Genomic DNA, 57,671 nt, shown 5'->3' with positions numbered 1-57,671 from the left:
GCGATCACCCGCAGGGCCCGCACGACCGCGTCCGCGCCGAGCACGTCGGGATCGACCCGCAGGGTGACGCCGATCCACTGCTGCCCGTCGCCGTGCACCCGGGCGTAGAACGGATGCCCGGCATTTCGCGGCGGAACGTCCCAGCTCAACTCGGCGGTACCGGCGGAGCGGGCGTCGTCCGGCACCTCGCGCGGCGGCTCGGAGATGTAGTTGAACCAGCAGTCGTGCGTGAACCGGGTGCCGTCCGGGCTGCCGATCTCCTTGGCCAGTTCCTCGGCCCGGTCCACGTCGTAGCTGCCGCTGCGGTAGGCCAGCATCGCGTTGAAGTGGGTCCGCTTCAGGTACTGCGCCAGCGTGCTGTCCGGATCGACCCGGCAGACCAGCGGGACCAGTTGGTTGAGGGTGCCGATCAGCGGCTGCCACTCGGGATCGAACCGGTTCGCCGACATCAGACTCATCATGATCCGGTCCCGGTCGACGAACTGGGCGAGCGCGACGGCGGTCGCCGCCATCACCACGCTCTGCTGCGAGACACTGTGCGCCTTCGCCGCCTGGGCCACCAGCACAGCGAGGTGGTGTGATCGGAGGGTGGCCTGGATCCGTCGCTCGGCCGCGCGGCCTGTCGGCGGTGCGGGCAGGTTGCGTACGGGGCCGTCGGTCAGCAGCCGCCGCCAGTAGGTCTCGGCACGTCGGCGACGGGACTGCCAGGAATCGCTGCGCTGCGCCAGGGCCAGCTCACGGCTGCGCGGCGCCGGTGCCGAGCCGGCACCGGGGTCGGCCACGACGGCCCGGAACTGCTGCTCCAGCTCCTGGATCGCCCACAGGTCGACGACCATGTGCGACAGCGACAGGGCCAGGAACTGCGGCTGCCCCGCCACGCTGACGAGCCGGCCGTGCCAGCCGGGATCGTCGAGCACCGGGAACGGCAGCTGGTGCAGCGCGCGCAGGGTGGCGGCCGGGTCCGCCGGGTCGCGTACGGCGTGGTCGACCTGCTCGATCCGCAGCGGCAGCTGGTCGTGGATCCGCTGCACCGGCTGGTCGTCGACGACGTGATAGGTGGTCCGTAGCGACTCGTGCCGCCGCGCCAACGCGCCCAGCGCGCCGAGCACGGTGTCGGCGGTGAGGCCCCGGACGTCCCAGGTCGCCGGGACGTTGACCTCCATCAACCGATCGGTGGCGAACGTCTCCATCGACCGCCAGGTCGACAGCTGTCCGTAGGTGAGTGGAGCGTCGATCACCACGGTGACTCCTTCGAGGTCGGGGGTGGCCGCGCCCGGTCGAGACCCGGGTCCCGCCGGGCGCGGCGACGAGGTGCGACGGTCACCCGGCGAGGCTGGGCGACCGTCAGGTGCAGACGACCAACGACCGGTGTCCGGCACTGCGCATGTTCATCACCTCCTCCGCGGTGATCCGTGTCCGGGAACCGGACCAGCCACTACGGCCGGCGGTATCCCATCGGCGGTGCGATACGCATGTTAAGACCTACTCATAAGACATTTGGTCAGGTCAACAGCGGCACTCTGGCAGCTTGTTACCGTCGCTTAATTGCCACTCGGAATAGGGCTGTACCAGCCTTGACGCCCACGCCGGCGGAGCAGACGATTCAAGCGCGTCTTCCAGGTCGGAGAACGGCCGGCGCGAAACATCTCCTCGGTATGACCGGATCGGTGCGGCGTTCCTTCTGGCCGTAAATCGGAAACGAACCGGGGCGGTGGCTGTTCACGAATGCACTGCGACGGGTGGGTGAGCGGATGTCTTCCTCGGTCAGCGGATCTGCGGCCATGGAGCCGGTGGCCGTCATCGGTATGTCCTGCCGGCTGCCTCGCGCCGCGGACGCCGACCAGTTCTGGCAGCTGCTGCGTGCCGGCGGGGACGCCGTCGCCGACGCTCCGGCGCACCGCTGGGCCGAGCAGTCCGAGTTCCGCCGCGGTGGCTTCCTCGACGAGGTCGACCGGTTCGACGCCAGCTTCTTCGGCATCTCGCCGCACGAGGCGACGGCGATGGACCCGCAGCAGCGCCTGATGCTCGAACTGTGCTGGGAGGCGCTGGAGCACGCCCGGATCGCGCCGAGCGTGCTGCGCGACGCCGCCGTCGGAGTCTTCGTCGGTGCCATCGCGGCGGACTACGCGAACCTGCACGACCGGCTCGGTGCCCGTACCCTCGGCCCGCACACCCTCACCGGCACCCAGCGTGGCCTGATCGCGAACCGGCTGTCCTACCTGTTCGGACTGCGCGGGCCGAGCCTGACCGTCGACGCCGGTCAGTCGTCGTCGCTGCTCGCCGTGCAGTTGGCCTGCGACGAGCTGCGCCGCGGCGGCGCGACGGTGGCGATCGCCGGCGGGGTGAACCTCAACCTGCTGCCGGAGACCAGCGCGGTGATCGGCCGGTTCGGCGCGCTCTCCCCGGACGGCCGTTGCTACACCTTCGACCACCGCGCGAACGGCTACGTCCGCGGCGAGGGTGGTGGGCTGGTCGTGCTCAAGGCGCTCTCCGCGGCGCTCGCCGACGGCGACCCGGTGCACTGCGTGATCCTCGGCGGCGCGGTCAACAACGACGGCGGCGGTGCCGGGCTGACCGTCCCGAACCCGGTCGCCCAGACCGAGGTGATCCGGTTGGCCTGCCACCGGGCTGGGGTGGCCCCGGCCGACGTGCAGTACGTGGAGCTGCACGGCACCGGCACCCCGGTTGGCGACCCGATCGAGGCAGCGGCCCTGTCCGCCGCGCTCGCCGCCAGCCGGCCGGCCGGCCGACCGCTGCTGGTCGGCTCGGTCAAGACCAACATCGGTCACCTGGAAGGCGCCGCCGGCATCGCCGGCCTGCTCAAGACCATCCTCGCCATCAGCCACCGACGACTGGTGCCCAGCCTCAACTTCGAGGCCCCGCACCCGCTGATCAAGCTCGACGAGCTCAACCTGCGGGTGGTCTGCGCCGAACGCGACTGGCCCGCCGCCGACCGGCCGCTGGTCGCCGGGGTCAGCTCCTTCGGAATGGGCGGCACCAACTGCCACCTGCTGCTGGCCGAGGCGCCGCCCCGCCGCGCGGTGCACCGGGACCGCGCCCCGAGCGCCGACGCGCCGTGGTTGCTGTCGGCCCGTACCGCACCGGCGCTGCGCGCCCAGGCCGCCGCGTTGTCCGGCCACGTCACCGCCGACCCGTCGGTCGAGCCGGCCGACGTCGCGTACTCGCTGGCCCGCACCCGGGAGCGGTTCGAGCACCGGGCGGTCGTGCTCGGCGCCGACCGGCACGAGCTGCTCGCCGGCCTCGACGCGCTCGCCACCGGCCGCCCTGCCGACGCCGTCGTCGCCGGCCGGGTGGCCACCGGCCGGCGGGTGTTCGTCTTCCCCGGCCAGGGCTCGCAGTGGCCGGCGATGGCCCGCGAACTGCTCGCCCACTCGCCGGTCTTCGCCGACCGGCTCACCGCCTGCGCGCAGGCGCTCGCGCCGTACGTCGACTACCCGCTGCTCGACGTGCTGCGCGAGGTGCCCGGCGCGCCGAGTCTGGACCGGGTCGACGTGGTGCAGCCCGCGCTCTGGGCGGTGCTGGTCTCGCTGGCCGAGCTCTGGCGCTCGCACGGGGTCGAGCCGGACCTGGTCGTCGGCCACTCGCAGGGCGAGATCGCGGCCGCGACCGTGGTCGGCGCGCTGTCGCTGGCCGACGGGGCGCGGGTGGTCGCGCTGCGCAGCCGGGCCATCGCCGCGGTCTCCGGCGGCGGCGGAATGGCCTGGATCGGCGCCCCGGTCGACCTGCTCGTCGAGCGGCTGCGGGCCACCACGGGGGTGAGCCTGGCGGCGGTGAACGGGCCGCGCTCGGCGGTCGTCTCCGGCGACCTGCGACAGATCGGGCGGCTGCGCGAGGCGATCGAGGCGGACGGGCACCGGACCAAAGACGTGCCGGTGGACTACGCCTCGCACTCGCCCGCGGTCGACGGTCTGCGCGACGAGATCGTCGAGGCGTTGGCCCCGATCCGGCCGCGTTCCACCACCGTCCCGTTCGTCTCCACCGTGACCGGCGAGCCGATCGACACCGCCGAGCTCGACGCCGACTACTGGTTCCGCAGCCTGCGCCAGCCGGTCCGGTTCGACCAGGCGACCAGGACCGCGCTGCGCCTCGGCGGCGCGCTGTTCATCGAATGCAGCCCGCACCCGGTGCTCACCGCCAGCATCGAGGAGACCGCCGAGGAACTGGAGTCCGACGCGCTGGCCGTGGGCACCCTGCGCCGCGACGACGGCGGCCAGGCCCGGCTGCGGCACGCGCTGGCCCAGGCGTACGTCGGTGGGGCCGATGTCGACTGGGACGCGTACTGCGTCCGGCCCGACGCTCGGCCGGTCGACCTGCCGACGTACCCGTTCCAGCGGGAGCGGTACTGGCTCGGCGACGCCGCGCGCCCGAATGGGCAGGACGTCGCCACGGCGGTGCCGCAGACCGCCGCGCCGGCCGGGACAGCACCACCCGCGGCGTCCCGGCGGGAACTGCGTGACCTGGTACTGGCGACGGCGGCGGCCGTCCTCGGACATCGTGACGCCGCCGAACTCGACCCGGTACGCACCTTCAAGGAGCTGGGCTTCGACTCGGTGAGCACGGTCGAGCTGCGGCACCGGCTGCGCGCCGCGACCGGGCTGCGCCTGCACACCACCGTCGTCTTCGACCACCCCACCCCGAACCGGCTCGCCGAACACCTGCACGCCGCGCTGGGCCAGCCCCCGGCGGGCACCGGCGGAGCTCGGGTCGACGCCGGCCACCGCGCCGGCCGGGACAGCGAACCGATCGCCGTCGTGGCCATGGGCTGCCGCTACCCCGGTGGGGTCAACTCCCCCGAAGAGCTGTGGCGGCTGATCTCGACCGGCACCGACGCGATCTCCGCGCTGCCCACCAACCGGGGCTGGGACCTGGACACCCTCTACGGCGCCGGCCCGGAGCGGCCCGGCACCTGCGCCACCCGGTACGGCGGCTTCCTGCACGACGCGGACCTCTTCGACGCGGCGTTCTTCGGTGTCAGCCCCCGCGAAGCGCTGGCCATGGACCCCCAGCAGCGGCTGCTGCTCGAGGTGGCCTGGGAGGCGTTCGAGCGGGCCGGCATCGACCCGGCCGACCTCGCCGGCTCGGCGACCGGGGTGTACGTCGGCGCGATGGCCACCGACTACGGTCCCCGGCTGCACCTGCAGACCGGGGCCGCCGAGGGGCACCTGCTCACCGGGACCGCGCTGAGCGTGGCTTCCGGCCGGATCGCCTACACCTACGGTTTCCAGGGCCCAGCGGTCACCGTCGACACCGCCTGCTCCTCGTCACTGGTCGCCATCCAGCTCGCGCTCGAGGCGTTGCGTCGCGGCGACTGCCCGCTCGCCCTGGCCGGCGGGGTGACCCTGATGGCCAACCCGGGCAACCTGGTGGAGTTCAGTCGGCAGAACGGGCTGGCCGTGGACGGCCGGGCCAAGGCGTTCGCCGCCTCGGCCGACGGGACCGCCTTCGCCGAGGGCGCCGGGGTGCTGCTGCTGGAACGGCTCGACGACGCGCGCCGCAACGGGCACCCGGTGCTCGCGGTGCTGCGCGGTGGCGCGGTCAACCAGGACGGCGCCAGCAACGGGCTGACCGCGCCGAACGGCCTGGCCCAGGAACAGGTCATCCGGCTGGCACTGGCCGACGCCGGACTCGGCGCCCAGGACGTGGACGTCGTCGAGGCGCACGGCACCGGCACCGTGCTGGGCGACCCGATCGAGGCGCACGCGATCCAGGCGACGTACGGCGAGAACCGGACCGGGCAGCCGCCGGTCTGGCTCGGCTCGGTGAAGTCGAACATCGGGCACACCCAGGCCGCCGCCGGGGTGGCCGGTGTGATCAAGATGGTGCAGGCGATGCGGTACGGCGTACTGCCCCGCTCGCTGCACTGCGAGGAGCCGACCACCAAGGTCGACTGGGACTCCGCCGGGGTCAGGCTGCTGACCGAGCAGCGACCCTGGCCGGCGACGGGGCGGCCGCGGCGCGCCTCGGTGTCGAGCTTCGGCATCAGCGGTACCAACGCGCATCTCATCCTGGAGTCGGCCGAGCCGGCCGAGCACCCGGACGAGGCCGGGCCGGCGACCGGCGACCCGCTGCCCTGGGTGCTCTCCGCGCGGACCGGTGACTCGCTGCGCGCGCTGGCCGAGCTGCTGCGCGGGTACGCCACGGACGCCCCGGACGCGGATTTCGGTGCCGCCGCCGCCGTACTGGCCGGCCGCGTCGCCTTCCCGCACCGGGCGGTCGTGTTCGGCGCCGACCGGCCCGGACTGTGCGCCGCACTGGCCGATCTCGCCGCCGGTACGCCGAACCCGGCGGTGCTGACCGGCGTCGCCACGAACCGTCCCGGGCCGGTCGCGGCGGACGGCCAGTCAGCCGAGGCCGAGCCGGGCGTCGACGGGGCCGGTTCCGACGCCCTCAGCGCCGCCGCCCGGGCCTGGGTCGATGGCGAGCCGGTCGGCTGGGCGCGGCTGCTCGGTCTTCCGACGCATCGTCCCGAGCTGCCGAGCTACCCCTTCGAGCGCCGGCGCTACTGGCTCTCCGACGCGGCCCAGCCGGCCACCGAGACGGTCCGGCACCCGCTGCTCCGCTCGGCGGTGCCGGTGGCCGAGAACGGCGGGCTGCTGCTCGGTGGGCGGCTGTCCGACACCGACACGCCCTGGCTGGTCGACCACATGATCGCCGGGCGGGTGCTGCTGCCCGGTACCGCCTTCGTGGAGTTCGGGCTCGCCGCCGCCGCCGCGGTCGGCGCCGACCGGCTCGCCGAGCTGACCCTGCACGCCCCGCTGGTGCTGGCCGAGGCGGCAGCCGCGGAGCTGCAGATCTGCCTCGGCGAGGCCGAGGCGGACGGTCGCCGTACGCTCAGCATCCACTCCCGGCCGGTCGGTGAGGCCGAGGCCGAGTGGACCCGGCACGCCAGCGGGTCGGTGGCCCCCGCGACCGCCGACCCGACGTCCGAACCGCTCACCGTCTGGCCGCCGGCCGGTGCCGAGCCGATCGATCTGGCCACCGCGTACGCCGACCTGGCCGCGGCCGGTTACCAGTACGGCCCGGCGTTCCGGGGACTGGTCGCCGCCTGGCGGTGCGGCGCTGACCGGTACGCCGAGGTGCGGTTGCCCGATGTCGGCGGCGCGCGTGACTACCGCATCCACCCGGCCCTGCTGGACGCCGCCCTGCACCCGCTGGTGCTCGACACCGGGGCCGGCGACGGCGGACTCCGGCTGCCGTTCGTCTTCTCCGACGTGCGGGTCACCGGGGCCGGCGCCGACCGGCTGCGGGTCCGGCTGAGCCCCGGCGCGGACGGCGCCGTCGCGCTGACCCTCCACGACGGCACCGGCCAGCGGATCGGTGCGGTGGCCGCGCTCAGCATGCGCAGTGTGCCGCCGGGCACCGAGCTGACCGCACCGGGCGCCTCCGGGCCGGGCCTGCACGACCTGCGCTGGGTCCCCACCGGTACGCCGCAGGCGCAGCTCGCCGGCCGGAGCTGGGCGGTGCTCGGCGACACCGGAGCGGCCGACGCGATCCGCGCCGAGCTGGACGCCGCCGGGGTGACCGTCTCTCGGCACCACGACCTCGCCGCGCTGGCCGGGCCGGACGCCGGTACGGTGCCGCCGGTCGTGCTGGTGCCGCTGCCCGACGAGGACGACCTCGAACCGGCGGGCCGGGCCCGGACCCACCTGCACCACGTCCTCGGGCTGCTGCGCCAGTGGCTGGGCGAGGTCCGGTTCACCGGCGCCCGGCTGGTCCTCCTGGCCGGGCACCGGTCGGTGGGCACGGCCGCGGTGTGGGGGCTGGTACGGACCGCGCAGGTCGAGCACCCCGGCCGGTTCGTGCTGGCTGACCTGCCCGGCGGTGGCGACTCCGCCGGCCGGTGGCAGCGGCTGGCCGCCGCGTTGGACGCCGGTGAACCGCAGTTCGCCGTGGCCGACGGCGCGCTGCTGGTGCCCCGGCTCGCCCGCCGGGAGTCCCGGCCCGGCCCGCTGGTGGACCTCGGCTCGGGCACGGTCCTGGTCACCGGGGGCACCAGCGGCCTGGGCGCGCTCGCCGCGGCCCGACTGGTCGAGCGGCACGGCGTGCGCGACCTGCTGCTGACCTCCCGTCGGGGCGAGAGCGCCGACGGCGTCGCCGAGCTGGTACGGCGGCTGACCGGGCTCGGTGCGTCGGTCCGGGTGGCGGCCTGTGACGTGGCCGACCGGGCGGCGTTGACCGGGCTGCTGGCCACGATCCCGCCGCGGCGACCGCTGGTCGGCGTGGTGCACGCGGCCGGGGTGCTCGGTGACGCCACGGTGGACCGGCTCGACGCGTCTGCGCTGGACCGGGTGCTCCGCCCGAAACTCGACGCCGGCTGGCTGCTGCACGAGCTGACCGCCGAGCTGCCGGTACGGATGTTCGTGCTCTTCTCCTCGGTGGCCGGCCTGCTGGGCAACGCCGGACAGGCCAACTACGCCGCGGCCAACGCCTTCCTCGACGCCCTGGCCGGTCACCGGCGCGACCTCGGCCTGCCGGGTACCTCGATCGCCTGGGGCCTGTGGGGGGTCCGGACGCAGATGACGGAGGGTCTCTCGGCCGCCGACGAGGCCCGGCTCGCCCGCGCGGGTCTGGCCGGCCTGAGCCAGCGGCAGGGACTGGAACTGTTCGACGCCGCGCTGCGCGACGCCGGGCAGGGCGACCCGCTGGTGGTCGCCGCCCGCTGGGAGCCGGCCGGCCTGCGGGCCCGGCTGGACGCAGGTGGCGAGTCACCGGCGATCCTGCGGCAACTACTGGGTGCCGGCCGTCGGGCGGCGCCCGCCAGCCCGGCCGGCACCGTGCTGGCGGGTGCCGCCGGTGTCGTGCCCGGCGCCACCGGCCCGGCGGCCGCCGCCAGGCTGGCCGACCAGCTGGCCGGGCTGGACCACACCGAGGGCCGCCAACTGGTGCTGGACCTGGTCGGGCGGACCGTGGCGCTGGTGCTGGCCTACGGCCCGCAGGACACCGTCGAGGCCGACCGGCCGTTCACCGAACTCGGACTGGACTCGCTGTCCTCGATGGACCTGCGCGACCGGCTCGCGGCCGACACCGGTCTGCCGCTGCCCGCGACGCTGGTCTTCAACGAGCCGACCACCGAGGACGTGGCGGACTGGATCCTGCGCGAGCTGATGCCCGCCCCGCCGGCCGCCGACGAGCTGCTGCGCGAGGCGCTGGACCGGGTCACCGCCCGCCTGGCCGACGCCGACCCGGACGAACAGGACCGGGTGACGGCCGTGCTGCGGGCCGCGCTGCACCGGTTCGACGGCGGGCGCGACCAACAACCGGACACCCCGGCCCTGGCGCCGGTACTGACGTCGGCCCGCCTGGGCACGGCCTCTGACGAGGATCTCTTCAATTTCATCGACAGCCAGCTCTGAAACCACACCGGACACACGAAGAAGGGGAGGGACAGCCATGGCGATCGAAGACAAGCTCCGTGACTATCTCAGGCGGGTCACCGCTGATCTGGCCGATGCGAAGCAGCAGCTGGCCGTGGCCGACGAACGGCACCACGAGCCCATCGCGGTCATCGGCATGGCCTGTCGCTACCCCGGCGCCGTGACGACCCCGGAGCAGCTCTGGGACGTCGTCGCCGGCGAGGTGGACGCCACCGGCGAGTTCCCGACCGACCGTGGCTGGGACCTGGAGAAGCTCTACAACCCGGACCCGGACGCTTACGGCACCTCGTACACCCGCCGGGGTGGCTTCATCGACGACCCGGCCGGCTTCGACGCGCCGTTCTTCAACATGAGCCCCCGGCAGGCCCTGGCGACCGATCCGCACCACCGACTCTTCCTGGAGATCACCTGGGAGGCGTTCGAGCGGGCCGGCATCGACCCTGCCACGGTGCGCGGCGACCGGGTGGGCATCTGGTCGGGGATGATGTACGACCACTACTCGACCCAGTTCCTCGGTGACATGCCGACGAGCGTCGAGGGCACCCTGATGGTCTCCAGCGTGCCGAGCGTGCTCTCCGGCCGGGTGGCCTACACGTTCGGGTTGGAGGGCCCGGCGGTCACCCTGGACACCGCCTGCTCGTCCTCGCTGGTCGCGCTGGACCTGGCCGTGCAGGCACTGCGGTCCGGGGACTGCCCGATGGCGCTCGCCGGTGGGGTCACCGTGATGGCGGTACCCGATCCGTTCGTCGAGTTCTCCCGCCAGCGGGCCCTGGCCACCGACGGCCGGTGCAAGGCGTTCTCCGACGACGCCGACGGTGCGGTGTGGGCCGAGGGAGCGGGCGTGCTGCTGCTCGAACGGCTCTCCGACGCGCGGCGCAACGGTCGCCGGATCCTGAGCGTCATCCGCGGCATCGCGGTGAACCAGGACGGTACGAGCAACGGGATGACCGCCCCCAGCGGGCGCGCCCAGGAGCGGGTCATCCGGCGGGCGCTGGCCGACGCGCGGCTGGAGCCGGCCGCGATCGACCTGGTCGAGGCGCACGGCACCGGCACGCCGCTGGGCGACCCGATCGAGGCGACCGCCATCCTCGCCACCTACGGGCAGAACCGCCCGGCCGACCGGCCGCTGTGGCTGGGCTCGTTGAAGTCCAACATCGGGCACAGCCAGGCCGCGGCCGGCGTCGGTGGCCTGATCAAACTGATCATGGCGATGCGGCACGGCACGATGCCCCGGACGGTGAACGTCACCGAGCCGACGCACCACGTCGACTGGAGCTCCGGCGCGGTGGAACTGCTCACCGAGGCGCGGCCCTGGGCCCGCCTGGACGAGCAGCCGCGCCGGGCCGGGATGTCCTCGTTCGGCATCAGCGGGACCAACGCGCACGTGATCCTGGAGGAGCCCACCGAGGCGCAGGCGCCCGCACCGGCAGCCGGGCACCCAGGCCCGCACGCCTGGGTGATCTCTGCCCGCACCCCGACCGCGCTGCGCCGGCAGGCCCGGCGACTGCACGACCGGGTGCTCGCCGACGCCGCCGTACGGCCTGCCGACATCGCCTTCTCGCTGGCCGACACCCGGGCCCGTTTCGACCACCGGGCGGTGGTCGTCGGCCGGGACCGCGCCGAGCTCGTCGACCGGCTGGCCGGATACGTCGACGGCCGGCCCGGCGCGGTGGTACCGGCCGGCGTCGCCCGGGGCCAGGTGTCGACCACCTTCCTCTTCACCGGGCAGGGTGGCCAGCGCCCCGGCATGGGCCGGGACCTGTACCGGGCGTTCCCGGTCTTCGCGGCGGCCTTCGACGAGGCCTGCGCGGCGCTCGACCCGTACCTGGAGCGGCCGCTGCGCGAGGTGATGTGGGCCGAGCCGAACACGGCCGGCGCGGCGGCGCTGAACCAGACCCTCTACACCCAGCCGGCGCTCTTCGTCTACGAGGTGGCCGCCTTCCGGCTGCTCACCTCGCTCGGGGTACGCCCGACCAGGCTGGCCGGGCACTCCGTCGGCGAGATCGCCGCCGCGCACGTGGCCGGCATCTGGACGCTGGCCGACGCCGCCCGCCTGGTCGCCACCCGCGCCCGGCTGATGCAGAACCTGCCCGCCGACGGCGCGATGGTCGCGGTGGCGGCACCGGCCGCCGAGGTACGCGCCTCGCTGGCGGGGATGGAGCACCTGGTCGGGATCGCCGCGATCAACAGCCCCGGTGACGTGGTGGTCTCCGGCGACGAGCAGTCCTGCCTTGCCGTGCAGGCGCACTGGCGCGCGCTCGGCAAGCGCACCGGACGGCTGCCGGTCAGCCACGCGTTCCACTCGCCGCTGATGGAGCCGATGCTCGACGAGTTCGCCCGCGAGCTGAAAGCGACCAGTTTCGGCGCGGCCCAGCTGCCCTACGAGACCAACCTCGGGCCGGAGCGGTCCTGGACCGACCCCGACTACTGGGTGGACCAGATCCGCCAGACCGTCGGCTTCGCACCGATGATCGAGCTGCTGGAGGCCGCCGGCACCGACGTCTACCTGGAGGTCGGTCCGTTGCCGGTGCTCTCCGGGATGGCCGGCAACTGCCTCACCGACCAGCGGGCGGTCGTAACCGCCACCTACCGCCGCAAGCAGGAGGAGCTGGAGGCGCTCCACGGCTGCCTCGCCGAAGCGTTCGTGGTCGGCGTGCCCGTCGACTGGGCGGCCCTGGCGGCCGACGGGCGCGCCGTCGACCTGCCGACCTACGCCTTCGAGCGGGAGCGCTACTGGCTGATCCACCGGCGCTCCAGCGCGGACGTCGCCTCGGCCGGGCTGCGCCCGGTCAACCACCCGCTGCTGCGCGCCGCGGTCGACGTCGCCGACGGTACCCGGGTGGTGGTCACCGGCCGGGTGTCACTGACCGAGCTCCCCTGGCTCGCCGACCACGCGGTCGGTGGCGGGGTGGTCGTGCCCGGCGCCGCCCTGCTCGACGTGGTCGGCCAGGTCGGTGCCCAGGCCGGGCTGGCCGAGGTGGTGGAGCTGACCTTCGAGGCGCCGCTGGTGCTGCCCGCCGACGGCGGACTCTCGCTACAGGTGGTGGCCGACGGTGGCGACGGCACGGTGGGCGTCTACGCCCGCGCCGACGGCGACGACACCTGGGTACGACACGCCAGCGGCATCCTCGCCCCGGACGGCGGCGGCACCGACGGCCGGTGCGGCTGGGCGACCTCGTGGCCGCCGGCGGGTGCGGTCCCGATCGCCTTCGACGGCGCGTACGACCGGCTGGCCGAACTCGGCTACGAGTACGGTGACGCGTTCCGCGGCGTACAGGCCGCCTGGCGGGCCGACGACGCGCTCTACGTCGACGTCGCCCTGCCGCAGGCCGCCGAGACCGAGGGCTTCGGACTGCACCCGGTGCTGCTGGACACGGCGTTTCACCCGTACATCTTCGAGGGTGGTTCGGACGAGCTGCGGTTGCCGTTCGTCTTCCGGGGGGTCCGGCTGGCTGGCCACGGCGCCTCGGCGCTGCGGGTCCGGCTCAGCTCCGACGGCGCGGACAAGCTCGCGGTCGAGGCCGCCGACGCGGACGGCCGGCTGGTACTCGCCATCGAGGAGCTGCGGGTCCGGCCGGTCTCCATCGCCTCGATTGTCACCGCGATGGGCCGGGCCACCGGGCCGGCCGGGTTCTTCGGCCTGGACTGGGTGGACCTGCCGGTCGCCGGCGCCGACGAGGCGCCGACCTGGCGGTACCTCGGCGAGCCGGTGGCCGGGCTGCCCGGTCACCCGACGGTGGCCGCGCTGGCCGCCGCGGTGGCCGGCGGCGAGCGGTGCGACTTCGCGGTCTTCTCCGGCGCCGGCACCGAGCCGGACGTGCCGACCGCCGCCCGCGAGCTGACGGGGCGGGCGCTGGAGGCCATGCAGCAGTGGGTCGCCGACGAGCGGCTGGCCGGATCCCGGCTGGTCTTCCTGGCCGACCCGCGGTCGGTGCGCACCGGCGCGGTGTGGGGACTGGTCCGCGCCGCGCAGGTCGAGCACCCCGGCCGGTTCGTGCTGGCCGGCCTGCGGGCAGACGCCGGTGACGCGCCGTGGGGCCGGCTGGCCGCCGCGGTCGGCAAGGGCGAGTCGCAGTGCCTGGTCGAGGCGGAGAAGATCCTGGTGCCGCGGGTCAGCCGTCGGTCGCCCGCCCCGGTGGACGAGCTGGACCTGGCGGACGGGACGGTGCTGGTCACCGGCGGTACCGGCGGTCTCGGCGCACTGGTCGCGACCCGGCTGGTGCAGCGCTTCGGCGTACAACATCTGTTGCTGACCTCCCGGCGCGGTCCGGCGGCCAGCGGCGCGGCCGAACTCGTCGCCCAGCTGGAAGGCCTCGGCGCCTCGGTCCGGGTCGCCGCCTGCGACGTCGCGGACGCCCCGGCGCTGGCCGAACTGCTGGCCTCGGTGCCGGCCGACCGGCCGCTGACCGCCGTGGTGCACGCCGCCGGGGTGCTCGACGACGCGCTGCTGGAGGGGCTCACGCCACAGCGGCTGGAGTCGGTCTTCCGGCCCAAGGCCCAGGCCGCCTGGCTGCTGCACGAGCTGACCGCCGACCTGCCCCTGCGGGCCTTCGTGCTGTTCTCCTCGATCGCCGGGGTGCTCGGCAACGCGGGGCAGGGCAACTACGCGGCGGCGAACAGCTTCCTCGACGCGCTCGCCGCCCACCGGCGGGCGTCCGGGCTGCCGGCGCTCTCCATCTCCTGGGGCATGTGGTCGATGTCGACCGGAATGGCCGCGGAGCTGACCGCGGCCGACGAGGCCCGGCTGTCCCGGGCCGGCGTGGCGGCCATCTCGGCCGAGCAGGGCCTGGACCTGTTCGACACGGCGCTGCGCGAAGCAACGACCGGCGACCCGCTGGTGGTGGCCTGCCGCTGGGACCTGGCGGCGCTGCGCTCGCGGGCCGAGAGCGGCGACGACATCCCGGTGGTGCTGCGCGGCCTGGTCCAGCCCGCCCTGCGACCGCAGGGCGGCAGCGCGGCGAGCGCCTTCGGCCCGGTCGCCCGGCTCGCCGCCCTGCCGACCGACGAGGCCCGGGCGGAGATCGTGGCGGCGCTGCGCTCGCACGTCGCCCGGGTGCTGGCGCACGGCTCGGCCGCCGCGGTGGAGATGGACCGGACCTTCAGCGAGATGGGCTTCGACTCGCTGACCGCGGTCGAGCTGCGCAACCGGCTCAACTCGGAGCTGGGCGTGCAGTTGCCGGCGGCGTTGGTCTTCGACCACCCCACCGTCGACGCGCTGGCCGACTACCTGCTCGGCGAGCTGGCGCCGGCGGCGCCGGCGGTCAACGACGTGCTGACCGAGACCCTCGACCGGATCACCGCGCAACTCGCCGACGACGACACCGGGGAGCGGGACCGGGTGGTGGCGACGTTGCAGGCGGCCCTGCTCCGGCTCGGCCTGGGGACCAGCGCGGAGGCGTCGAAGGCGCAGCTGGATGCCGCCTCGGACGAGGAGATCTTCCAGTACATCGACACCCAGCTCTGACGATCCAGCTTCTCACCACCCACGCGCTAGGACAGGGGATTTGACAGATGGCAGCCGAGAACAAGCTCCGCGAATATCTCAAGCGGGTCACCGTCGACCTGACTGAGGCGCGCCGGCAGCTCGCCGAGGCCGATGCCGGCCGGCACGAGCCGATCGCCATCGTGGGCCTGTCCTGCCGGTTGCCCGGCGCGCAGAACGTGGACGCCTACTGGGAACTGCTCCGCGACGGGCGTAGCGCGGTGCTCGACGACGCGCCGGACGGCCGGTACGACCTCGACCCGTACGTCGCCGACCACGGCGTCTACACCCGTCGCGGAGCCTTCCTCTCCGACATCACCCGCTGGGACTCCGGGTTCTTCGGCTCGCCACCCCGGGAGGCGCTGCGGATGGACCCGCAGCAGCGGCTGCTGATGGAGCTGACCTGGGAGGCGCTGGAGGACGCCGGCACCCCGCCGGCCCGGGTGGCGGGCAGCCGCACCTCGGTGATGATCGGCTTCTCGGACACCACCCAGTACGGCCGGTTGCAGTCCGACCTGCAGGGCGCCGCCGCCTTCACCGACCCGTACGCCGGGCAGGGCAGCTCGGCGAGCGTGGTCGCCGGCCGCCTCGCGTACCACTTCGACCTGCGCGGCCCGACCGTCACCCTGGACACCGCGTGCTCGTCGTCGCTGGTCGCGGTGCACCTCTCCAGTGCGGCGCTGCGCCGCGGCGAGTGCGACCTGGCGGTGGCCGCGGGCGGCTTCCTGCTCATCCAACCCGATCTGTACGTCAACGCCTGCGCCACCTCGATGCTCTCCCGGGACGGCCTGAACAAGACCTTCGACGCCGACGCCGACGGCTACGTGATGGGCGAGGGCGCCGGGGTGGTGGTGCTGGAGCGGCTCTCCGACGCGCTGCGCAACGGCCGCCGGATCCACGCGGTGATCCGCGGCTCGGCGGTCAACCAGGACGGTCACAGCAACGGGATGACCGCGCCGAACCGGGGCGCCCAGGTGGACGTCATCCGCCGGGCGCTGGCCGCCGCGCGGACCAGCCCGGACGAGATCTGCTACGTGGAGGCGCACGGCTCCGGCACCCGGCTCGGCGACTCGATCGAGCTCGGCGCGCTGGGCGACGTCTTCGGCGGCCGGTCCCCGGCGACGCCGCTGCACGTCGGGGCGGTGAAGACCAACATCGGGCACACCCAGGCGGCGGCCGGCATCGCCGGGCTGATCAAGACGGTGCTGGTGCTCAAGCAGGGTGTGGTCCCACCGAACCTCAACCTGGTCAACCCCTCCGAGGCGGCCCTGGCCAGCGACACCGTGCGGCCGGCGACGACGACGCTGGACCTGCCCGAGCAGGACCGGCCCCGGCTGGCCGGGGTCAGCTCGTTCGGCTGGTCGGGCACGAACGCGCACCTGGTGCTGGAGGCCGCCCCGCAGGCCGAGCCGGTCGCCGAGGCACCCGGCCCGTACCTGCTGCCGGTCTCCGCGCACCACCCGGCGGCGTTGCGTGAGCAGCTCGGCGCGCTGGGCGGCACGCTGGACCGCTGCACCGTCGCCGACCTGGCGTACACCCTGCAGAGCGGGCGGGCCGAGCACCGCTTCCGCCGGGCGGTCCTCGCCACGGACACCGCCGACGCCACCGGGCGGCTCACCGCCGCGGCCGGCGCGGCCGGTGTGCGCAGCCTGCGTGACCGGCCGCGGGTGGCCTTCCTGCTGCCCGACTCCGGTGCCGGTCACCGCGGGCTCGGAGGCGGGCTCTACCGGCGTGAGCCGGCCTACGCGACCGCGGTGGACAGCTGCGTCGAGATCGCCGCCGAGCATTGCGGGCTGGACCTGCGGCCGTTCCTCCACGCCGGACCCGGTGCCGAGGCCGACCGGCCGGAACTGGCCGAGTCGTTCCACTTCGTCGTCCAGTACGCGCTCGCCCAGCTGCTGCTGCACCGCGGGGTCCGGCCGGACGTGCTGGTCGGCCAGGGGATCGGCGAGCAGGTCGGGAACTGCCTGGCCGGGGTGCTCACCCTCACCGACGCGCTTCGGCTGACCAGCCTGCGGGCCCGGCCGACCGACGACACGGCGAGCGGCACCGAGGCGGCCGAGGTGTCCGACCCGGTGACCCGGCAGGCGCCGGCGATCCCCGTGGTCACGGTCGCGGCCGACGGTACCGACCTGGCCCGGCAGTTGCCGCGGGACGTCGACGTCCTGGTGGAGCTGGGCGCGGGTACCGTCCTCGGCGACCTGCTGGCCAGCCAGCTCCCCGATCAGCCGGACACCGTCCTGCTCGGCACCCTGCCCGCGGTGGCGACCGGCGGGGACGCGGCCGACGTGGCGAGCCTGCTGGACACCTGTGGGCGGCTGTGGGAGATCGGGGTGACCCTCGACTGGTCCGCGCTGCGCGGTGGCCCGGCCCGGCTGGCGGACCTGCCGACCTATCCGTTCCAGCGGCAGCGGCACTGGTTCGAGCGACCGGCCAGCCCGGCTGTGGCCCGGCCGGGCACCGAGGCGGTCGAGGCCGAGCCTGCCCCGGGCGACGAGCACGTGCGGTTGCTGACCCAGCGATGGCGAGCGGCGCCCACCGGTGCCGCCACCGTCCCGACCGCCGGGCGGTACGTGCTGCTCGCGCCGGCCGGTGCCGGTGCCGCCACCGAGGTGGCCGACGAACTGGCCACCCGGCTGCGCCGCTCCGGCGGCGACGTGGTGCTGGCGACCTGCCCCGGCGACCTCGTCGCGCTGCTCGGCGCCGGCCCGAACACGGTGGTCGACCTGTCGATGACGCAGCCGGTGCCGGCCGACGCGGCCGCCGCCGCGGTGCACGGCGCCTCGGCGGTGCTCGCCGCCTGCGGCGGTAGCGGCCGCAGCGGTACCCGGGTGATGGTGGTCACCCAGGGCGGCCAGGCGGTGCCGGACAGTGCCGGGGTGACCGTCGGTGGCACCGCGCCGGCCCAGGCCGCGGTCGCGGTGCTGCCGGTGGTCGCCAATCAGGAGTACCTGGACCTGGAGAGCGTCAACGTCGACCTCGACCCGGAGTACGGCCCCGGCGCGATGGCCGACGCCCTCGCCGCCGAGCTGGGCCGCCGCTCCGACGGGGTGCTCGTCGCCCACCGGGGCGGCAACCGGTACTTGCCGACGTACGAGGCACCGGCGACGCCGCTGGAGACCCACCCGGTGGCCAGCGGCGGCACCTACCTGATCACCGGCGGTCTCGGCGACATCGGTCTCACGATCGCCGGGCACCTGGTGCGCAACGGCGCGGCCGGGCTGGTGCTGACCAGCCGGCGTGGGCTGCCCGACGACCCGGACGACCCCCGGCACGCCGCCGTGGCGGCCCTGCGGGCGCTCGGCGCGACGGTGCGCACCCCGCGTGTCGACGTCACCGACGAGGCGGCCATGCGGGCGCTCTTCACCGACGTCCGGATCGACGGCGTGGTGCACGCGGCGGCTGACGCCGGCACCGACACCTTCGTGGCACTGCGGGACCTCGACGGGGCCGCGGTGGCCCGGCAGTTCGGAGCCAAGGTGGACGGCGCCCGGGTGATCGCCCGGATCGTCGCCGGATTGGACGACCGGCTGGTACCGGACTGGTGCCTGCTCTTCTCCTCGACCTCGGCCCTGCTCGGCGGGGTGACCTTCGGTGGCTACGCCGCGGCGAACGCGGCGCTGACCGCGCTCGCACACGCCGGCGCCGACGGACGCAGCCGGTGGATCTCCGCCGGCTGGGACACCTGGGCCTGCACCCTGCAGCGGCTGCGCGACGGGATCGGCGCGAGCATGGCGAGCCACTCGATGAGCGACGCCGAGGCCCTGGCCGCCTTCGACCGGCTGGTCGGCACCGCGCTGCCCGCCGTGGTGGTCGCCGCCGGCGGCTTGGACGACCGGCTGCCCCTCCTCGGCGGCGCGACCGTCGAGCCGGTCGGCGGGGATGCGATCCGCCACCCGCGCCCGGATCTGCCGCAGCCCTACACCCCGCCGCTGACCGGCACCGAGCGGGCGCTGGCCGAACTCTGGTCCGACGTGCTCGGCATCGAGCCGGTCGGCATCCACGACAACTACTTCGACCTCGGCGGCACCTCGCTGCTGGTGCCCCGGCTGCTGGGGCTGGTCAAGAACCGGTTCGCGGTGGCGGTACCGACCGTGTCGCTGTTCGAGGCGCCGACCGTCCGGTCCTTCAGCGCGCTGCTCGAGCAGCAGCGTGGCCCGGCCCCGGCGGCGCCGGCCCGGACCGGAGAGCCGGCCGTCGCGCCGGCCGCCGTCGCCGCGCCGGTGGCACCCGTGCCGGTCGCCGCACCGGCCGCGCCCGGCGGCGCCGAACTGGTCTTGGCGGCATCGACCGCGCCCGTGCTCGACGGGGAGCAGCTGGACCGGCGGATCGCCATCGTCGGGATGGCCGGGCGGTTCCCGGGCGCCGAGGACGTGGCCGCCTTCTGGCGCAGCCTCTGCGCCGGTGAGGAGCTGATCAGCTTCTTCACCCCGGAGGAGTTGGTCGAGGCGGGCGTGCCGGCCGAGCTGGCGCACGACCCGGCCTACGTACCGGCCCGTCCGATCCTCGACGACATCGCCGGCTTCGATGCCGGGTTCTTCGGCATCAGCCCGCGGATGGCCGCGCTGACCGACCCGCAGCAGCGGCTCTTCCTCGAGGTCTGCTGGGAGGCGCTCGAACAGTCCGGCTACTGCCGGCCGGAGCACCGGGGGCGGGTGGGGGTCTTCGGTGGCACCAACATCAGCACCTACCTGCTCGGCGCGCTCGGCCAGCTGAGCATGCACGAGGACCTGAGCGAGTACGAGCTCATCATGGGCAACGACAAGGACGCCCTGACCACCACCGTGTCGTACCTGTTCGACCTGCACGGCCCGAGCGTCGCGGTGCAGACCTTCTGCTCCACCTCACTGGTCGCGGTGCACCTGGCGGTCCGCAGCCTGCGCAGCGGCGACTGCGAGATGGCGCTGGCCGGCGGCGTGTCGATCCGGGTGCCGGACAAGCAGGGCCACCTGTCCACCCCGGGCGGCATGGAGTCGCGCGACGGGCACGTGCACACCTTCGACGCGCAGGCCAGCGGGACGATGTTCGGCGACGGCGCCACCGTCGTGGTGCTCAAGCGGCTGGACGCCGCGCTGCGCGACGGCGACCACGTCTACGGAGTCATCCGCGGCTCGGCGATGAACAACGACGGCGCGCTGAAGGTCGGTTACACCGCGCCGAGCGTCGCCGGACAGGCCCGGGTGATCGCCGACGCGATGGCCGACGCCGGGGTGAGCCCCGAGGAGATCAGCTACGTCGAGGCGCACGGCACCGCGACCGAATTGGGTGACCCGATCGAGGTCGCCGCGCTGACCCGGGCGTTCGGCAGCACCGAGCAGCGGCAGTACTGCCCGATCGGCGCGGTCAAGACCAACGTCGGGCACATGAACCACGCGGCCGGTACCGCCGGCCTGATCAAGACCGCGCTGTCCCTGCAGTCCCGGGTGATCCCGCCGACCCTGCACTACACCCAGGCCAACCCGGCGATCGACTTCGAGAACAGCCCGTTCTACGTCAACGTCGACCTCGCCGAGTGGCCGGCCACCGAGGGCCGGCCCCGCATCGCCGGGCTCAACTCCATCGGGATGGGAGGCACCAACGTGCACGTCGTCGTGCAGGAGCCGCCCGTACGCCCGGAGGTGCCGGAGACCGACGAGCTGACCGGCCCGGCGCACACCCGCCGGTACCAGGTGGTGCCGGTGTCGGCCCGGACCGCGAGCGCGGCGGACCGCGCGGTGCGGCGCCTCGGCGAGCACCTGGATTGCCAGCCGCACGCCAGGCTGGCCGACGTGGCGTTCTCGTTGCAGGTCGGACGCAAGACCTTCGAGCACCGGCGGGTGGCGGTGACCGCCACCCTGGACGAGACGGTCGGCACCCTGACCGGACGCGACGGTGCCCCGCCCCCGATGGGCCGGGTGGAGGCGGTACAGGGCCGACCGGTGGCGTTCCTGCTCGCCGGCGTCGGCGAGCAGTACCCGGGACTGGTCGGTGAGCTGTACCGGCGCGAACCGGTGTTCCGCGCCGCGCTGGACGAGTGCCTGGCCCCGATCGCCGCGGCACTGCCCGAACTGGACCTCACCGACCTGCTGACCGGGCCCCGCGGCGGCGGCTCCGACCTGGCGGCGCTGCTCGGCCGGGGCGGCGGCACCGACCCGCGTACCGCCGCCCTGCGCCGCACCGAGGTGGCCCAGCCGCTGCTCTTCGCCGTGGACTACGCGCTGGCCAGCACGTTGCTGGCCTGGGGGCTGCGGCCGACCGCGATGCTCGGCTACAGCCTCGGCGAGTACGTCGCGGCCTGCCTGGCCGGGGTGCTGTCGCTACCCGACGCGATCGCCCTGGTGGTGCACCGGGCCAAGCTGATCGGGGCGCTGGAGACCGGCTCGATGGCTGCGGTACCGCTGGCCGCCGACGAGCTGCGCCGCCGGTTCCGGCTGGAGCAGCGCGGGCTGGACATCGCCGCGATCAACGGGCCGGAGACGGTGGTGGTCGCCGGTCCGACCGCCGCGCTCGACCAGCTCGCCGCCGACCTGCGTCAGGCCGAGATCCCGTGCCGGCCACTGGAGACCAGCCACGCGTTCCACTCCCGGATGCTGGCCGGGATCAGCGACGAGCTGACCGCCTGGGTGGCCGCCAACATCCGGCTCAACCCGCCCCGGCTGCCCTACATCTCCAACGTCACCGGCGCGCTGGCCGACGCCGCGCTGGTGCGCGACCCGGCCTACTGGGCCCGGCACATGTGCCAGCCGGTGCAGTTCGAGGCGGGTGTGCAGGTGCTGCTCGCCGACCCGGAACTGGCCCTGGTCGAGATCGGCCCCGGCCAGTCGCTCGGCGCGCTGGTGCGCTCCGCCGGCTGCCCGCCGCGGCGCTGGCCGTTGATCACCGCGACGCTGCCGGCCGGCAGCGACCCGCGCCCCGCCGACCTGGTGCTCACCGACGCGCTGGCCCGGCTCTGGCTGACCGGCGTCGAAATCGACTGGGCGGCACACCACGGCCGCGGCGACGGGGCCACCCCGGTCTACCGGGCCGCCCCCGGCCGGATTCCGTTGCCCACCTACCCGTTCGAGCGGCAGCGGTACTGGATCGAGCAGACGCCGATGACCGCCGGGCGGGAGGGCGGCGCCGAGCTGCCGGCCGAACCGACCAGCCTGGCCGAGATCGGCCGGATCCCGCGGCTGCCCGAGGAGCAGTGGCTGCACCTGCCGGTGTGGCGGCAGACCGCAGCCCCGGCCGCCGACGAACGGCAGCCGGACTCGTGGCTGGTCTACGCCGGTACCGGCGCCACCGCCGACGGGGTGCTCGCCGAGCTGGAGCGGACCGCGGCGGCCACCGGCGCGCGGCTGACCGTGGTGCGGGCCGGCACGGAGTACCACGCGGCCGCCGACGGCTACACCGTCCGGCCGGGAGACCCGACGGACGCGCTCACCATGCTGCGCGCCCTGCGGGCGGCCGGGGTCGGACTGGACCGGGTGGTGCACCTGTGGACCCTCGGCGAGCTGCCGGACGACGACCGGACCGTGTCGCTGGGCCTGCACACCCTGGTCGCACTGGCCCGTGCGGCGGCCGAACTCGGCCTGGACCGGTGGGCTCTGGACATCGTCAGCACCGGCTCACAGCAGGTGCTCGACGGCGCCGAGGCCCGGCCGGCCAGCGCCACCGTGCTCGGCCCGGCCCTGGTCATCCCGCTGGAGTACCCGTCGGTCAGCACCCGGCTGGTCGACGTGGAGCCGGCCACCCCGGCCGGCGCGGTCGTCGCCGAGCTGCGTCGCCCGCGGACCGAGCCGACGGTGGCGATCCGCGCCGGTCGGCGCTGGGTGTGCGGCTACGAGTCGATCCCGCCGGCCGACCTGGACACCGCCCGCCAGGTGCTCCGCGACGGCGGGGTGTACCTGATCACCGGTGGGCTGGGCGGCATCGGGCTCGGCCTGGCCGCGCGGCTGACGCAGGACTGCCGGGCCCAGCTGGTGCTGTTCGGGCGCACCGGTCTGCCGGCGACCGAGCGGTGGGCCGGCATCCTGGCCGGCTCCGACAAGGTCGACGAGAGCACCCGCAGCCGGGTGGAACGGGTCCAGGCGCTCGTCGAGGCCGGGGCCGAGGTCGAGATCGTGGTCGGTGACGTCGCCGACCCGACCGACGTCCGGCGGGCGGTCGACACCGCCCGGGAGCGCTTCGGCGCGCTGCACGGCATCCTGCACACCGCGGGCGTACCCGGCACCGGGTTGATGCAGTTCAAGCTGCCCACCGACTCCGACCTGGTGCTCGCGCCCAAGGTCGCCGGCACCCGGGCGATCGTCGAGGCGCTGCGGGTCGGTGCCGACGACGAGATCCGGCTCGACTTCCTGGTGCTCTTCTCGTCGATCACCTCCGCCACGGGTGGTGGCCCCGGCCAGGTCGACTACTGCGCCGCGAACGCCTATCTGGACCGCTACGCCAACATGCTCACCGCCGCCGGACGCCCCACCCTCTCGGTGGACTGGGGCGAGTGGGCCTGGAACGCCTGGGACGGCGGGCTGAGCGGGTTCGACAGCGAGGTGCAGGCGTTCTTCTCGGCGAACCGGGCCCGCTTCGGCATCACCTTCGAGGAGGGCTGGCGCACCCTGCTGCGGGCGCTCGCCTCGGGGGAGTCGCAGTTGGTCGCGGCGACCCAGGACCTGGCCACCATGGTCCGGTTCAGCCGGTGGTTCAACGTCGAAGCGGTGACCGCGCCGAACGGCACGGCCAGCTCCGAGGCGCGCCACCCGCGGCCGGAACTGGTGACCCGCTACCAGGAGCCGACCGGGCCGACCGAGCTGGGCGTGGCCGAGGTCTGGTGCGACTCGCTCAAGCTGGAGCGGGTCGGCGTCGCCGACAACTACTTCGAACTCGGCGGCAACTCGCTGCTCGGCATCGCGCTGCTCAACACGCTGCGCCGCCGGTTCGCCGAGGCGGAACTGCCGCCACACATCCTCTACGAGGCACCGACGGTGGCCGCGCTCGCGCGAGTCATCGACGGCACCGCCGCCCGGGCCGCCGCCGCGGCCGAGGACGACGGTCAGCTGCGGGCGCAGCTGCGCCGGTCCGGTCTGAAGACCGCGGCGGCCCGCCGCCGCGCGTCGTGACGACGGTGTCCGTCTCCGCCAACCAGCGCACGCGACCCGTCGGCGGCGGGTGCTCGGCAAGTTCAGTCAACCAGGGTACGGAAAGGGAGAAGTCATGACCGTCATCGGCGTAGTCGGCGCCGGCGTCATGGGCGTCGGAGTGGCACAGAATCTGGCCCAGTACGGGTACGAGGTCGTCCTGGTCGACCGGACCGAGGAGATCCTCGCCGGGGCCCGGGCCGTGATCGCCCGCAACTGCCGGATGAGCCGGCTGATGGGCGGACCGGCGCTGGACCCGGACGCCATCCTGGCGAGGATCACCACCGCGGTGGGGGTCGAGGCGTTGGACAAGGCCTCGGCCGTGATCGAGAACGTCACCGAGAACTGGGACATCAAGCGCGAGGTCCACCAGCGCCTCGACGAGGTGTGCCCGCCGGAGACGGTGATCATCGTGAACACCTCGGCGATCCCGATCACCCGGGTAGCCGCGGTCGGCAAGCACCCGGAGCGGGTCATCGGGGTGCACTTCATGAACCCGGTACCGGCCAAGCCGGTGGTGGAGATGATCCCCGGCTTCCACACCTCGGCGTCGACCATCGAGCGCACCCGGGAGCTGCTCAGCGGGATGGGGAAGAAGGCGGTCGACGTCAAGGACGCCTCCGGCTTCGTCTCCAACCGGGTGCTGATGCTGACCGTGAACGAGGCGGCGTTCCTGGTCCACGAGGGCGTCGCCACCGCCGAGTCGGTCGACGAGGTGTTCCGGGGCTGCTTCGGGCACCCGATGGGTCCGCTGGAGACCGCCGACCTGATCGGCGTCGACACGATCCTCTACAGCGTCGAGGTCCTTTACGAGCACTACGCGGACAGCAAGTACCGCCCGTGCCCGCTGCTCAAGCAGATGACCGACGCCGGACTGCACGGCCGGAAGACCGGCCGTGGCTTCTACAACTACGAGAGCTGAGGACGACACCATGTCGGAGACGGTCAACACCCAGATCCTGTCCTTCATCCAGGGGCGCTTCCCGCAGGCGCAGATCGGCGAGACCGACGACATCTTCGCCTGCGGCTACATCAACTCGCTCTTCGCGATGGAGCTGGTGATGTTCCTCGAGAAGACCTTCGAGTTCACGATCCCGAACGACGAGCTGAGCATCGACAACTTCCGTACCGTCAGCGCGATGACCGCGCTGGTGGACCGGCAGCGTCGCGGCGTGACGGTCGGGTAGTGCGGCGATGACGAGTCTCATGCAGGCGCCGCTGCTGCTGACCGGACCAGTAACCCGGGCCAGCACCCGTGCCTTCGTCGACGAGCACATCTCTCCGTACGCCGACGCCTACGACCGGGCCGGCGCCATCCCCGAGGAACTGCTGGAGCGGATCGGCGACGCCGGGCTCTGGGCGCCGTTCCTGCCCCCGGCGGTCGGCGGCGCCGGGCTGGACCTGGTGACCCTCGGCGAGGTGCACGAGGAGGTGGGCCGGGGCTGCTCCTCGGTACGCAGCCTGCTCACCGTGCACACCATGGCCTCCTGGGCGGTGCAGCGCTGGGGCAACGCCGAACAGTTGGCGCGCTGGGGGCCGGAGCTGGCCAGCGGGCGTACCCTCGGGGCGTTCTGCCTCTCCGAGCCGGGCGCCGGCAGCGACACCTCCAACCTGGCCACCACCGCGGTCGCCCGGGGCGGCGACTGGCTGCTCAACGGGGTGAAGACCTGGACCACCGGTGGCCAGCGGGCGGACCTGTTCCTGGTCTTCGCCCGGACCGCGTCGAGCATCGTGGCGCTGCTGGTGCCGCGGGACACCCCCGGGGTGTCGGTGCGGCCGATCCACGACATGCTCGGCACCCGGGCGTCGATGCTGGCCGAGATCACCTTCACCGACGTGCTACTCGGCCGGGAAGCCCAGCTCGGCCCGAGCGCCTTCGCCTCCGGGATGGTGCTCACCGGCACGCTGGACCTCGGCCGGTACAGCGTCGCCACCGGCAGCGTCGGCATCCTCCAGGCCTGCCTGGACGCCTGCGTCGGCTACACCTCCCGCCGCCGGGTCGGCGGCTCGCCGCTGCGCGACCTGCCGCTGATCCAGGCGAAGATCTCCGACATGGTGACCGACGTCCGGGCGGCCCGGATGCTGGTCGCCGAGGCCGGCCGGCTCAAGGACGCCGGTGACGCCTCGACCATCATGGCGACCTGGGTGGCGAAGTACTTCGCCTCCACCGCCGCCGCGCGGCACGCCGCCGAGGCGGTCCAGGTGCACGGCGCCAACGGGTGCAGCCCGGACTACCCGGTCGCCCGCTACTACCGGGACGCGAAGGTCATGGAGATCATCGAAGGCAGCAACGAGATCCAACGGATGACCATCGCCGGCGAGGCCTACCGGGGGTGGGCGGCATGAGCGTGCTGGCGCAGGCCCCGCCGACCAAGCCCAAGCAGGGCCGGATCAAGTGCGTGGTCTGGGACCTGGACCACACCGTCTGGGACGGGGTGCTGCTGGAGGACGGCGAGGTGACCGTCCGGCCGGCCGCGGTCGCGCGGATCCGCGCGCTGGACGCGATGGGTGTGCTCAACTCGGTGGCCAGCAAGAACGACCACGAAGCGGCCATGGCCAAGCTGCGCGAACTCGGCCTGGACGAGATGTTCGTGTTCCCCCGGATCGGCTGGGACGCCAAGTCCGAGTCGATCCGGCAGATCGCCGCGAAGCTCAACCTGGGCCTGGACGCGTTCGCCTTCGTCGACGACCAGGAGTTCGAGCTGGCCGAGGTGGCGTACGCGCTGCCCGAGGTGACCTGTGTGGACGCCGCCGACATCGAGCAGGTGCTGACCGGGGTGGAGTTCCGGCCGCGGTTCATCACCGACGAGTCGGCCCAGCGCCGGGGCATGTACCAGAGCCAGCTGACCCGCGACGAGGTGGCCGCCGACTTCGTGGGGACCAGCGAGGAGTTCCTCGCCACCCTGGACATGACCTTCACGATCGAGCCGGCCCGGCGGGAGGACCTGCAGCGCGCCGAGGAGTTGACCGTCCGCACCAACCAGCTCAACTCGACCGGCAAGACGTACTCCTACGACGAGCTCGACGCGCTGCGCGAGTCACCGGACCACCTGCTGCTGGTCGCGACGCTGACCGACCGGTTCGGCTCGTACGGCAAGATCGGCGTCGCGCTGGTGGAGAAGAGCAAGCCGGACTGGCGGCTGCACATGATCCTGATGTCCTGCCGGGTGATGTCCCGGGGCGTCGGCTCGGTGCTGCTCGGCCACATCATGAGCCAGGCGAAGGCGGCCGGGGCCGGCCTGCGGGCGGACTTCGTGGAGACCGGCCGTAACCGGATGATGCAGATCACCTACGCGTTCAGCGGTTTCCGGGAGGTCAGCCGGGACGGTTCGCACCTGGTGCTGGCGGCAAACCTGGACAACCTGCAGGAGCCGCCGGACTACGTCCGGATCGAGGTGCTGCGGTGACCAGGACGGTCGACGACACCCGGCTGCGCCGCTGGCTGCCGTTCGGCATGTCCGACGGCGACGTGCGGCTCTACTGCCTGCCGCACGCCGGCGGGTCGGCGTCGGCGTACCGGCCCTGGTTCGGCCGGTTGGGGCCGGTGGCGGTCTGCCCGGTGCAGCCGCCCGGCCGGGAGACCCGGCTGCGGGAGGAGCCGTTCACCGGGGTGGAGGCGCTGGTCGGCGAGCTGGCCGAGGTGGTGCTCACGGAGGACGACCGCCCCTGGGCGGTCTACGGGCACAGCCTGGGCGCGGTGGTCGGGTTCGAGCTGGTGCGCGAGATCCGCCGGCGCGGCGGCCCGGACCCGGTGCACCTCTTCGTCTCCGCCAGCCCGGCACCCGCCACGCCGGACACCGACCCGCAGGTGACCGGGCTGGACGACGAGCAGGTGGTGGCGATGCTGCGCCGGCTCGGCGGTACACCGGACTGGATGCTGGCCGACCCGAGCGTACGGCGGATGATCCTGCCGCCGTTCCGCGGCGACTTCGCGCTCAAGGAGAACTACCGGTACCGGCCCGAGCCGCCGCTGCGGGTGCCGATCACCGCGATCGCGGCCAGCCACGACCCACGCGCCAGCGCGGTGTCGATGCACGGCTGGCGCGAGGAGACCACCGGGCGGTTCCGGGCGCACAGCATCGGTGGTGGACACTTCGCCGTCCTCGAACAGCCCTCGGTGACCCACCGGTACATCGGCGCGGCGCTCGGTGTGCTCGCCGGCGCCGGGCCGGTGGGAGGGACCCCGTGAGCACCGCGCAGATCGCGACGCGGTCGCCGCTGCCCGAGCGGTCGATCGACGATCCGCCCCGGCCGGCCCCGGTGCCGGCCGGGGCGCCGCCCCGGGTGCTCGCCGAGTGGTTCGACCGGGGGCTGCGGATCGACCCGACGGCCGAGGCGCTGCGGGTCGACGGGCACACCTACAGCTACCGCTGGCTGCACGAGCGGGCGTTGGCGCTGGCCGGCGACCTGGTCAGCACGGCCGGCGCGGCGCCGCGCCGGGTCGGACTGCTGGCCAGCCGCACCCCGCAGGCGTACGCCGGTCTGCTCGCCGCGGTCTACTCCGGTGCGGCGGTGGTGCCGCTGCACCCCGACTTCCCGGCCGAGCGGACCCGGCAGATGATGGCGGCGGCCCGGGTGGACACGCTGATCGTGGACGAGCACGGCGAGCGGGTGCTGCCCGAGTTGGCCGCCGAACTCACCGACGTGGTGGTGGTCCGCGAGCCGGGTGGCACCCCGCTGGCCGCGCCCCGGCAGGTCGGTGCCGACGAGATCGCCTACATCCTGTTCACCTCGGGCTCCACCGGCCGGCCCAAGGGCGTACCGGTGCTGCACCGCAACGTCGACGCGTACCTGCGGTTCGTGCACGACCGGTACGGCTTCACCGCCGCGGACGTCTTCTCCCAGACCTTCGACCTGACCTTCGACCTGGCGATGTTCGACCTCTTCGCGGGGTGGGGCAGCGGCGGCACGGTGGTCACCGTCCCGCCCACCTGCTACGCCAACCTCGCGGAGTTCCTGACCGAGCACCGGATCACCGTCTGGTTCTCCTCGCCCAGCGTGATCGCGCTGACCCGCCGGCTGCGCCGGCTGGCGCCCGACGCCTTTCCCAGCCTGCGCTGGAGCCTGTTCTGCGGGGAGCCGTTGCTCGCGCACGACGCCGCCGACTGGCAGGCCGCCGCACCGGGCAGCCTGGTGGAGAACCTGTACGGCCCGACCGAGCTGACCATCTCGTGCAGCGTGCACCGGTGGGACCCCGACTCGTCGCCGGCCCGCTGTGTCAACGACGTGGTGTCGATCGGCACCATGCATCCGGGCATGCGCCACCTGATCCGACCGGTCGCCCGGGAGGCGGCCGACGACGCCGGGATCGAGCTGCCCGGCGCCGCCGCCGGTACCGTCGGTGAGCTGTGCGTGACCGGGGACCAGATGTTCCCCGGTTACCTCGACCCGGCCGACGACGAGGGCCGGTTCCTGCGCCACGGCGGCGAGCGCTGGTACCGCACCGGTGACCTGGTCCGGCCGATCGGCGGCGGCGAACTGGCCTACCTCGGCCGGGTGGACCACCAGGTCAAGATCCGTGGGGTACGGGTCGAACTGGCCGAGATCGAGTGCCGGCTGCGCGCGCTGGACGGCGTCCAGGACGCGGTCGCGGTGGTGGTCGACGACGTGCTGGTGGCGTTCTGCGTGGGGGTACGCCGTCCGGCCGCCGTGCTGGCCGGCGAACTGGCCGCCACCCTGCCGCGCGCACTGCTGCCCCGGCGGTTCGTCTTCCTGGCCGAGTTTCCGCTCAACGCCAACCGCAAGACCGACCGTCGGGCGCTGGCCGCGACCGCCGCCGAGCTGGTCGGCAGCTGACCCGGCGAGCGAGGGGGGCACCGGCGGACCGCCGGTGCCCCCCTCGCTTGGTTCAGCTTGACTGTTACTGATCCTGCCCGACCAGGGCGGCCAGCTGGCGGACCGTCGGGTACTCCACCAGCGCGGTGACCGGCAGCTGCGCCGAGACGTTGCTGCGCAGCTTGGTGGCGAGCGAGATGGCGATGAGCGAGTGTCCACCCAGCTCGAAGAAGTTGTCGGTGGCGCCGACAGTCTCCAGGCCGAGGGTGGCCGCCCAGATGTCGGCGATCGTGCGCTCCACCCCGGCCTCCGGTTCGACGTACGGGGTGGCCAGCGTGGGCCGGGGATGGCGCTCGCGTTCGACTTCCTCGGCACCGCCGGCCGCCGGGTCGTTGGTGACCCACTGCGCGATCCGGGCCTCGATCGGGCCCGTGGAGATCACCAGGTGGCCGACGTGCCCGACGGCGGCGAGGGCCCGACCGAAGACGTCGACCCCCTCGGCCGGCGACATCTCGTACTCGCGGACCGTCTGTCCGGTCATCCCGTCCGGTCGGCTCGGATCGATCGCCCAGGTGTCCCAGTCGACGGTGATCCAGCGCCCCTCGCCGCGCAGCCGGGCCACCCGGGCGTACGCGTCGAGGCCGGCGTTCGCCGCCGAGTACGGTCCCAGCGCGATCCCGCCCAGCACGGCGGAGACCGAGGACAGCGTGATGCGCCGGTCCGGGGCGTGCTCACCGAGCACCGCCTGGAGCACGTGGAAGCCGTGGATCTTGGCGTTCAGGTGCGCGTCGCAGGACGCCCGGTCGGAGAGGTGGGCCAGCCCGAAGTACTCCGGGCTCTGGATGCCGGCCGCGTGCACCACCACGTCGATGCCGCCGAACTTGGCCACCGCGGCGTCGACCACCTCGCGCATCCGCGCCTCGTCCCCGACGTCGGCGGCTGTCGCCAGCACCGCGGCGCCCTGCCGCTCCAGGTCGAGGATGTTGCGGATGTGCCGGGCGACCCGGTCGTCGCCGTCCTTCCGCGCCGGCCACTGCTCGCGCGGCGGCAGCGCGGTCCGGGCGGTGAGCACCAGTCGGCAGCCGTAGCGCTCCGCCAGGTGTCGGGCCAGCACCAGCCCCACGTCGCCGAGCCCGCCGGTGATCAGCACGGTGTCACCGGCGCTGACGATCGGCCGGTCCGCCGTCGGGGCGGGCAGCGGGTGCGGTCGGTAGTGCCGGGACCAGGCGTCGCCGTCCCGGACGGCGACCGGGCCCTGGTGCGGGTGCACGCTGGCGGCGAGCGCCTGTTCGACGTCGACGGTGCCGGCCACGTCGACGTGCCGGCAGGCCAGGAACGGGTTCTCCTGGGCCAGGCTCGGCGCCAGCGCGGCCAGCGTGGCGTGCTCGGGGTGGCGCAGATCGGCGCCGAGCACCCCGAGCGCCCCGGAGGTCAGCAGCACCAGCTCGGTCGGCGGGGTGTCCGGGTCGTCGGCCAGCGCCCGTACCAGGGCGAGCGCGGAGCGGAATCCCCGGTCCTGCCCCCGCTCGAAGTGCTCGCCGCCGGTGCCCTCCGGGGAGCCCAGGCTGAACCCGTGCACGATGGTGCGCGGGGCGACGAACAGGGCACGGACCAGCTCGGCCAGGTCGTCCGGTGCGTCCGCGCGGACGGTGAAGTCGCCGGCCTCGTCCTGCTCGAACGCCTCGCCCGGCCGGGCCGCGCAGACCTCGGCGCCGGCCTCGGCCAGTCGGGCGAGCAGCGCCTCGCCGCGCTCGTCGGCGGTGAGCACCAGCCATGGGCCGGCGGCGCGCAGCCGCTCGTCCAGGTCCGCGGTGTCCAGCGGGCGTGGTGTCCAGGTCGGCAGGTAGGTCCACTCCGCCGGGTCGTCGACGCGGCCCTCGACCGGCCGGGCCGCGGTGGCCTGCGCCGGGCGGGGCTTGACCCAGTACCGGCTGCGCTGGAACGGGTAGGTCGGCAGCTCGACGCGCCGGCCGGCACCCAGGTGCAGCGCCGCCCAGTCCACCGTCGCCCCGGCCAGCCAGAGCTGGGCCAGGGTGGTCAGCACCCACTCGGCGGCGACCTCGTCACCGGGGGCGACGAGCACCTCGACCGGGCTGGCGGAGTCGGCCGGCTCGCCGGTCAGCACCACCCCGAGCCGGGCCAGCCCGGTGCCCAGGTCGGCCAGCACGCTGTTCCGGTCGGTGCCACGCGCTGCGCCGTCAGCCGGCAGCAGTGGGCCGACCGCCGCGGACAGCTCGGCCCACCAGGCGTCCGGTACGCCGTCACCGGCGCGTAGCAGCACCGCCGGGTCCCGCCGACGGGTCTCGCCGTCGATCCACCGGCCGGCGTCGGCCAAGGCCGCGATCGCGTCGTCGCGGTCCCGGCAGACCACCGCCCGGCGCAGCGCGAAGCGCCCACGGGACACCTGCAGGGTGTACGCGACGTCGGCGAGGTCGGCCTCCGGGTGCTGGACCAGGTGCTGGCGCAGCCGGTCGGTCAGCGCTTCCAGCGCCGTCGGGTCACCGGCGGAGAAGGTGAGCAGCTGCGGACCGGTCGCGGCCCGGGGAACACGCGCCGGCGCCTGCTCCAACACCACGTGCGCGTTGGTGCCGCCGAGCCCGAACGAGCTGACCCCGGCGCGGCGTGGGTCGGGTCCGGCAGGCCAGGGGCGGGGCTCGGTGAGCACGGTGAACCGGTCGGCCGCCGCGGCGAGCGTCGGGTTCGGTGTGGTGTAGCCGGCGACTGCCGGCAGGATCTCGTGCCGCAGGCTCAGCGCGGCGCGCATCAGGCCGGTCACCCCGGCCGCGCGGTCCAGGTGCCCCACCGAGGGTTTGACCGAGCTGAGCACGCACGGGGTCGGCGGGGTCGTCTGGAACACCCGGCTCATCGCCGCCAGCTCGATGGAGTCGCCCAGCGGCGTGCCGGTGGCATGGCACTCGACGTAGCCGATGGTCTCCGACTTCACGCCGGCGACGGCCAGCGCCGTCTCGATCACCTCGGCCTGGCCCTCGACGCCGGGCGCGGTGTACCCGACCCGCTCCGGCCCGTCGTTGTTGACCGCCGAGCCGAGGATGACCGCGTGGATGACGTCACCGTCGGCGAGCGCGTCGGTCATCCGCTTGAGCGCCACCACCCCGACCCCCGAGCCCATCACGCTGCCGTTGGCCGCCGCGTCGAAGCTGCGCACCCGGCCGTCGGGGGAGAGGATCCCGCCCTGCTCGTAGAGGTAGCCGGCGGGCTGGGGCAGCGGCAGGAAGGCGCCACCGGCGAGGGCCACGTCACAGTCGTAGGTCAGCAGGCTCTGGCAGGCCAGGTGCACCGCGACCAGCGAGGTGGAGCAGAACGTCTGCACGGTCACGCTCGGCCCGCGCAGCCCGAGCTTGTACGAGACCAGCGAGGTGAGCGAGTCCCGCTCGTTGCCGACCGCGAAGAGCAGGCCCTCACCGGGTTCGTCGACCATGTGCGCGACGTTGTCGATCATGTAGTCCGGGAACGCGCAGCCGGCGAAGACACCGACCCGGGCGCCCGGGTCGACCGGCTGGTAGCCGGCGGCCTCCAGCGCCTGCCAGGAGCACTCCAGGAAGAGCCGGTGCTGCGGCTCCATCGTCTCGGCCTCGCGCGGGCTGAAGCCGAACGCGCCCGCGTCGAACAGGTCGAGGTCGTCGACCGGGCCGCCGACCCGGATGTAGTCCGGGTCGGCGGCCCGGGCCGGGGCGACACCGGCGCGGGTCAGCTCCTCGTCGGTGATCGGCCGCAGCCCGGGCACCCCGTCGCGCAGTTTGCGCCAGAGTTCGCCGACGTCGGCCGCCCCCGGAAAGCGCCCGGCCATACCGATGAGCGCGACCGCGGAGTCGTAGTCAGTTTCAGTCACGATGACCTCCAGGTACACCGGATCGGGGGTTCGGACGGATTGCTCGTGCCGGTCACATCAGCCGGCTGCGGCCCCAGCCCCGAGCGAGCCGCCAGGAGGCCAGCCCTCCGGCGACGAGGGCGATGCCCAGGCAGACCAGTGCCGGGCGGAGCATGCCGGCGGGGTCGCTGTCGACCGCGGCACGCAGCATCGACATGGCCCAGTAGCCGGGGGAGAGCGGCGCGACGTGCTGCGCCCAACCGGGCATCAGCGACACCGGCACCAGCGCGCCGCCCAGCGCGCTGACCATGATCGCCCCCAGGTCGGAGGCGACGCTCAGTTCGCCGCGGCTGCGTACCACGGTGGCCAGGGCGGCGCCCACCGCGAGCAGGGTCAGTCCCCAGATGCCGACCGCGAGGGCCAGGTAGCCGACCGCGGACGGCCGGGGCAGCGGCAGCCCGACGACCAGGCAGCCGAACGCGAACAGCACGGCCTGCTGCAACAGCAGCAGGACGAGTACCGGACCGGTCTTGCCGAGCAGCAGCTCGACGCGGCCGGCCCGGCTGGCCCGCAGCCGGTCCCAGGTGCGCCACTCGCGCTCGACCAGGATCGAGTTGCCGACGATCGACAGCGCGAAGACCGAGAACATCACCAGCGGCCCGGTCACCGCCTGCAGCGTGCCGCTGTCCAACGCCTCCTCGTAGAGCGGCTTGAGCACCAGCATCAGCACCATCGGCAGGGCGATGTAGCTGATCAGCTGGGCGGGGTCGCGCAGCCGGAGCACGGCGTTGTGCCGGACCAGCAGGCCGGTACGGCGAAGGGCGTCAGTCGACATCGGTTACCGCCAGCGAGTGGTAGAGGTCGTCAAGGTCGGGACGGCGCAGCTCGACGGACTCGACCTGACGGTCGGTGCCCTTCAGCAGCTCCACCAGGGCGGTGGTGGGGTCGGTGGTGGAGACCTGCACCACCTCGTCGGCGAAGGTCACCCGGACCTCGCCGGGCAACCCCTCCAGCAGCTCCGCGCTGCTGCCGCGGGCGATGATCCGGCCGCGTCGGGCGACCGCGATACTTGCCTGCAGGTCGGTGAGTTCGTTGAGGTAGTGAGTGGTGTAGATGACCGCCGCCCCCTCGCCGGCCCGCTGCTTGACCACGTTGAGCAGCGCCTGCCGGGTCTCCGGGTCGGCGCCCGCGGTCGGCTCGTCGAGCAGCAGCAGCGACGGTCGGTGGATCAGGGCCACCGCGGCCTGGGTCCGGCGTTGCTGCCCGCCGGAGAGCACCCCGACCGGCCGGTCCAGGAACCCGGTCAGGTGCAGACCGGTGGCGAGGTCGTCGATCTCGGTACGCAGTGCCTGGCGCCGCAGCCCGGCGATGCCGCCGAAGAGCCGCAGGTGCTCCCGGACGGTGATCGGCGGGTACAGCGCGATGTGCTGCGGCGAGATGCCGATCTGCCCGCGCGCCTGGGTGGGTGTCCGACCGTCGACCAGCACCACCCCGCTGTCCGGCCGGATCAGGCCCGAGACCACCTCGACGAAGGTGGTCTTGCCGGCACCGTTGTGTCCGACCAGTCCCACGATCTCGCCTCGGGCGACGGTCAGGCTGAAGCCGGCCAGCGCGGCCACGTCGCCGTAGCGCTTGGTGACCTCGACCGCCTCCAGCGACGTCCACTCCTGATCCTGGTGCCGCGCCGGCGATCCGACCGGCTGCGCCTTGATCGTGCTCACATCAGCGTCCCTTCCCTGGGTCATTGGTCCTCCGCCATGCCGCTGGCCAGCCCGAACTGGTGCTGCCGGAACGGGATGCGGCCGACCGCTACCCGGTGCTCGGGATGCCGGTCGTCCCGACGCGCCGCGCCGGTGTCGGGCACCAGCTGCGCCGGCCGGCTGCTCATCCGGTGCACCGCACTCAACGAGCGCAGCGTGATCGCCCGCCAGTCCAGGGCGCCGAGCTGGTCGAACGCCTCCAGGGCCACCTCGTGCCGGGCCGCGGCATGGTCCAGCCGCTGCTCGCAGAGGTCGAGCCGGCCGAGCCCGTACAGCATCACCGCCTCACCGAGTCGGTCCCCGGCCCGCACCGCGGCCTCCAGGGCGCAGAGGCTGCTCTCCCGCCACTCGCCGAAGCGGGACTGCGTCTCGGCGAGCGCGGCGACGGCGGCGGCGAGGTTCCAGCAGTAGGCCACCTCGCCGGCGCGGGCGGCCTGCCGGACCGCGGCCAGCAGCGCGGTGCGTTCCCGCTCGTACCAGGCCAGCGGATCGGTCAGCGCGGCGTTGACGAGCGGCTCGGCCAGCGGCCAGACGGCCGCGGCCGAATGGCGGGCGATGCGGTGGCCGCCCTGCCGCAGCCGGGCCTCGTCGGCCAGGAAGAGCCACCCGCCGAGCATCCGTCGGGTCGCGGCGGCCCGGTCGGCCGCGCTGCTCTCGGCCAGCGACAGGTCACGGGCGTGCAGCCGGACCAGGTCACGCAGTCGGTAGCGGGTGGCCCCGCCGGTGCCGCTGAGCACGTCGACCAGCCGGGCGTCGATGAGGGTCTCCAGCACCTCGGCGGCGGAGTCCGCGTCGAGCTGCAGCAGCGGGGCGGCCACCCAGGCCGCGAAGGTGTCGGTCTCCAGCTCGCCAAGGTGCCTGAACAGCAGTTGTGCCGCCGGCGGCAGGGCGTCGTAGGTCCCCCTCAGCCCGGCCCGTACGTCCAGGCCCTGGTGGACCAGCCCACCCAGCCGCTGCCCGGGCTCGACGAGCCGGGCGGCGAGCTGTCCCAGGCTCCAGTGCGGACGGGCGGCGAGCCGGTTCGCGGCGATCCGCAGCGCCAGCGGCAGACCACCGCAGAGCTCGACCAGCTCGATGGCCTTGCTCGGCTCGGCGGCGACCCGGTCCCGGCCGACCATGGCGGCCAGCAGCTCGATGCCGTCGTGGGCGTCGAGTCGGTCGATCTCGAAGACGTGCGCGCCGGGCAGCCACGCCCGGCGGGCCCGGGTGGTCACGATCAGCCGACAGGCCGGCGTACCGGGCAGGAGCGGGCGGGCCTGGGTCGGGTCGGTGACGTCCTCGATCACCACCAGCATCCGCCGGTCGGCGAGGGCGCTGCGGTAGAGCGCCTCCCGGCCGTCGAGGGTCTCCGGAATGGCCGACCTGGTGAAGCCGAGCGACCGGAGGAACCGCTCCAGCACCTCGGCGGCGCCGTCCGGGCCGGGCGGCATCCGGGCGTAGAGTTGGCCGTCGGGAAACTCGCCGGCCAGCGCGTGAGCGGTCTCGATGGCCACGGTCGACTTGCCGACCCCGACGAAGCCGGTGATCACCGCCACGTCGAGCGAGTGGCGGTCGCGCCCTGTAACGGTTGCGCCGCCGAGCCGGTGCCGCAACAGGTGCAGCATCTCCGCGCGGCCGGTGAAGTCCGGCGTCCGGGCCGGCAGCATCCGGGGTACCGGCATCCGCAACTGCGGCCCGGGCCCGGCCGCCACCGGCGTCGCCAGCTGGTCGGCGCCGGTCAGGATGGCCAACTCCAGTCGGTGCAGCGCCGGGCTCGGTTCGAGCCCCAGCTCGTCCACGAAGGTCTTGCGCACCGCCTGGAAGGTGGCCAACGCCTCGGCCTGCCGGCCGGACCGGTACAGCGCCCTCATCAACTGGCCGGCCGGTCGCTCGCGCAGCGGGTACTCGGCGACCAGGGCCCGGATCTCGCCGATCACCTCGTGGTGCAGGCCCAGGTCGAGTTCGGCCTCGATGCACTCCTCGAGCACCTCGACCCGCCGTTCGGCGATCCGGACCAGCTTCGCCCGGACCACGTCGCTGTCCACGTCGCAGAGCGGCTCACCGCGCCACAGGGCCAGCGCGGCGCGGAACGCCGTCCGCGCCGCCTGCGGATCCCGGGCCACGCCGGCGGCCCGGCCCCGGGCGACCAGGTCGGCGAAGACGTGCAGGTCGAGTTCGCCCGGCGCCAGGTCGATGAGATAGCCGGTGCCCTGCATCCGGATGCGCTCGCCGAGCCCGGCCCGGGCCAGCGACCGGCGCAGTACCGACACGGCGGTCTGCACCTGGGCCCGGGCGGTGGTGGGCGGCGTCTCGCCCCACACCGCGTCGATCATCGACTTCAGCGCCACCACCTGGTTGGGGCTGAGCAGCAGCAGCGACAGCACGACGCTCTGCCGGCGCGCCGTCACGGTGACCGGCTCCTCGCCCTGCACCTGCAACGGCCCGAGGACCCGGAAGCAGAGCGGTCCGTGTTCGTCGTCTTCCTGCCTGACCAATTGATCCACCTGCCTCATTCAGCGGTACTGCGACGACGACGGTTCGGAGTGTCGGGCTGCGGCGGCGTGCGGGCGCGCGTTCAGAGCAGGACCTCGGTCGGCGGTGGATGGCCGAGGAACGCGGTCGGGCTCGCGGTCAGGCCGTACGCGCCGGCCTGGAAGATCGCGATCAGATCCCCGGGCTCCGCCCGGGGCAGGGACACGTCGTTGCCGAGCAGGTCCAGCGGGGTGCAGAGGCAGCCGACCACGGTGACCGTCTCCTCCGGCGCGGCGTCGAACCGGTTGGCCACCGCGAGCGGATAGTTGCGCCGGATCACCTGGCCGAAGTTGCCGGACGCGGCGAGCTGGTGGTGCAGCCCGCCGTCGACCACCAGGAAGGTCTTGCCGCGAGAGGTCTTCCGGTCGACGACCCTGGTGAGGTAGACACCGGCCTCACCGACCAGGTAGCGGCCCAGCTCCACGGCCACCCGGGCGTGCGGCAGGTTCGGGCGGATCCGGGTGTCGAGCAGGTCGGCCAGGTTCTCGCCGATCGGTGCCAGCTCCAGCGGCTGGTCCCTGGCCGAGTACGGGACACCGAAGCCGCCGCCGAGGTTCAGGTAGCGGATCGGCGCCGGGGTCAGCTCGGCCAACGTGAGGATCATGTCGACGGTGCGACGCTGCGCCTCGCAGATGTTCTCGGCGTGCAGGTTCTGCGAGCCGGCGAAGACGTGGAAGCCGTGGAAGTCGATCTCGTCGACGGCCAGCTCGGGCAGCAGGTCGGGGACGGACTCGACGTCGACGCCGAACTGCTGCGGACCGCCGCCGAGGCGCATGCCGGAGGCGCGTACCGCGAAGTCGGGGTTCACCCGCAGCGCCACGCGGGCCTGGATGCCGAGGGTCTTGCCGACCTCGCGCAGCCGGGCGAGTTCGCCCGCCGACTCCAGCTCGATCAGGACACCGGCGGCGACCGCCCGGGTGAGTTCATCGGTCGTCTTGCCCGGCCCGGCGAAACTGACCTGCTCGGCCGGCATCGGGGTGTCCAGCGCGTGCCGCAGCTCGCCGGCGGAGGCCACGTCGAAGCCGTCGACCAGGCCACTCAGGTGGTGCAGCAGCGCGGGCATCGGGTTGGCCTTGACCGCGTAGCTCAACCGGATGCCCGGCGGCAGCGCGGCGCGGACCGCCGCGACCCGCTCGGAGACCAGGCGGCGGTCGTAGGCGAAGAACGGCGTGCCGCCGACCCGGGCGGCCAGCCGCTCCACTGGTACCGTGCCCACGGTGAGCTGGCCGCCGGTGGCGGTGAACCCGACCGGCGCGCTCACGAGCCGGCCTCCACCAGTCGGCGCAGCTCGACCCGGTCGAACTTCCCGTTGACCGAGCGGGGCAGCTGCGGCAGTACGACGGTCCGCTGCGGCAACATGTACGTCGGCAGGTCGTGCGCCAGCGACTTGCGCAGCACCTCGGTGTCGCAGTCGCCGCCGACGACCAGCACCACCTCGTGCCCGAGCCGCTCGTCGCCGACGCCCAGCGCCACCGCCTCGCTCACCAGCCCGGTCGCGTAGGCGGCCTCTTCGATCTCGGTGGGGCTGACCCGGTAGCCGGAGGTCTTGATCATGTCGTCGGTACGCCCGACGAAGTACAGGAAGCCCTCGGCGTCGTGGTAGACGGTGTCACCGGACCAGACCGCGATCTCCGGACGGATCGCCGGATCGGCGCCGGGGGCCGGCCGGAACCGCAGCGCGGTGCGTGCCGGGTCGTTCCAGTAACCCTGGGCCACCAGGGCGCCCCGGTGCACCAGCTCACCGTGTTCGCCCGGCGCGCAGTTCGTGCCGTCCGGCCGCACCACCAGGATCTCGGCGTTGCCGATCGCCTTGCCGATCGAGTCCGGTCGACGGTCCACCTCGTCGGGGTCGAGGTAGGTGGAGCGGAAGGCCTCGGTCAGCCCGTACATCAGGTAGGGCCGCGCGTTCGGCAGCAGCGCGCGCAGCCGGGTCAGGGTGGCCAGCGGCATCCGGCCACCGGTGTTGGCGAAGTAGCGCAGCCCGGCACCGGCCTCCGCCGGCCAGTCCAGCGCCGCCAGCTGCATCCACAGCGGAGGTACGCAGGTCAGCGCGGTCACCCGGTGCCGGGCGCAGAGCCGCACCACGTCCCGCGGTACCAGGTAGTTGGTCAGCACCACGTGCGCGCCGGCGATGAACGAGGTGGTCAGCTGGCTGAAGCCGGCGTCGAAGCTGAGCGGCAGTACCGCCAGTACCGTGTCGTCGGCGGTGTGCCCGAGGTAGCCGGCGACGCTCGCCGCGCCGGCCAGCACGTTACGGTGCGACAGCACCACTCCCTTCGGGCCGCCGGTGCTGCCCGAGGTGTAGAAGATGGCCGCGATGTCGGTGTCGATCACCACCGCGCCGTCCGGTACCCGGTCGGCGGCGGTCGCGGCCAGCCGCTGCCAGTCGGTGATCCGCCAGCGCCCGGCGGGCCCGGTGACGGCGTCGGCGCCGACGAGCACGATGTCGGTGACCGAGGTGCTCTCGCTCAGCGCGGCGCGTACGGTCTCGAACCGCTCGGCCGTCGTGATCACCACGCGGGCCGTGCAATCGGCCGTGACGTGTGCCAGGTGCCGCGCCTTGAACAGCGGGTTGACCGGGACGAACACCGCGCCGGCCGCCGAGATCGCCAGCATCGCGACGACGGTCTCGATCCGCTTCTCGGCGTACACGGCGATCCGGTCACCGCGGCGTACTCCCAGCTCGTGCAGTCCGCGGGCGACCCGGGCGACCCGGTCGGTCAGCTCGCGGTAGTCGATCGTCTCCGACCTGAAGGTGACTGCGGGCCGGTCCGCCGCGCCGTACCGGGTCAGCTGGTCGACGCGGACCAGTGGAGTGCCGGGAGCGGCGGTGACCAGCTCACTCACCGGTGACCGTCTCGACGGTGACGAACTCGGCGACCGTCGCCCACAGCGACCCGACCGTCGCGAACGTCTCCTCGGTCAGCCGCTCGTCGGGCATCTCCAGGCCGTACCGGTCTTCCAGGTCGGCCAGCAGCTGCACCACGCCCATCGAGTCGAGGCCGAGGGCCGTGAGGTCGTCGGTCGGGGCCAGCTCGCCGCCCTCGGCGTACGGAAGGTGGGGGAGCAGCGTCTCCTGGAATGAGCGAGGCATGTCCGCGTTCGTCACCGTGGTCCCTCTCGATCGCTAAGCGTCGTCGCGACGCGTCGGCCGGCCACCTGCCTGGACCGGATGGCGGGCCTGGCCCGCCGACGGAGGAACCTCATCACGGCGCTCTCTCAACCTGCCATCGTCCGGCTCTTGGTCCGGCTGTCGTCGTGGGTCGTCCGGTCGCCCCGGTGGTGCCGGTGATAGCGGGATGAGAGCGACGGTGCCGCACGGCCGGGTGGCGCGGTGCGCGAGTGAGGTTGGCGTGATTGCCGCTGCTGTCACCGTGGAGCCCGCGGCGGTGAACCGCCAGCGGAACTCGGGAAACATGACCGGGAGGCAGCGGATGTCGACAGACGCTCTGTCGCGGATCAGTTGGACGCCCAGCTTCGGCGGACGCCTCGTCGAGGACGACGGCATCGACGCCCAGGATCGCGTGAACGCGCAATGCATCGAAGTATACCACTATATAGTGCGACACGGCGCGATCGCGCCGTCCGGGTTCGACCGGGTGGCGGTGGAACTCGGCCGGACCGGACACGAAGTGGTCTCGACGATCATGCAGCTCGTCGAGCTGCGCCTGTTACGTACCGACGGCGCGGTCGGCGGCCGGTTGGTCCCGGTCGACCCGCAGTATGCCGCCACCCTGCTGGTCTCACCGATCGAACGCGCGATCTACCAGCAGCGGGAGCTGGCCGACCAGCTGCGCGAGCGGATCGACTCGATCGCCGGCGCAAGGGACTCCGCCGTGGTGCCCGGCGGCTCGATCGACCGGCTCGAAGGCGTGGCGGAGCTGCGCGGACTGCTCAAGCAGGCCGCTGACGTGTGCCGCGACGAACTCGTCGTGCTGCGGCCGAGCCACGACGACGACGAGGTGCTCGACCGGCTCCTCGAGGCCTGTCACGGCGTGCTCGACCGGGGCGTCTCCGTCCGGATCATCTCGCCGCACCGCAGCCGGGCCGGTTTCGCCTCCCGGGCCAAGTCCCGGCGGTTGATCGACGGCGGCGCGGCGATCCGGACCATCAGCCAGGTCCCGCAGGCCTCGGTGGTCTTCGACCGCTCGCTCGCGGTGGTGTTCGGGACGTCCGCCGACGGACTACTGCCCACGGGGCACCGGGTCCGCGACGAGAACGTGGTGCGGTACCTCATCGAGATGTTCGACCAGCTCTGGGAGGGCGCGGCACCGCTGGCCGCGGACGAGACCGGCTACGCCGACGAGGTCGCCGACGACCTGCAACGCTCGATCGCGCTGCTGATGGCCCAGGGCCTCACCGACGAGGCGGTGGCCCGTCGGCTCGGGATGTCGGTGCGCACCTGCCGCCGACACATTGCCGCGCTGCTGCGCAGTCTCGGCTCGGTCAGCCGCTTCCAGGCCGGCGTGCAGGTGGCCACCCGCTTCGCCACCGGGTCCCCGCTCGGCACCTGATGCCCGCCGGGCCGGCGCGGGGACCGGCTCAGCCCACCCGGGTCAGCCGGGCTGCCAGCGCCCGCAACGGCCGGGCGCTGGCCAGCTGATCCGGCGAGATCCCGACCCAGCCCCGCTCGCGCAGCGCGGACAGGGTGCGGGGCACCCGCAGAGCCCGGCCGCCGGCGGCCGTGTAGCTGTCCGAGCCGTCCACGGCGGCCAGCTCGTTGACCAGGGCGACTACCTCGGTGAGCAGCTCCTCGGCGGGCCCGGGCGACCGGCCGCCGGCCGCCGTCGCCGGGCGATCGAGGTCGGCGTGCGCGTCGGTGTCGACGTCCCCGTCCCCGGCGTCGACGAGCTCCAACCGGTCCGGGCAACGCACCGCCGGCCGGTCGTACATCGTGCCGAGGACATGCGTGCGCAGCTCGGCCGGAGTGAGCGGAGCCCGGGTCCGTACCCGGGCGACCAGCTCGCCCGTGCGCACCTGCACCCGCGCGTCGATCACCGCGGGATGCGAGCGCAGCGCGGCCCGGGTCGCCTCGACGCACACCGCGTCCGACCCGACCCGGACCAGTTCGCGGCGGGCCGGCGGGGCGAATCCCAGCTCCCGGGCTGCCTCGCTGACCCGCAGGTCCACCGAGGGGTCGCGGTGCGCCTCGATCAGCCGGACATGACCGCGCAGGAACCGCTCCACCGCCTCGGCGGGCAGCACCGCCGACTGGGCGTGCAGGGCCACCGTCACCCCGTCGCGCCACTCGTAGATTCCGAGGTAGCTGTCCGAACCGGCCTGCGCCCAGGCCGCCGGCGGGGTGTTCCAGGCGAACCGGTCCCGGCGAGCCCCGCAGGAGCGCGGGGCGTAACTCAGGAAGTTCACCTCCGAGGCGATCCGCACCGGCTGGCCGCGACGGAAGCTCTCGGCCGCGATCAGCTCGGCGATCTCGTCGTACGGCACGTAGGCGTGCCGCTGCGCCTGCTCCACCCGGTCCGCCGTGCGGCGCAGCAACTCGCTGAACGGCGGATCGTCGGCCAGCTGCACGGAAACCACCGTCGGGGAGAACATGCACGTCATCACGGACATGTGCTGGCTGGCCTCACGGTGGCTGGTGAGCCAGCTGAACGGGACCGACGCCTCGCCGGTGTAGCCGGCGGTGAGTATCGCGTAGCAGGCCAGGTGGACGGCCGACGGCCAGCAGCCGTGCCGTGCCGCGATCTCCCGGCTCGCCGTCAGCAGCCCCGGTGAGGTGATCGACGCGCTGAACGCGGTGCCCGGCCCGGCGGCGGTGGACCGCCGGGAGGCGAAGACGTCCGCCGGGAGCCGCTCGATCTCCCGGCGCCAGTGCGCCAGCTCGGCGGCGTTCGCTGCGGCGTCGCGGTTCGACTCCTGCCGGGCGAGGTCCACCGGCTGGTGCGCCACCGGCGGCAACACCGCCCGGCGGCGGGCGGTGATCGCGGCGAGCATCGCCTCGAACTCGCGACGGAAGGTGTTCAGGCTCCAGTCGTCGAAGGCGATGTGGTTGAGCACCACCACGAGGCGCCGGGGCCGGCCACCGGTGGTGACCACGCAGGCCCGGATCGGCCAGTCCCGGGTCAGGTCAAAGTCGGCGACGGTCAGCTCCGCGACCACCGCGGCCGGGGCCGGGGTGCCGTCCGACTCGGTCGACACCAGCCGTACCGGCAGTGGCGCGGGCGGTTGGACCCGCTGCTGCGGCCAACCGGCCGGATCGGCGAGGATGACGGTACGCAGCGCCTCGTGCCGGCGGACCAGGTGGTTGATCGCGGCGCGCAGATCGGCGACCGAGATGCCTTCCGGCAGGGGGCAGTTGGCGACGATGTGTGCGTCGTGCCGGGCCCCGGCGGGTATGTGCTGGTACCGGAGCCAGTGGTAGCGCTGGCCCCAGCAGAGATTCGCGCTCTTCTCCACAGAAACTGACTCCTCTTCCCGCGTTCGTCCGCCCATATGATCGGGCCGCCGGAAACGTTTCGGCTAGTCAGTGCCGGTGACAATAATTGACGGCAAAGAGCTGCCATCGGCCGGCACCGGGCAGTTCTCCCGACGCTATTGACACCGGGTGGCCTGGTCGGCAAATCTCTGCGTACCGATCCAACAGGCTCGGGAAACTGGTTCAGCAAAACCCGGAGAAGGAGTGATTACCATGGCGAAGATCGCTGCCAAGGCCGCTGCCAAGGCTGCCGCGAAGGCTGCCGCGAAGGCCGCTGCGAAGGCTGCCGCGAAGGCCGCTTCCAAGAGCTCCCTCTAAGTCTCAAGAGGGTTCGGTGGCATGGTCGGTGAGCTGCCTGGAGGTGGCTTCGCCGGCCATGCACCATCAATCCGCACAAGGGAAGGATCGGGTCAATGGAACGTTCGGAGATTATCGAGCACCTGCGGATCTCGCTGTCGGTGGTGCTCAACCGGGAACTGCCCGAGCTCTCCGCCGAGACGCAGATCCTTGAGGACCTGGAAATCGACTCGATTCGTTTCATTGAGCTGATAATGAGCCTTGAGGACACCCTCCAGCTCGACGTCGATCCCGAATCGCTGGAGCCGGAGGTGTTCCAGTCGGTCGGTTCCTTCGCCGACTACATCCAGACCCGCCTGCAACAGGTGGACGTCGCCCGTTAGCCGTTCGCGGCAGGCACAGGAGGACCGCATGCGGGACATGATCGACGAGTGCGAGCAGACGGCGTACTCCGCCGGGCTGGCCGCCGGGCTGGCCGTGGCGCTCGCCGAGGCGCCGGGCATCACGCCGCCGGGCCGGGTCGCCGCCGTTCCCACCGCCGCCCTGCCCGCCGGTTGGGCGACCACGCCCGCCTCGACGGTCGGGCATCGGATGGCCGGTCAGGAGGGCATCAGCTTCGCCACCACCGACGGCCACCCCGGCCCCGCCGACGGGCAGCTCACCCAGTTCTGCGCGCACCTGGGCGCGGTCCGGCTGGGCGTCACCCGACGGTTGCTGGAGTGGGCCGTGGAGTACCTCTCCGGCCGGACGGTCGGCGGGGAGCCCACCATCCGCAAACAGCTGGTGCTGGGCGTACTGGCGGACGTGCAGACCGCCGTCGAGGCGGCCCGCCGGTCCTTGCGGGTCTCCGGCACGGTCCCGGCCGCGGTGCTCGACGTGCACGACCGGGTGACCACCCTGGACTGGGAGGCCGCCAAGCTGCTGGGCGCCAGCGGATACGTCGCCGGCACCCCCACCCGCGGCGCGTACGTGGCCCAACTGACCGCGAACTGCTGGCTTCCCCGGGAAGGTGTCTCATGATCGAGCTGGATCCGCCACTGCGCGCCCTACGGGACCAGTGCCGGGACGCGGCGACGGACCTGCGCTCGCGGGCCCTGTCGGTCGACGTCGACCCGGAGGACATGACCGGGCACCTGGACTCGCCGGCGCTGGCGATGGTCCGGGCGGCCAGCACCCCCAAACGCTTCCAGGACCCGTCCGGCTGGCAGGGCGAGTACACCGACAGCTGCCTGTCCCGCGCGGTGGCCAGCCTCGAGCTGGCCTGCGGTGACGCCGGCCTGCTGACCGCCAACACCGGCCCGGCGCTCGCCGGCATCGCCGTGGACGCGCTCGGCAGCGAGGCCCAGCAGGAGTTCTTCTACGAGTCCATCGCCGACGGCCGGACCTGGACCTTCTTCGCGATGACCGAGGACGCCCGCGGCAGCGACGCGACCGCGATGGAGACCCGCCTCGACGCGGACCCCGACGGCGACTACCGCCTCTTCGGCGCCAAGCGGTACGTCGGCAACGGCTCCCGGGGTGCGACCGGGGTGGTGTTCGCCCGGACCGGCCGCTCCCCGCTGTCGATCAGGGCGGCCATCCTGAGCTGCCCGACCCCCGGCTTCGCCGGCCACGCGCTGGAGATGACCGGGCTGCGTGGCGCGCGGATCAGCGAGCTTTCCTTCGACGGGGTGCACGTACCGCGCGAGATGCTGCTCGGCGCCCACCTGCCGGCGTCCCGCCGTGGGATCTGGGGCGCGAGCCGGACCTTCAACGTGATGCGGATCCAGATCGCCGCGATGGCGCTCGGGGTGGCCTTCGCCGCCCGCGACTACGTCTGCGAACAGCGGCCGGGCTGGTCCGGGCACGAGCTGACCACCGCCCGGCTGGCGGCGGCGCGGGCCCTGCTCTACGACGCCGCGAACGAGGTCGACCTTTCGCCGGACGACCGTCGGACGCCGTCGATCGCCAAGCTGCACGCCACCGACCTGGCTGTCCACGTCACCGGCTGGGCAGCGAACGCGCTCGGCCCGGGCTCCCTGCTGCTGCACCCGCTGCTCGAGAAGTGGTGCCGTGACGTGCGCGCCTTCGAGTTCATGGACGGCACCAGCAACATCCTGCGCCTGCACATCACGCACGGCATCGCCACCCGGAGGCCGACGTCATGACGTTGACCGCGACGCCGCTGGACGGGGTACGCACACCGCGCTGGTCCGCCCGGGCCTTCGCAGAGGCGGACCGCGACCAGGTGCTGGGGATGTTCACCGAGCCGGACTTCTACTTCCGCACGGCCCAACCGGACACCCGCGGTGAGTGGGAACTGCTCGATCTGCTCGGCACCGAGACCGAGGTGCTGCTCGCCGACGGTGAGCCGGTGGGCCTGTTCGCCACCGAAGCGGTTGGCGCCGAGCACGGCTGCCACTACCAACTGCACCTGCGGCTGCGTTCCGGCGCCCCGCTGAACTGGTGGTGCCAGGCGTACGACGAGGCGGTGCGGGCGCTGCGCTGGCGGCGCGAGGTGGTCCGGATCTCCGTCCTGGTGGGCGAGTACGACCAGGACGGGCTCGAGGCGGCCCGGGCGGCCGGGCTGACCGAGGAGGGCACCCTCGCCGACGTGGTCGTGCAGGAGGGACGCCGGTACGGGTACGTCTTCTTCTCGCAGATCTGGGTGCCGACATCATGACATTGCGCGGGTACCGCAGTACCGACCTACCGCTGCTGACCGGGCCGTGGCTCGCCGGCGAACTGCTCGGCATGCCGCTGGAGCAGGCACCGGCAACGGTGGTGCCGGCGGCGGTCGAGGCGCCGAAGGACAACACCGTGGAGCTGTGCGTGCTGCCGGGAGCGGCCTTCGTCCGCTTCGCCGAGCTGGACTGGGTGCACCGCCGGGCCCGGTTGGAGATCGGCGTGCAGCCGGGCGCCGATGACCTGGTCCCGGCGCTGCTCAAGACCGCCGTCTCGCACGGCTTCCGGGTGCTCAACCTGCACCGGCTGTACGGCTGGGTGACCCCGGCGGCGGCCGCGCCGGTGGACCTGTTGCAGGACGCCGGGTTCATCGGCGAAGCGACGGTCCCGGCCGGCCGGTGGTTCGCCGGCCGTCCCGTCGACCGGCAGATCTGGGGAGCGGTACGCCATGACTGAGATTCAGCGACTCGACACCGCAGCCGCCGCCTCGGCGCTGGCGGCGGTACCCGGGGCGGCCCGGGGTTTCCTCGGCGTCGACCCGGTCACCCAGAACCACGCCCTGCTGGTCCGCGAGCTGACCCGGCTGGGCGCGCAGGTCTTCCGGACCGGTGACACGCTGCTGGGCTACCTGCCCAACGAGGAACAGCCACGCCAGGCGTACGTGGCGAGCACCTCGCCCGATCCCGAGCCGCTACGCGGTTTCCTCGACTTCCTCGGCAACTACCAGCGGTGCACCTCGTTCGTCGCCCTGGTGCCGGCGGACAGCCCGCCGGTGCTGGCGTTGCACGACTGTGGGTTCACCCGGGTCGGCACCTTGCGCGAGCACCGCTACCAGTCCGGCGCCTACCAGGATGTGTCGGTGTACTTCGTCCGTGGGGAGGACACGTGCCGTTCGTGACGGTCAGGCATCTCACCGAGGCCGACATCCCCATCCGGACCGCGCTGATGCGCGAGTCGCGGTTCCAGGCGAACCTCACCGACTACGCGGTCGTCACCGGCGACGACGTGCTGGAGCACCGCCAGCGGGTGGGTATCACCGAGGAACACGACATCAAGCGGCACTTCACCCTCTGCGGCCCACGCGAGCAGGTGGTGGGGTTCGCCTGGATCACCACCATCGACTGGCGCAGCCAGTGCTGCGAGCTGTCGTTCGGGATCCTGCCCCGGTTCCGGGGGGCCTTCGGCGCCGCGGCGGTGGCCGCCGCGCACACCTTCCTGCGTACCGAGCTGAACATGCGGGTCGTGGTGAACCAGGTGCTCGAACACAACACCATGCTGCTGTCCTCAGAGAACCTGGCCGCGCAGCGCCGGGTGCGCTGCGCCTACGACTCGTACACGGTGGGGCAGTGGCGCACCGCCTGCTACTGGTCGGAGAACCAGCAGGACGCGCAGGCACAGCGGTCCCAGGTCGAGGACCGCCGCGCCGCGGTCGCCGAGCGGATCCGCGCGATGACCCAGCGCGCCCGGTGAACACCGATGGCGCGACCGGAGGCTACCTGCGGTTCCCCACCGTCGCCGGCGACACCGTGGTGTTCACCGCCGGGGACGACCTGTGGCGGGTGCCGTTCGCGGGTGGACCGGCGAGCCGGCTGACCGCCGGCGGCACCGAGTACGCCCACCCCCGGTTGTCCCCGGACGGCAAGCTGGTGGCGTTCGTCGGCTCGGACGACGGACCGAGCGAGGTCTACCTGCTGCCGCTGGCCGGCGGCCCGGCCCGCCGGCTCACCTTCCAGGCGGCCCGGTGCGTGGTGGTCGGCTGGCACCCGCACCACGACGAGATCATCTACGCCAGCACCGCCGAGCAGCCGACCGGCTTCGGCTACCGGCTCTTCGCCGTCGGGGTCGACGGCGGGCCGACCCGGCTGTTCGACCACGGCGCGGCCAGCACCCTCTCGTACGGCCCCGGCGGCGCGCTGGTGATCGGGCGCAACCTCGCCGACCCGGCCCGCCGCAAGCGGTACACCGGGGGCGCCGCCGGTGAACTCTGGGTCGACCACGACGGCAGCGGCTCCTTCACCCGGCTGGCGCTGCCCGGCAACGTGGCCAACCCGTGCTGGGTCGGTGACCGGATCTTCCTGATCAGCGACCACGAGGGCACCGGCAACGTCTACTCGTGCCGGCCGGACGGCAGCGCGCTGACCCGGCACACCGGACACCGCGACTTCTACGCCCGTGGTCTGAGCACCGACGGACAGCGGCTCGTCTACCACGCCGGTGCCCGGTTGTACGCGTTGGACGCCCCCGGTGAGGCGTCCCGGCGGCTCGACGTCTCACTTGCGAGCTCGCGCCGCCAGCAGGCCCGGCGGATCGTCTCGGCCGCCGAGTTCCTCGACAGCGCCCGCCTCAGCCCGGACGGCACCAACCTGGCCCTCGTCGCGCGGGGCAAGGCGTTCACCATGGCGCACTGGTCCGGCCCGGTGCGTCGACACGGCACCGCCGAAAGGACGCGGCACCGGTTGCTGAGCTGGTTGGCCGACGGCCGCCGGCTGGTCGCGGTCGCCGCCGACGACCGACCGGACGAGCGGCTGGTGCTCTTCCCGGCCGAGGGCGGGGCCGCCTCGGTGGAGATCCCGCTCACCGACATCGGCTGCGTCACCGAGCTGGTCGCCTCGTCGGCGTCCGGCCAGGTGGCCTTCGCCACCAACCGCCAGCAGCTGTGGCTGCTGGACACCGACAGCGTGCTGCCGACACCGCGGTTGCTGGACAGCAGTGCGTTCGAGCGGATCGAGGACCTGGCCTGGTCGCCGGATGGCCGGTGGCTCGCCTACACGTTCCCGGACACGCCGCGCACCTCGGCGATCAAGCTGGCGGAGGTGGCGCTACGGCGCTCGTTCCAGGTCACCCGACCGGTGCTGCGCGACAGCCGGCCGGCGTTCGACCCGGCCGGGCGCTACCTCTACTTCCTTGGCCAGCGCGACCTCACCCCGGAGCACGACCAGGTGCGCTTCGACGTCGGCTTCCCCTTCGGTAACCGGCCGTACCTGGTGACCTTGCGGGCCACCGAGGCGTCGCCGTTCGTGCCGCGGCCCGTCGACGGTGCGCGGCGGGGCACCGAGGCCGGAGCCGGACCGCCGTTCGTCGAGATAGACCTCACCGACATCGATCGCCGGATCGTCGGGTTCCCGGTACCGGAGGGGCGGTACGCCAGCATCGTCGGACTGCCCGACAGGGTGCTCCTGCACACCGTGCCGGTCACCGCGCCGGACCCGGTCAAGCCGGACGCTGCCCCCGTCGGCATGGTCACCGTGGTCGACCTGCAGACCGCGGAGGTCACCGAGGAGCAGTTGCTCGGGGTCGACGACATCAGCGCCAGCCCGGACGGCGGCACGCTGCTCTGCCAGGTGCGTGACCGGCTGCGGGTGCTCGCCGCCGAGGACGCGGAGGACGCCGACGACGACCCGTACGCCCGGTGCGCCCCGCCGACCCGGAAGAACGGCTGGGTAGACCTGACCCGGCTGCGGGTGTCGATCCAGCCGGCCGCGGAGTGGCGGCAGATGTACCGCGAGACCTGGCGGCTGCAGCGGGAGAGCTTCTGGCACGCCGAGATGTCCGGGCTGGACTGGGACGGGTTGTACCAGCGCTACCTGCCCCTGGTGGATCTGGTCGGGTGTCGCTCGGAGCTCTCCGACCTGCTCTGGGAACTGCAGGGCGAGCTGGCCACCTCGCACGCCTACGAACACGGTGGTGACTACCGCCGGCCTGTCGAGCAGGCGCAGGGGTTTCTCGGAGTGGACTGGAGCGCCACCACCAGCGGGGTCGGCGATCCGCCGGCACAGTGGCGCATCGAGCGCATCCTGCGCGGTGACCCGTGGAACCCCGATGCCACCTCGCCGTGCAACCGGCCCGGTGTCGACCTGCGCCCGGGTGACGCGGTGGTGGCCATCGACGGGCAACCCGTCGGCCCGGCCGGGCCGGGGGAACTGCTGGTCGGCCAGGCCGACCGAGAGGTCGAGCTGACGGTGCTGCGCGACGGCGCCGCCCCGCGCCGGGTGTGCGTGCGGGCGATCCGGGCCGAGGGCCGGGCCCGCTACCGTGACTGGGTGGAGGGCAACCGCGCCCTGGTCGCATCCACCTCGCGGGGCCGGCTCGGCTACCTGCACGTGCCGGACATGTTCCGGACCGGCTACGCCGACTTCATCCGGGGCTTCCTCTCCGAGCTCGACCGGGACGGGCTGGTGGTGGACGTGCGCTTCAACGGCGGCGGACAGGTCTCGCCGTTGCTGCTCGACCGGCTCGCCCGGCGCCGTGGTGGCGCCGAACACGGGCGCTGGAGCGGCGCCACCCCGTACCCGGTCGAGTCGCCGCGCGGCCCGATGGCGGTGCTCATCAACGAGCACACCGGATCGGACGGGGAGATCTTCAGCCACATGTTCCGGCAGCTCGGCCTGGGGCCGCTGATCGGGAACCGGACCTGGGGCGGCACCATCGCCACCTGGCCACGCCACGAGTTGGTCGACGGCACGGTCACCACGCAACCGGAGTTCTGTTACGTCTTCGACGGCATCGGTGCTGGCCTGGAGAACCACGGCGTCGTGCCGGACGTCGTCGTGCCGGACCCGCCGCAGGGCGTGCTGGCCGGGGCCGACCCCCAGCTCGCCGCCGCCGTCGCGCATCTGCTGGCCGGCCTCGGGCAGCCGGCGCCGGCCCGGCCGACCGCGCGACCGCTGGCGGCGCTGTCGACCCGCTCCAGGTTGGTCGGGTGACCCGGTGACGGCTGGAGACCTCGGAGCACCGCCGGCGACCGCCGTGCTGCCCGCCGCGCCGGACGGCCCGCCGCCCGCTACCGTCCCGGGCCCGCCGAAGGTGCCCGCGGCCGGACAGCCGCACACCTGGTGGGTGCCGGTCCGGCCAGGTGGCGGTCGCGTCGACCTGCTCGACCCGGCAGAGCGCCTCCGGGCCGAGGACCTGCTCGGCTCGCCGGCGCGGGACGTCTTCGTGACCTCCCGCGCGGCCCAGCGCCGGTTGGGCTCCCGCTATCTCGGCGTACCGCCGGCCCAGGTGCGCATCGACCGCGACTGCCAGTACTGCGCGGGGACGCACGGCCGGCCTAGGTTCGCTGATTCCCGGGTCGACTACTCCGTCTCGCACACCGAGGACTGGGTGCTGCTGGCGGTGGCTGGAGTCGGCCTGATCGGGGTGGACGTCGAGCGGTCGAGCCCGGACCGGGACACCGACGGTCTCGCCGCGGTCGCGCTGACCGCCAATGAACGGGAGCTGTTCGCCCGGGTGCCCCCCGCCGATCGGCCCGGCTGGTTCCTGACCGCCTGGACGCGCAAGGAAGCGGCGATGAAGTTGACGGGATTCGGGCTGCGGGCACCGCCCGGCCAGCTGGACGTGAGCGGGCCGACGGTCACCGTGGGCAGCGTTCCCGGCTGGCCGCGCATCCCTGTCCATCTGCACGACCTGCCTGCCCCGGCCGGTCACGCGGCGGCGCTTGCCAGCACCGTTCCGGTCCGCGCGGTGCGGTCCTTCCCGGTGCCCGGCGAGCGTGCTTTCCGGGCCACCGGATGACGACGGCCACGGTGGAGGACGATCAGGGCGGCGGGGCGGGGCAGGCGACCACCCGACGCCCGGCTGCCGTCCGGAAAGTCGGCGGCGCTTCTCCAGCCATTGCCGCCTGGATCTCGGCGCTCCGGTCCGGATCGTCACGCAACTCGCCGACACGTCAACCAGGCCAAGGGCGATCGGGGTCGGCTCGGTGTCGTCGGTGTCGTGTTGGTCGGTGTCGACGGTAATCAGGCGGGCTTTGGCCAGTAGTTCCAGGCCCGAGTAACGGCGGCCTTCAGTCCATTCGTCGGTCTGCTCGGCAAGGACGGCGCCGACGAGGCGGATGATCGCCGGCCTGTCGGGGAAGATCCCGACGACGTCGGTGCGGCGGCGGATCTCCTTGTTCAACCGCTCCTGCGGGTTGTTCGACCTGATCTGCCGCCAGATCACGCGGCGGCCGTCTCCGATCTACGTAACACGCCCATCACGGGCCAGTCGTACACCACTCCGTTGGACGCGACGGAACCACCTTCTTGTCGGCACCGGCCATGAGCGCCATCGTGGCTGCTCCGTGGCGCAGGTCGTGGGGGCGAACCGGCGGAATATCGTCGCGTCTCACCAGCCGCTTAACCTCTATCCCTCAAGCTCTGGCCTCCAGGCTACGAGGGGAAGGGCAGCCACCCTCTTATCGGAGTTTTGGCCGTGGCGTTCGTGCGCACACCTCTGCCCTGATCCGCATCAACCCGGTCCCGAATCTCGACGGGCATCGATAACTTCTGGCAGCACGACGGCCCGCCGCTGGCGCGCTGCTTCGCCTCCTCGCGGGAGGTGTGCTGACGCCGCGCCGCCCCGGTGATACCCGATTTGAGGGTTCCCCACGGATCTCTCGCCGACATCGCGCAGAACTCTCAACAGCGTTGTTCAACGATACGGTTGAAGTCATGACTCTCGTTGTCCAGGACACCGCCCACGTCGTCGGCGCGGCCAACGTCATGAGGCTGCTGCCGACGCGGCCGCGGCTGCTCGCCCTGGGACGTCCGCAGCGGTGATCGCGTCCCGCACCTGGGATCGGCTCATTGGGGGGACGAACACCACGCCGTCCCGGGCCGCCTGGGCGGTCTCCTCGGTGATCAGCGCGTCCAGCGCACCGGATCGCGCGGTCAGAACCTGACGCACGCCCGCAGCGCGTCAGGGCGCAGCGCGGAACTCGCCGTTCGGCCGGGGTCATGATATCGCTAACATGACTTGACATCGATTCCCTGACCGAGGTTGCCGCCCCGGGCACCCAGTCGGGATGTCGCGGTCCGGCGGGGCCGACGCCGGCTTCTCGCTCCCCGAACCCGATCTCGCGGACGTGCGCCCCCGGCGATGCGCGCCGCGCCCGGCGCGCTCCGACTGTGCCCCGGAGGTGTGGGCATTGCGGCGCCGGCACGTATTGACGAACGGGATGTTATCGCTCACTCTCGATGTCGAGGATGACGGCACCTGTGGCTCACCGGGCGAGCCCGCTGGCCGAACCTCGCGTCCAGGGCATCCCCAGGGGTGCGTGGACGTCGCTTCAGGACCATCAGCAGCTGTGTGCGACAGCCGGTCGGACTGCCCGTGCCAGCGCGGACCGGCCGACGACGACCGGCGGAGCGCACCTGGGCGGCGTCGCCACCCACCCGTCTGACCGTCCGCGAGCCGCGTCCGCCGTCCCGGACCGGCTTGCCCGAGCGAACCGGCACATCACCACCACCGGATTCACTGGAAGGAATGCCATGAGATCCAAGAGAACCCTGCTGTCGACGATGGCCCTCGCCGTCGCGTTGACCGCGGGTACGACGGTGGCGCTGGCCCCGACGGCCAGTGCCGGAACGACCCTGAAAGCGTCCGCCGCCGAGAAGGGTCGCTACTATGGCGCGGCCGTCGCGACGGGCAAGCTCTCCGACAGCCAGTACGTTGGCATTCTCAACCGCGAGTTCAACAGCGTTGTCGCCGAGAACGAGATGAAGTGGGACGCCACCGAGCCGCAACAGGGTCGGTTCAGCTATACGGGCGGTGATCGTCTCGTCAGTCACGCTCGGGCCAACGGCATGAGCGTGCGGGGTCACGCCCTGCTCTGGCACGCGCAGCAGCCGGGTTGGGCGCAGAGCCTCTCCGGTAGCGCGTTGCGCAACGCCGCGATCAACCACGTCACCCAGGTCGCCACCCATTTCCGGGGCCAGATCCACTCCTGGGACGTGGTGAACGAGGCGTTCGCCGACGGTGGCAGCGGCGGTCGGCGTGACTCCAACCTGCAGCGCACGGGCAACGACTGGATCGAGGCGGCGTTCCGCGCCGCCAGGGCGGCCGATCCCGGCGCGAAGTTGTGCTACAACGACTACAACACCGACGGCGTCAATGCGAAGTCGACCGGTATCTACAACATGGTGCGGGACTTCAAGTCCCGGGGCGTGCCGATCGACTGCGTCGGGTTCCAGTCCCACCTGGGAACCTCGATCCCGGGGGACTACCAGGCCAACCTGCAGCGCTTCGCCGACCTCGGCGTCGACGTCCAGATCACCGAACTCGACGTCATGAAGGGCTCCAACCAGGCCAACATCTTCGCCACGGTCACCCGCGCCTGCCTGGCCGTCGCGCGCTGCAACGGCATCACGGTCTGGGGGGTGCGGGACAGCGACTCCTGGCGCGGCGACGACGACGCCCTGCTGTTCGACCGGTCGGGCAACAAGAAGGCGGCGTACGACGCCGTTCTCAACGCCCTCAACGCCGGCACCAACCCGCCCACCACGCCTCCGCCGGGCTCCCCGGTAGACACCAGCGCCTGGTACGTGCTGGTGAACCGGAACAGCGGCAAGGCGTTGGACGTCTACAACCTCGCGACCAACGACGGCGCCCGGATCACCCAGTGGTCCCGCAACAACGGCAACCAGCAGCAGTGGCAGTTCGTGGACTCCGGCGGCGGCTACTACCGGGTGAAGTCCCGGCTCTCCGGCAAGGTGCTGGACGTCTACAACTTCTCCGGCTCCGACGGTGCGGCGATCGTGCAGTGGAGCGACGGCAACGGCACGAACCAGCAGTTCCGCCTCGCCGAGTCGGCCGGGGGTTACCTGCGCCTGGTCAACCGCAACAGCGGCAAGGCCGTGGAGGTGCAGGGCGGGTCCACCGCCGACGGGGCGAACATCGTTCAGTACACCGACTGGGGCGGCAACAACCAGCAATGGCAGCTGATCCGCATCGGGTAGCTGGTCCTCCGTTCGGTGGCGCGGACAGCATCCGTTCGCGCCACCGCAGGCGGGCAACCGGCCAGGGACGTGCGCCGGTGGCCGCATCGCGCCCGTACGACGAACACCGTGCTGACGCCACCAGACGTCGGCACGCACGCCAGGCCACCCGCATGCGTTCCGCTCGCGGGTGACCCCGACCAGAGGAGTGGACCATGAATGCCATCGGTGCGGGTCGTCGCGCCCTTCCACCGAGACATCGCTGGCGGTCAGGGCTGGCCGCGACGGCTGCGGCGGTCATCGCGGCCAGCACGTTGGTCGCCGTGGACGCGGCCCCCGCAGCTGCGGCGACCGTGGACACCAGCGCCTGGTACGTCTTGCTGAACAGGAACAGCGGCAAGGCGCTGGACCTGTACGCCTCGGCCACCAACGACGGTGCGCGGATCAGCCAGTGGACGCGGAACGACGGGGCGAACCAGCAGTGGCAGTTCCTGGACTCAGGTGGCGGCTACTACAGGCTGAAGTCCCGGCACTCCGGCAAGGTCCTCGATGTGCACAACTGGTCGACCGCCGACGGCGGAGCGATCGTGCAGTGGTCCGACACCAACGCGACGAACCAGCAGTTCCGGCTCGCGGACTCGGACGGCGGTCACGTCCGGCTGATCAGCCGGCACAGCGGCAAGGTCGTGGAGGTGCAGGGTGCCTCCACCGCCGACGGTGGGAACATCGTGCAGTACTCCGACTGGAACGGTGCCAACCAGCAGTGGCAGCTTGTCCGCGTGGACAGCGGCAACCCGCCGTCTGGAGGCACCGGGTGCGGTAGGGCACCGACGCTGTCCAGCGGCACGCACACGATTCAGAGCAACGGCAAGAGCCGCTCCTTCATCCTGCGGGTGCCCACCAACTACAACAGCAACAACCCCTACCGGCTGATCTTCGCGTTCCACTGGCGCGGCGGCACCATGCAGGAGATATCCTCGGGCGGCACCAGCGGGACGGCCTGGTCCTACTACGGGCAGCAGGAGCAGTCGAACAACAGCGCGATCTTGGTCGCGCCCCAGGGAATTGGCAACGGCTGGGGCAACGCCGGCGGTGAGGACGTCACCTTCGTCGACGACATGATCAGACGGATCGAGAGTGACCTCTGCGTCAACCCGAGGCAGCGGTTCGCCCTCGGCTTCAGTTGGGGCGGCGGCATGAGCTATGCGCTCGCCTGCGCGCGGGCCACCGTCTTCCGGGCGGTCGCGGTCATCTCCGGCGCACAGATCAGCGGGTGCAGCGGCGGTACGCAGCCCATCGCGTACTTCGGGCTGCACGGCATCTCGGACAACGTCCTGAACATCTCGCAGGGGCGGTCGTTGCGCGACACGTTCGTCCGGAACAACGGTTGCACCGCCCAGAACCCGCCCGAGCCGGGGCCGGGCAGCCGTACGCACATCACGACCACCTACTCCGGCTGCAGGGCCGGCTACCCGGTCCAGTGGGCCGCGTTCGACAACGGTCACATGCCCGGACCGGTGGACGGGACGTACGCCGAGAGTGGCGTCACCACCTGGACCAAGGGTGAGATCTGGAGGTTCTTCGCGCAGTTCTCGTGACGCAGACGGGTCAGGCGGCGCTGGCCCTCGCGACGCGGGGGCCGGCGCCGCCTGACGTCGGGCCGGGATGGCGAGGATCCTGAGCGCCGGCCTCCTGGCCGGGTCAGCGTTGCAGGCGGGTCGGCTTGCCCGAACCGCTGCG

31 protein-coding genes and 1 pseudogene (2 of these 32 cut by a window edge) are annotated in these 57,671 nt (G+C 73.1%); 21 read left to right on the top strand and 11 right to left on the bottom strand.

What is annotated here, in order from left to right; genetic code table 11:
• Window positions 1-1,238 carry the 5' portion of a condensation domain-containing protein gene (locus F6X68_RS00640; RefSeq protein WP_151452361.1) on the bottom strand. 124 nt of this gene lie to the left of the window's left edge, so the window shows 1,238 of its 1,362 coding nt (coding positions 1-1,238); it begins with the start codon at window positions 1,236-1,238; its stop codon lies off the left edge, out of view.
• Between the two features lie 513 nt (window positions 1,239-1,751).
• Here F6X68_RS00640 and F6X68_RS00635 point away from each other — a divergent pair.
• From F6X68_RS00635 to F6X68_RS00595, 9 genes are all read left to right on the top strand, one after another.
• Window positions 1,752-9,374 (top strand): type I polyketide synthase, encoded by a 7,623-nt coding sequence (locus F6X68_RS00635; protein ID WP_151452360.1) that lies wholly within the window; start codon window positions 1,752-1,754, stop codon window positions 9,372-9,374.
• Between the two features lie 37 nt (window positions 9,375-9,411).
• The gene (locus F6X68_RS00630; protein ID WP_151452359.1) at window positions 9,412-14,859 is read left to right on the top strand and encodes a type I polyketide synthase; all 5,448 of its coding nucleotides are present in this window, start codon (window positions 9,412-9,414) and stop codon (window positions 14,857-14,859) included.
• Between the two features lie 47 nt (window positions 14,860-14,906).
• A complete protein-coding gene (locus tag F6X68_RS00625) occupies window positions 14,907-23,951 on the top strand; it encodes a type I polyketide synthase (protein WP_151452358.1) in 9,045 nt (3,014 codons plus the stop codon).
• A gap of 94 nt (window positions 23,952-24,045) precedes the next feature.
• The gene (locus F6X68_RS00620; protein WP_151452357.1) at window positions 24,046-24,891 is read left to right on the top strand and encodes a 3-hydroxyacyl-CoA dehydrogenase family protein; all 846 of its coding nucleotides are present in this window, start codon (window positions 24,046-24,048) and stop codon (window positions 24,889-24,891) included.
• 10 nt (window positions 24,892-24,901) lie between these two features.
• Window positions 24,902-25,156 (top strand): acyl carrier protein, encoded by a 255-nt coding sequence (locus F6X68_RS00615; RefSeq protein WP_151452356.1) that lies wholly within the window; start codon window positions 24,902-24,904, stop codon window positions 25,154-25,156.
• Between the two features lie 7 nt (window positions 25,157-25,163).
• Entirely contained in the window at window positions 25,164-26,315 is a 1,152-nt protein-coding gene (locus tag F6X68_RS00610; RefSeq protein WP_225851870.1) for an acyl-CoA dehydrogenase family protein, read from the top strand.
• Window positions 26,312-27,376 (top strand): HAD family hydrolase, encoded by a 1,065-nt coding sequence (locus F6X68_RS00605; RefSeq protein WP_151452355.1) that lies wholly within the window; start codon window positions 26,312-26,314, stop codon window positions 27,374-27,376. Before F6X68_RS00610 ends, F6X68_RS00605 begins: the two co-directional genes overlap by 4 nt.
• Window positions 27,373-28,158, top strand: coding sequence for a thioesterase II family protein (locus F6X68_RS00600; protein WP_225851868.1), 786 nt, complete (start codon window positions 27,373-27,375; stop codon window positions 28,156-28,158). The genes F6X68_RS00605 and F6X68_RS00600 overlap by 4 nt, the downstream gene beginning before the upstream one ends.
• Window positions 28,155-29,765, top strand: coding sequence for an AMP-binding protein (locus F6X68_RS00595; protein ID WP_225851866.1), 1,611 nt, complete (start codon window positions 28,155-28,157; stop codon window positions 29,763-29,765). Before F6X68_RS00600 ends, F6X68_RS00595 begins: the two co-directional genes overlap by 4 nt.
• Window positions 29,766-29,829: 64 nt before the next feature.
• Here F6X68_RS00595 and F6X68_RS00590 read toward each other — a convergent pair whose 3' ends face one another.
• From F6X68_RS00590 to F6X68_RS00560, 7 genes are all read right to left on the bottom strand, one after another.
• The gene (locus F6X68_RS00590; RefSeq protein ID WP_151452354.1) at window positions 29,830-33,594 is read right to left on the bottom strand and encodes an SDR family NAD(P)-dependent oxidoreductase; all 3,765 of its coding nucleotides are present in this window, start codon (window positions 33,592-33,594) and stop codon (window positions 29,830-29,832) included.
• 52 nt (window positions 33,595-33,646) lie between these two features.
• Window positions 33,647-34,408: an ABC transporter permease gene (locus F6X68_RS00585; protein ID WP_151452353.1), complete on the bottom strand. Its 762-nt coding sequence runs from the start codon at window positions 34,406-34,408 to the stop codon at window positions 33,647-33,649.
• Window positions 34,398-35,294 carry an ABC transporter ATP-binding protein gene (locus tag F6X68_RS00580; RefSeq protein ID WP_225851865.1) on the bottom strand — a complete coding sequence of 299 codons (897 nt, stop codon included), beginning with the start codon at window positions 35,292-35,294 and terminating at the stop codon, window positions 34,398-34,400. The genes F6X68_RS00585 and F6X68_RS00580 overlap by 11 nt, the downstream gene beginning before the upstream one ends.
• Window positions 35,295-35,314: 20 nt before the next feature.
• The gene (locus tag F6X68_RS00575; protein WP_192581213.1) at window positions 35,315-37,807 is read right to left on the bottom strand and encodes an AfsR/SARP family transcriptional regulator; all 2,493 of its coding nucleotides are present in this window, start codon (window positions 37,805-37,807) and stop codon (window positions 35,315-35,317) included.
• A gap of 80 nt (window positions 37,808-37,887) precedes the next feature.
• Window positions 37,888-39,105, bottom strand: a complete 1,218-nt coding sequence (locus F6X68_RS00570) for a pyridoxal-dependent decarboxylase, exosortase A system-associated (protein ID WP_151452350.1) — start codon at window positions 39,103-39,105, stop codon at window positions 37,888-37,890.
• Window positions 39,102-40,691 carry an acyl-CoA ligase (AMP-forming), exosortase A system-associated gene (locus tag F6X68_RS00565; protein ID WP_225851863.1) on the bottom strand — a complete coding sequence of 530 codons (1,590 nt, stop codon included), beginning with the start codon at window positions 40,689-40,691 and terminating at the stop codon, window positions 39,102-39,104. The genes F6X68_RS00570 and F6X68_RS00565 overlap by 4 nt, the downstream gene beginning before the upstream one ends.
• The gene (locus tag F6X68_RS00560; RefSeq protein WP_151452349.1) at window positions 40,684-40,938 is read right to left on the bottom strand and encodes a phosphopantetheine-binding protein; all 255 of its coding nucleotides are present in this window, start codon (window positions 40,936-40,938) and stop codon (window positions 40,684-40,686) included. The genes F6X68_RS00565 and F6X68_RS00560 overlap by 8 nt, the downstream gene beginning before the upstream one ends.
• A gap of 340 nt (window positions 40,939-41,278) precedes the next feature.
• Here F6X68_RS00560 and F6X68_RS00555 point away from each other — a divergent pair, with 340 nt between their 5' ends.
• Complete coding sequence (locus tag F6X68_RS00555) at window positions 41,279-42,358, top strand: LuxR family transcriptional regulator (RefSeq protein ID WP_151452348.1); 1,080 nt, start codon at window positions 41,279-41,281, stop codon at window positions 42,356-42,358.
• Between the two features lie 28 nt (window positions 42,359-42,386).
• On the opposite strand, the gene F6X68_RS00550 is transcribed toward F6X68_RS00555, so the two are convergent.
• Window positions 42,387-44,258, bottom strand: coding sequence for a condensation domain-containing protein (locus tag F6X68_RS00550; protein WP_192581212.1), 1,872 nt, complete (start codon window positions 44,256-44,258; stop codon window positions 42,387-42,389).
• A 432-nt stretch (window positions 44,259-44,690) separates the two neighbouring features.
• Here F6X68_RS00550 and F6X68_RS00540 point away from each other — a divergent pair, with 432 nt between their 5' ends.
• The 9 genes from F6X68_RS00540 to F6X68_RS00505 are packed head-to-tail and all read left to right on the top strand — an operon-like array spanning window position 44,691 to window position 52,749.
• Entirely contained in the window at window positions 44,691-44,957 is a 267-nt protein-coding gene (locus tag F6X68_RS00540) for an acyl carrier protein (RefSeq protein ID WP_132234309.1), read from the top strand.
• 28 nt (window positions 44,958-44,985) lie between these two features.
• Window positions 44,986-45,594, top strand: a complete 609-nt coding sequence (locus F6X68_RS00535) for an acyl-CoA dehydrogenase family protein (protein WP_151452346.1) — start codon at window positions 44,986-44,988, stop codon at window positions 45,592-45,594.
• A complete protein-coding gene (locus F6X68_RS00530) occupies window positions 45,591-46,721 on the top strand; it encodes an acyl-CoA dehydrogenase family protein (RefSeq protein ID WP_151452345.1) in 1,131 nt (376 codons plus the stop codon). Before F6X68_RS00535 ends, F6X68_RS00530 begins: the two co-directional genes overlap by 4 nt.
• Window positions 46,718-47,236, top strand: coding sequence for a hypothetical protein (locus tag F6X68_RS00525; RefSeq protein ID WP_151452344.1), 519 nt, complete (start codon window positions 46,718-46,720; stop codon window positions 47,234-47,236). Before F6X68_RS00530 ends, F6X68_RS00525 begins: the two co-directional genes overlap by 4 nt.
• Entirely contained in the window at window positions 47,233-47,694 is a 462-nt protein-coding gene (locus F6X68_RS00520) for a hypothetical protein (RefSeq protein WP_151452343.1), read from the top strand. Before F6X68_RS00525 ends, F6X68_RS00520 begins: the two co-directional genes overlap by 4 nt.
• Window positions 47,687-48,136, top strand: coding sequence for a GNAT family N-acetyltransferase (locus F6X68_RS00515; RefSeq protein ID WP_151452342.1), 450 nt, complete (start codon window positions 47,687-47,689; stop codon window positions 48,134-48,136). The genes F6X68_RS00520 and F6X68_RS00515 overlap by 8 nt, the downstream gene beginning before the upstream one ends.
• Window positions 48,124-48,708 carry a hypothetical protein gene (locus F6X68_RS33340; protein ID WP_192581211.1) on the top strand — a complete coding sequence of 195 codons (585 nt, stop codon included), beginning with the start codon at window positions 48,124-48,126 and terminating at the stop codon, window positions 48,706-48,708. The genes F6X68_RS00515 and F6X68_RS33340 overlap by 13 nt, the downstream gene beginning before the upstream one ends.
• On the top strand, window positions 48,705-51,941 hold the full coding sequence (locus F6X68_RS00510) for a S41 family peptidase (protein WP_192581210.1): 3,237 nt from the start codon (window positions 48,705-48,707) through the stop codon (window positions 51,939-51,941). Before F6X68_RS33340 ends, F6X68_RS00510 begins: the two co-directional genes overlap by 4 nt.
• A 4-nt stretch (window positions 51,942-51,945) precedes the next feature.
• Entirely contained in the window at window positions 51,946-52,749 is an 804-nt protein-coding gene (locus tag F6X68_RS00505) for a 4'-phosphopantetheinyl transferase superfamily protein (protein ID WP_151452340.1), read from the top strand.
• Between the two features lie 234 nt (window positions 52,750-52,983).
• Here the strand turns inward: F6X68_RS00505 and F6X68_RS00500 are convergent.
• Window positions 52,984-53,169, bottom strand: a pseudogene (locus F6X68_RS00500) (transposase); the annotation flags it as partial.
• A gap of 1,316 nt (window positions 53,170-54,485) precedes the next feature.
• Here F6X68_RS00500 and F6X68_RS00490 point away from each other — a divergent pair.
• Window positions 54,486-55,952, top strand: a complete 1,467-nt coding sequence (locus F6X68_RS00490; protein ID WP_151452339.1) for an endo-1,4-beta-xylanase — start codon at window positions 54,486-54,488, stop codon at window positions 55,950-55,952.
• Between the two features lie 194 nt (window positions 55,953-56,146).
• Window positions 56,147-57,529 (top strand): RICIN domain-containing protein, encoded by a 1,383-nt coding sequence (locus F6X68_RS00485; RefSeq protein ID WP_151452338.1) that lies wholly within the window; start codon window positions 56,147-56,149, stop codon window positions 57,527-57,529.
• A 103-nt stretch (window positions 57,530-57,632) separates the two neighbouring features.
• On the opposite strand, the gene F6X68_RS00480 is transcribed toward F6X68_RS00485, so the two are convergent.
• Window positions 57,633-57,671: the final stretch of an FCD domain-containing protein gene (locus tag F6X68_RS00480; RefSeq protein ID WP_255474674.1), read on the bottom strand. The gene runs 111 nt beyond the window's last position; the window shows 39 of its 150 coding nt (coding positions 112-150); its start codon lies off the right edge, out of view; it ends in the stop codon at window positions 57,633-57,635.

This window comes from Micromonospora sp. AMSO12t (assembly GCF_008806585.1).
Classification (GTDB): domain Bacteria; phylum Actinomycetota; class Actinomycetes; order Mycobacteriales; family Micromonosporaceae; genus Micromonospora; species Micromonospora reichwaldensis.
Note: the sequence above shows the minus strand (reverse complement) of the source record. Positions and strands in the feature narration are given on the sequence as shown.

Bases quoted from the DNA above. Each gene is read 5' to 3' on its own strand.
- F6X68_RS00490 (WP_151452339.1), top strand. From the start codon at position 54,486: ATGAGATCCAAGAGAACCCTGCTGTCGACGATGGCCCTCGCCGTCGCG.
- F6X68_RS00625 (WP_151452358.1), top strand. From the start codon at position 14,907: ATGGCAGCCGAGAACAAGCTCCGCGAATATCTCAAGCGGGTCACCGTC.
- F6X68_RS00610 (WP_225851870.1), top strand. From the start codon at position 25,164: ATGACGAGTCTCATGCAGGCGCCGCTGCTGCTGACCGGACCAGTAACC.
- F6X68_RS00515 (WP_151452342.1), top strand. From the start codon at position 47,687: ATGACTGAGATTCAGCGACTCGACACCGCAGCCGCCGCCTCGGCGCTG.
- F6X68_RS00620 (WP_151452357.1), top strand. From the start codon at position 24,046: ATGACCGTCATCGGCGTAGTCGGCGCCGGCGTCATGGGCGTCGGAGTG.
- F6X68_RS00535 (WP_151452346.1), top strand. From the start codon at position 44,986: ATGCGGGACATGATCGACGAGTGCGAGCAGACGGCGTACTCCGCCGGG.
- F6X68_RS00635 (WP_151452360.1), top strand. From the start codon at position 1,752: ATGTCTTCCTCGGTCAGCGGATCTGCGGCCATGGAGCCGGTGGCCGTC.
- F6X68_RS00540 (WP_132234309.1), top strand. From the start codon at position 44,691: ATGGAACGTTCGGAGATTATCGAGCACCTGCGGATCTCGCTGTCGGTG.
- F6X68_RS00630 (WP_151452359.1), top strand. From the start codon at position 9,412: ATGGCGATCGAAGACAAGCTCCGTGACTATCTCAGGCGGGTCACCGCT.
- F6X68_RS00605 (WP_151452355.1), top strand. From the start codon at position 26,312: ATGAGCGTGCTGGCGCAGGCCCCGCCGACCAAGCCCAAGCAGGGCCGG.
- F6X68_RS00485 (WP_151452338.1), top strand. From the start codon at position 56,147: ATGAATGCCATCGGTGCGGGTCGTCGCGCCCTTCCACCGAGACATCGC.
- F6X68_RS00560 (WP_151452349.1), bottom strand. From the start codon at position 40,938: ATGCCTCGCTCATTCCAGGAGACGCTGCTCCCCCACCTTCCGTACGCC.
- F6X68_RS00615 (WP_151452356.1), top strand. From the start codon at position 24,902: ATGTCGGAGACGGTCAACACCCAGATCCTGTCCTTCATCCAGGGGCGC.
- F6X68_RS00530 (WP_151452345.1), top strand. From the start codon at position 45,591: ATGATCGAGCTGGATCCGCCACTGCGCGCCCTACGGGACCAGTGCCGG.
- F6X68_RS00520 (WP_151452343.1), top strand. From the start codon at position 47,233: ATGACATTGCGCGGGTACCGCAGTACCGACCTACCGCTGCTGACCGGG.
- F6X68_RS00525 (WP_151452344.1), top strand. From the start codon at position 46,718: ATGACGTTGACCGCGACGCCGCTGGACGGGGTACGCACACCGCGCTGG.
- F6X68_RS00585 (WP_151452353.1), bottom strand. From the start codon at position 34,408: ATGTCGACTGACGCCCTTCGCCGTACCGGCCTGCTGGTCCGGCACAAC.
- F6X68_RS00555 (WP_151452348.1), top strand. From the start codon at position 41,279: ATGTCGACAGACGCTCTGTCGCGGATCAGTTGGACGCCCAGCTTCGGC.